This window comes from Streptomyces sp. NPDC032745 (genome assembly GCF_055579465.1).
Genome location: NZ_JBVING010000006.1, coordinates 164776 through 220056, shown reverse-complemented (window position 1 = coordinate 220056; position 55281 = coordinate 164776). Strand labels below are relative to the sequence as shown.

The window sequence follows — 55281 nt, the reverse complement described above, 5'->3', positions numbered from 1 at the left end:
CGCCGGTCTCTCCGACCCCGAGTCCACAGACCCCGCCCCCGCCCCCGACCCCGCCCCCGCCCACACGACCCCTGCCCCAGAGGCCCCAACCACCCCCGTACGCTCACCACATGATCACTTCAGGCACCCACGTCCGTGTCGCCCGGCCCTCCCTCGACCTCGCCGCCGCCGAGCGGTTCTACGTCGACGGGCTCGGGCTCGGCGTCCTGTGGCGGAGCACCGACATCGCGCCCGGGGAGCACGAGCTGCTGATGGTCGGGCCCGTCGGTGGGGGCTGGCATTTCGAGCTCACCCGGAACCCCAAAAACCCCGTCGCACCCTCCCCCACCGTCGACGACCTCTTCGTCGTCTACCTCGGCGAAGCCCCCGACGAGGCCCTCGTCCAGCGGCTCGTCGAACACGGCGGGACCCGGGTCGCCGCGCACAACCCGTACTGGGACGAGTACGGGGTCACCGTCGCCGACCCCGACGGCTACCGCCTGGTGCTCTGCTCCCGCACCTGGGGCTGACCCGCTAGGAGGCGGGCCAGAACTGGGCCAGCGCCGCCTCCTTGTACGGGGCCGGGCTCACGCTCAGCTCCCCCGCGAACGGGCGGTCCAGGGCCATCACGAGCAGCAGGCTGAAGCCGATCAGACCGGCCACCGCCGAGACGAACAGCAGCTGCATCTTCAGGCTGCGCAGGCCGAACAGGAACGTGAGCGGGAGGATCACCAGCGCGCCCCCGTACACCAGCACCTGGAGCAGCACCGGCAGGGACGTTTCCGCCATCGTGATGCGGGCCCGGCGCTGCGCGGCGACGTCGTTGAGGCGGCTGGCGGCCTCCCCGTAGAAGGTCTCGCTGCGGGCGCCGGTGGGCTCGTACGCCTGGAGCGCCTTGTACAGCCCGTGCGTCGGCTCCGCGGTCGCCTCGTAGCTGGGCCGGCCCTCGCGCATGAGCGGCCACTGGACGTCGACGACGGCGTGCACGTAGTCACCCACCGCCCGTTCCACGCGGGCGCGTTCGGCCGGCGGGAAGGCCTCGGCGCTGCGGACGACCAGGGCGAGGTCGGTGGCCTCGGTCGCGACGACGGTCTGGGTGTTCTCCAGCTGGGTCCAGAGCGTGACGACGACGAAGGCCAGGATGATGCCGTAGATCGCGCCGAACATGCCGAGGGCGACGCCGACCATCTCGTTGTGCTCGCCGCCGGCCAGGTGCGGGAAGCGGCGGCGCGCGGCGAGGCTGCCGCCCACGGCGAGGGCGACGAAACCGCCGACGAGGAGGACGCCGAGGGTGAACGTGCTGAAGGTGTTGAGCAACCAGAGGATCATGGGCTGCTCAACGATCAACTCACGCTGAGGGACCGCCCGAAGACCCCGCTCACGGCCCGCCCGCGAGCCCTGCCTCCTGGGCGTCGATGAGCTCGTCCCAGTGCTCGCGCGTCCACTCGCACGCCGCGTCCAGCGGGCCCAGGAGGCCGCGGCCGAGCGGGGTCAGGGCGTACTCGACGCGGCGCTCGGGCGGTGCCTGCTGCGTCCGTACGACGAACCCGTCGCGTTCGAGGGCGCGCAGCGACTGGGTGAGGGACTTGGACGTGATGCCGCGCAGTGGGACCTTGAGCTCCGAGAAGCGGCGCGGTCCGCCCTCGAGGCAGCGCAGGATCAGCGACGCCCACTTGTCGCCGATCCGGAACGGGACTAGGGGGGAAGGGCAGACGGGGTCGAACATCTCCGGGTCCAGCGGCTCTGGTTCACGCATGATCCACACGTTAGGCAGGTACCCGTTCGGTAACCAGGCCCTTTTCTATGGTCGCCCCATGACGAAGAACGAGAGCGGAAGCAAGGTCATCGTGTTCGGGGCCCGCGGGCAGGTCGGCCGGGCCGTCGTCGCCGAGGCGCGGGAGCGCGGGTACGAGGTCACGGAGGCGGGGCGCGCCGACGGGGACATCACCTCGGCGGCCGATGTGGCGCGGCTGGCGGCGGGGCACGACGCAGCTGTCGTGGCGGTGTACGACGCGCAGGCGGCCCCGGGGGTGTTCTTCCCGGCGGTGGCGCGGGCGCTCGCGGCGGGCCTGGCGGAGGCCGGGGTCGGGCGGCTGGTGTCCGTCGGGCTGGCATCCGTGCTGCCCACGGGGGCGGGGGCCGCGCTGATGGACACACCGGGGTATCCGCAGGAGTGGCGGGAGTTCTACGTCGGCCACGGTGCCGGGACCGAGGCCCTGCGGGCGGCAGCGCCGGCGGGGCTGGACTGGGCGGTGCTGAGCCCGGCCGGGGACTTCGACCACGACGGGGCGCCCGGCGGCGGCTACGCGTTCGGCCCGGCCGATGCCGCCGGCCGGATCACGCACGCCGACTTCGCCCGGGCGGTGCTGGACGAGGTCCGGACCCCGACCGTGCGCCGCGCCCACGCGGGGGTGACGGCGGCATGACCGGCATCACGGCCACCGACACCACGGTCACCGACAGCCCGAACCCCTGGGTCGCCGAGCACATCCGCCGCTTCGAGGAGACCGCCGGGCAGCCGCGGCCCGGGATCTCGGACCTGCTGCTGACCACGCGGGGGCGGCGGTCCGGGCTGCTGCGGCGCACGGCGCTGGCCTACGTACGGGACGGGGAAGGGGGCGGGGACAAGGAAGCGGACGGTGCCGCGTACGTCCTGACGGCGTCGAACGGGGGCGCCGACCGGCACCCCGCGTGGTACCTGAACCTGGCGGCCGACCCCGCCGTCACGCTCCAGGTCGGCGCCGAGACGTTCCCGGCGGCCGCCCGCCGCGCCACCCCTGCCGAGGCGGAGCGCCTGTGGCCGGTGGTGGTGGCGGCGATGCCCTCGTACGCGGTCTACCGGGCGGCGGCGGACCGCGAGATCCCGCTGGTGCTGGTCACCCGTACGGCCCCGTAGCCGGGTCAGCGGATCGCCGGGGCCTTCGGGAGCCCCTGCAGGGCGGTGCCCGCGCCGGAGAGCGAGGTGTCGGTGGCCTTGGTGGCGGACCCAGCGGCGGAGGCGGTCACGCCCACGGCGGTCTTCGTGTCCTGCACGGCCTGGCCCGGGTGGTTGGCGATGTCGCCGACGCGGCGGGCGAGCGGGGCGGCCGCCTCGAGGGAGGGCCCGTCGGCGTGGGCGGCGACGGGGGTCAGGGCGAGGGCGCCACCGGAGAGGACCAGGGCGGCAAGGCTGCGCTTCATGGCGTTCATGCCGTGCAGAACGACCCGCCGCGGCCCCGGTCACCGGGCACCCCCGCTTTGGGGTGACGGTCGCGCTCCGCGGCGGCCCGGGGGCACAACGTCCGCGGCCCCGGATCGGGGGATCGGGTCCGGGGCCGCGGGGGTTGCGCAGGGGTTCGGGCGGGGTCAGTCCTCGACCAGCAGGGCCGGGGTGGACTTCGTCAGGATCTCGCCGCGGAAGAAGGCCGGGCTGCGGCGTTCCGTGACCAGCATGATCACCAGGCCGAGGGCCAGCAGGCCGACCCCGATGACGAAGACGCTGCCGACGCCGAGGACGGTCGACCCGGAGCCGTACGACGGGTTCCACATGTCGATCAGCGTCTTGAAGAAGACGGCGGCCAGCAGGAGGCCGCCGAGGACCGGGAAGACGCCCTTGAAGAACAGGTCCCGCGCGGAGCGGCGCAGCTCGCCGCGGAAGTACCAGGCGCAGGCGAAGGCCGTCAGCGAGTAGTAGAAGCAGATCATCAGGCCGAGCGCGAAGATCGTGTCGGTCAGGACGTTCTCGCTGACCAGGGTCATCACCGTGTAGAAGGCGCCGGTCGCGACGCCCGCCATGACGGTGGCGCGGCCCGGGGTCTTGAAGCGCGGGTGGACCTTGGCGTAGGAGGCCGGCAGGGCCTCGTACGTGGACATGGCCAGGACCGTGCGGGCGACCGGGATGAACGTGGTCTGGAGCGAGGCGGTTGCCGAGGCGAGGACCGCGACGAAGAGCAGGATGCCGAGCACCGGGCCCATGACCGGGCCGGCGAGGGCGGCGAAGACGTTGCCGGAGGTCTCCGGGTTGCCGAGGCCGAGGCCGGTGGCGCCGGAGCCGACGGCCATCTGGGCGGCGATGCCGGTGGCCAGGTACGAGCCGACCAGGACGACCATCGCGATGAGCGAGGCGCGGCCGGGGGTCTTGGCGGAGCCGGTGGTCTCCTCGTTGGTGGCCAGGCAGGCGTCCCAGCCCCAGTACATGAAGATCGAGAGGGAGAGTCCGGCGGTGAAGGCGCCCATGGACTCGACCGCGAAGGGGTTCATCCACTGCCAGGAGAAGTCCAGGCCGGTGTCGAAGGCGCCGGTGCCGGCGCCGGTCGAGGCCTTCTGGAAGGCCATCGCCACGAAGATGGCGAGGACCGCGAGCTGGAGGCCGACCAGGGTGTACTGGACGCCCTTGGTGGCGGTCATGCCGCGGTAGCTGACGGCGGTCGCGGCGGCGATCAGGGTGAGGCAGGTGGCGATGTGGACGAGCTTGTCGTCGTCCAGGGCGGCGATCGACGGATTGCCCGTGATCTCTCCGGCCAGCAGCCAGAAGTAGGAGGTGGCGACGCCCGCCAGGTTGGAGAGCACGATGATCGTGGCGATCACCAGGCCCCAGCCGCACATCCAGCCGATCCGCGGGCCGAAGGCCTTCACGGTCCAGGTGAAGGAGGTGCCGCAGTCCGGCACGGCCTTGTTGAGCTCGCGGTACGCGAAGGCGACGAGCAGCATCGGCAGGAAGCCGGCCAGGAAGACCGCCGGCATCTGGACGCCGACCTCGCCGGCGGTGGAGCCGAGGGTCGAGGTCAGGCAGTAGACGGGGGCGACGGTGGAGATGCCGATGACGGCGCTTCCCACCAGACCCACGGAGCCCTTGCCGAGGCCTTTGCCGCGTACGTCGCCGCTCGCACCGCCGGTCGCATCGCCGCTCGCCGTGGCGCCCGCATCACCGGAAGCACCGCCTCCGGTGACGCCTCCTACCGTGTCTCCGACCCCGGGCCGAACGTCCAGCTGTGTCATGCCAAAGGACGTTAGAGGCTGCGATTTCCATGTCCGGAAGGATTAGATCCGGATCCCGCCGCGCCGAATTGCCTTTGAATCCTGAGCCTGGAGCCGTTCACGTGACCGCAATGAAAGGTTCGCGTTGGACGTTACCCCCGGTTCACAGGACGCGGACGCGGTGTTCCGATATGCGGAAACCGCAGGCGTGTCCGGTTTGCCCCTTTCGAAAGTTTCCCGTGTGACTTTTCGGCGCCCCGTTTTGGCGCGAACATGACCGTCGCCCTAGAGTCCCGACGATCAAGGTCATCGACACGGGGGACATCCGCGCATGCGCATCAGAACGGTCATCGCCACCGCCACCACCCTCACCGCGCTCCTCACCCTCACCGCCTGCGGAAGCGACGACGGCGCGTACGCCGGGGACATCGCCTCGGTCGGCGGCATCGGCGCGGGCGGCGACGGCGGAGCGCCCAGGAAGGGCAACGGCCTCGGCTTCAACGGGCTGGTCAAGGCGGGCTCCATGGCCGAGGCCACCCGCATCGTGGGCAGGTACACCAAGTGCACCGAGGTCTCCAAGGCCCAGGAGGGCCACGACCCGGGAGAGGGCCCGGACGACAAGTACGGGGCGGCGTACTCCGTGACCGAGCGCGGATGGTGCAACGACCGCGGTGACACCGGAATCTTCCTCATCAAGGACCCGAAGGCCTTCCAGGCCGCGTTCAAGGCCGACATCGACAAGGAGTACGCCAAACACCCGAAACGCCACGTCAACATGGGCTTCGTCATCGGCCGGGACTTCGCCGTCGGCTCCCAGAGCACGGACACGATGACCGCCATGCTGAGCGCGAAGAGCGGGATGGTCGTGCTGAACTGCCACCCGGACTTCAGCCCGCCGAGCGGCTACCGCAAGGAGCCGGCCCTGGTGAAGGGCTGCGTCCTCACGGACTACCTCTCGGAGGAGTGAGGCGCGGGGAGTGAGGCACGGGAAGTGACGTGCGCGGGAGCGGGGGCCGACTTCCCCGCCCCCGCTCCCCCTCCGCTTCCGCCCCCGCTTCCGCCCTCCGCTTCCGCCTCCAGCAGCCGGTGGCCGGCGGCCGGTGGCCGGCTCAGCCCGCCCAGACGATCGACTGCATCTCGCTGTACGCGTGCAGCGCGTACGAGCCCACGTCCCGGCCGACGCCCGAGCGCTTGAAGCCGCCGAACGGGGCCTCCATGTTCCGGCCGATCGTGTTCACGCCGACCCCGCCAGCCCGCAGCCGGCGCGCCACCCGGAAGGCGCGCGCCGCGTCCCCGGACCACACGTAGCTCAGCAGGCCGAAGTCGCTGTCGTTGGCCAGGGCCACGGCCTCGTCCTCGCCCCCGTCGAAGGGGACCACCACGACCACCGGGCCGAAGATCTCCTCCCGTACGACCCGCATGTCGTTCGTGCAGTCCACCAGCAGCGTCGGCGCCACGTAGAAGCCGCGGCCGTCCCCCACCACCGGACGCTCCCCGCCGTGCGCGATGCGCGCGCCCTCCTTGCGCCCGAGCTCGACGTACGACTCCACCCGGTCCCGGTGCGCCGCCGAGATCACCGGGCCCACCACGGTGCCGGCCACCGCCGGGTCGCCGACCTTCATGAAGGCCAGGTAGCCGGTCAGCTTCTCCACCAGCTGCCCGTACACCGACCGGTGCACGATCACCCGGGTCGGGGCCGTGCAGATCTGGCCGGAGTAGAAGGAGAAGGTGGTGCCGATCCCCATCACGGCCGCGTCCAGGTCGGCGTCCTCGAAGACGACCGCCGCGCCCTTGCCGCCGAGCTCCATCAGCTGCCGCTTCATCGAACGGCCGCAGACCTCCGCGATGCGCTGCCCGACGCCCGTGGAGCCGGTGAACGACACCATGTCCACGTACGGGGAGTCCACCGCGGCCTCGCCGACCTCGACCGAGGTGCCGCAGACCACGTTCACCACGCCGGCCGGGGCGCCCGCCTCGTGCAGGGCCTCGGCCATCTTGAAGACCGACAGCGGATCCTGCGGTGCCGGTTTCACCACCACCGTGTTGCCCATGGCCAGGGCCGGGGCCACCTTGCCCGCCGGGTTCGCCCACGGGTTGTTGTACGAGGTGATGCAGGTGACCACGCCGACCGGCTGGCGCACCTCCAGCGCGCCCAGGATGCTCGCCCTCCCCATCGGGCCGGCCTCGGTGACCTGCGGCGGCAGCCCGCGCTCCACCGGTTCGAGGGCGCCCTTCGCGTAGCGCCGGAAGCGGGAGACCCCGACCCCGACCTGCATCCCGCGCGCGATGCCGGTCGGTGCGCCCGTCTCGGCGCGGGCGAGCGCGGCCCACGGCTCGTACTCGCGCTGCATGATGTCCGCGGCCCGGTCCAGGATGGCCGCCCGCTCCTCGGGGGCCGTCCTGGACCAGCTCTCGAAGGCCTCCGCCGCCGCCCGCGCCGCCTCCTCGACCTGGGCGCGCGAGGCCTCGGGCGCGAGCCCGACCACCGATTCGTCCGCCGGGTTGACCACCTCGTAGTGCCCGGCGGCCGGCTCGACCCACTCGCCGCCGATGTACAGATTCTGCGCCTGCGCGTCGTCCGTCATCGGGTGCTCACCGTCCTCGTGTCGCGGCCCGAGCGGAGCACGATCCCGGGGATCGCCCCCGTCACCTCGTCGTCGCGGATGGTCTCCACCCCGTTGACGCGTACGGACACGATCCCGATCGCGCGGGCGTCCAGCCGCGGGCTGTCGCCGGGCAGGTCGTGCACGAGCGTCGCCGGACCGGCCTCGATCCGCTCCGGGTCGAACAGCACCAGGTCCGCGTGGAACCCCTCGGCGATCCGGCCGCGCTCGCGCAGCCCGAACAGCTGGGCCGGCTCGTCGGTGAGCATCTTCACCGCCTGCTCCAGCGGCACCAGCTTGCGGCCGCGCAGGCAGTCCCCGAGGAAGCGGGTCGTGTACGGGGCCCCGCACATGCGGTCCAGGTGCGCGCCCGCGTCGGAGCCGCCGAGCATGACGTCCTCGTGCTGCCAGGTCTCGGCGCGCAGGGCCCAGCTCGCCGGGTCGTTGTCGGTCGGCATGGGCCAGAGCACCGTACGCAGGTCGTCACCGGCGCAGATCTCGACCAGGCACTGGAAGGGGTCCTGGCCGCGCTCGGCGGCGATGTCGTTCACGACCCGGCCGGACAGGCCCTCGTTCTCCTTGCTGTACGTGTCCCCGATGACGTAGCGGCCGAAGTTGGCGAGGCGCCGGAAGACCCCGGCCTCCTTGCTGTCGGCGCGGCGCAGCATCTGCGCCCGTACGTCGGCGTCGCGCAGCTTCGCGATCCGCTCGGGCACGGGCAGGCCGAGGATCTCGCCCCAGCCGGGGATCAGGTTCAGCGCGCAGAAGGTGCCGAGCGACATGTTCATGGGGGTGAGGATCGGCATGGTCAGCGCGACGATGCGGCCGCCGGCCTTGCGGGCGCGCTCGCTCGGTATGAGCTGGCGCGGCACCCGTTCGGGGACCGCGGCGTCGATGGTGAGGACGTTCCAGTTCAGGGGGCGGCCGGCGGCGGCGCTCATCTCGACGAGGAGGTCGATCTCCTCGTCGGCGAACTGGTCGAGGCAGCCGGCGACGATGGCTTCGAGCTGGGTGCCCTCGTGTTCGGCGACGGCCTTCGACAGCGCGATGAGCTCGGCGGGCTGGGCGTGGCGGGAGGCGACGGGTGCGCCGTCGCCGTCGGAGTGGGTGGCGGACTGGGTGGTGGACAGGCCCCAGGCGCCGGCGTTCATGGCGTCGTGGAAGAGGTCGAGCATCTGCTGCATCTGCTCGGGGGTGGGCCGGCCGCCGACGGCGTCCGCGCCCATGACGTGCCGGCGCAGTGCGCAGTGGCCGACCATGAAGCCGGCGTTGACGGCGATCCGCCCTTCGAGGGCGTCGAGGTACTCGCCGAAGCCGGACCAGGTCCAGTCGACGCCTTCCTCGAGGGCCTTGAGGGCCATGCCCTCGACCTTGCTCATCATGCGGCGGGTGTAGTCGGCGTCCTCGGGGCGGTCGGGGTGCAGCGGGGCCAGGGTGAACCCGCAGTTGCCGCCGGCGACGGTGGTGACGCCGTGGTTCATGGAGGGCGTCGCGTACGGGTCCCAGAACAGCTGGGCGTCGTAGTGGGTGTGCGGATCGACGAACCCGGGGGTCAGGACCAGGCCGGTCGCGTCCTCGCTGGTGCGGGCCTCCTCCTGGACGGCGCCGGACGCGGCGATGACGGCGATCCGCCCGTCGCGGATCCCGACGTCGGCGACGTACGCGGGTGCGCCGGTCCCGTCCACGACGGTGGCTCCGCGGATGAGGTGATCGAGCATGACGTCCCTTCTGCGGTGTGGTTTGCGGGTGCGGCACCGCTGCGGGGCGCCGCAGCCGGACCCCCGCGCCTCAAACGCCGGCGGGGCTGGATTCGGGCGCTGCAGTCCGCCGGGGGCGGCTGGGTTGCCCGCACGGCAATCCCAGCCCCGCCGGCGTTCGGGGCGCGGCGTCCGGGGCGGAGCCCCAGCAGCGGCGCCCCGAACGCCGGGCGGAGCCCCCGTGCCCCGGCCGGTGGCCGCCCGGCCGGGGCGGGTGCCGGGCGGCGGTCCGGGAAGACGCCGCCCCGTCTGGGGCCTTGGGGCCGGGCCCGGACTCCACGGGCCCCGCCCCCTGCCGAAGCCAAGCGCTAGGTCGTGTCGTCAAAGTCCCGTCTGGCTGGCGGGGGCTGGCACGCACGCTCGCCGCGTTGTCGTCGGTCAACGACGCTCCGCGTCGCTTCCCTCCTCCGCCTTGCGATCGCACGCACCAGCCCCCGCCAGCCCCGCCCTTCCGGGCGGCCGACGCTACTTTGACGACACTCCCTAGGCGGCCTGGCGGAATCGGGTGGTGCGGTGGACCGGGTCCGTGTCGATCTTCGGGATCACGTGCTCGCCGATGAGCTTGATGGTGGTCATCGTGTCCTCGTACGAGACGCCGGTCGGCAGGCCGAACGACAGCTGGTCTGCGCCCGCCCGCTCCCAGCGCTTGCACTGTGCGAGCACCTCGGACGGGTCTCCGCAGATCAGCAGTTCCTCGGCGATCAGCAGCTCGATGATCTCCGCGTTGTACTCGGGCAGCGTCTCGGGCCACTGCGGGATCGCCTCGGGCCGCGGGAAGGTGTCGTGGTAGCGGAAGACCAGCGACTGGAAGCGGTTCATGTTCGCGTTGACCGCGATCTCCACCGCCTTGTCGTGCGTCTCGGCGCATATCGCGGTGGAGGTGACCATCACGTTGTCGTTGACGAACGCGCCGATGGCCTTGGCCTCCTGGATGGCCGTCTTGTACTGCTCCAGCACCCACTCCATGTCGGAGACCTTCTGGACGCTGAAGCCGAGGACGCCGAGGCCCTTCTTCGCGGCCATCGCGTACGAGGAGGGGGAGCCGGCGGCGTACCACATGGCCGGGTGGGCCTTGCCGTACGGCTTGGGGAAGATCTTCCGCGGCGGCAGCGACCAGTGCTTGCCCTGGAACCCCTCGTACTCCTCCTGGAGGAACATCTTGGGGAACTCGGCGATGGTCTCTTCCCAGATCTCCTTGGTGGCGTTCATGTCCGTGATGCCGGGCAGGAATCCGAGGATCTCGTGGCTGCCCGCACCGCGGCCGGTGCCGAACTCGAAGCGCCCCTTGGAGAGGTGGTCGAGCATGGTGACCTTCTCGGCCACCTTCACCGGGTGGTTCACGGGGGCGAGCGGGTTGAAGATGCCGGAGCCGAGGTGGATGCGCTCGGTGGCGTGGGCGAGGTAGGCGAGGAACACCTCGTTCGCCGACAGGTGCGAGTACTCCTCCAGGAAGTGGTGCTCGGAGGCCCAGGCGTACTTGAAGCCGGACTTGTCGGCCTGGATGACGTACTCGGTCTCCTCGACCAGCGCCTTGTGCTCTGCCTCGGGGTCGACCTTGGACCGCGCCTCAGGCACGTATCCCTGCACGAAGAGCCCGAATTCCAAGGGGGTTCACCGTCCTTTGATTTCTGACGTGTCGTCAGATTCGATGAGTCGACTGTTCCACCGCGGAAGCGGGAGCGTCAATACCTGACGCTCCATCAGATGAGGTCGGCGGGGATCTAGAGGATGCTGACGCCCGCCATCCAGCCGCCGTCGATCACGAACGGCTGGCCGGTGATGTACGAGGAGTCCTCGCTGCTCAGGAACAGGGCCAGCTTGGCGATCTCGTCGGGCCGGCCCACCCGCCCCATCGGCACGACCCGCCGGTAGAGCTCCGCCATCGCGTCCCGGGCCTCGTCGCTCATGTTGGCCGGGTCCAGCAGGCCGGGATTGGCCATCGGGGTGTCCACCGCGCCCGGGCACATCGCGTTGACCCGGATGCCCTTGGCGGCGAGCTCCAGCGCGGCCACCCGGGTCAGACCGACGATCGCCGCCTTGGTCGCCGCGTACGAGCCGACGTACGCCATGCCCGTCAGGCCGGTGTACGAGGAGGTGTTGACGATGGTGCCGCCGCCGGCCGCCTCGATCTCCGGGGCGACGGTCTTGATGCCGAGGAAGGCGCCGACCTGGTTGACCTGGACCAGCTGCTGGAACTCCTCCAGCGGGGTCGAGACCAGCTCGTTGAAGCGCAGGATGCCCGCGTTGTTGACCAGGCCGTCGATCGGGCCGAAGGCCTCCTTGGCGGCGGCCACGGCGGCCGCCCAGTCCTCCTCCCGGCTCACGTCCATCCGAACGTACCGGGCGCGGTCCTCGCCTATCTCCTTTGCCACGGCGGCGCCCTGCTCGTCCAGCACGTCACCGAGGAGCACCTTGGCACCCTCGGCGGCGAAGAGGCGGGCCTCCTGCTCGCCCTGGCCGCGCGCCGCACCGGTGATGACGACGACGCGCCCGTCCAGCTTGCCCATGCCCGTACTCCCAGTGGTTGTCATCGGTCGTTGAGAAGCGGGCCGACCTCGGCCCCGAAAGCGGTGATCTGGTCGGTCAGTTCGGCGCGGTCGCGACTGCGGAAGCGGACCTGGATCTGGTCCACGCCGAGCTCCCGGTACGCGCGGAGGGACTCGGCGAGCGCCTCCGCCTTGCCGGTGAGGGTGCGGCGGCCGGTGTCCCAGCCGGGCTCGCCGACGTACAGCGCCTCGGTGATCGCGCCGAACTCGATGGGGTCCGCGACCCCAGCCGCGGCGCGGAGCTCCTTGATGCGGGCGATCTGGCCCGGCAGCCTGTCGCGCGGGTCGCCCTGCGGGAGCCAGCCGTCGCCGCGCACCGCGGCCCGGCGTACGGCGGCGGGCGAGGAGCCGCCGACCCAGACGGGGACGCGCCTCTGGGCGGGGCGGGGCAGCTGGCCGAGGTCCTTGAAGGAGAACAGCTCCCCCTCGAACTCCGGGTACTCCTCGGGCCCGAGGGCGGCGCGCAGCGCGTCCAGGGTCTCGTCGAGGACGGCCCCGCGGCGGGCGAAGTCGACACCGAGGACCTCGAACTCCTCCTGCACGTGGCCCGCGCCGACGCCGAGGATCAGCCGGCCGCCCGAGAGGTGGTCGAGGGTGGCGTACTGCTTGGCGCTGAGCAGCGGGTGGCGCAGGCCCAGGATCGCGACGTGGCTCAGCAGCCGTACGCGCTCGGTGATCCCGGCGAGGAAGGCGAGGGTGGCCACCGGGTCGTACCAGACGGTGCTCATGGGTCCGGCGAGCCGGCGCGGGATGGCCACGTGATCGCAGGTGGCGACGTACCCGAAGCCAGCCCGGTCGGCGGCCCGCGCCACCTCGGCCAGGTCGACGGCGGTGGCCGAGGCCTCCCAGGGCTCGGCGTAGATGCTGCTCTGCGACTGGATCGGGAGCTGCATCCCGTAGACCAGCCGGCCCTCCGCGAACACGCGCGCCATGCCGTCACCGCCTCCGCTTCGTCTGTCGCCTGCGGCTGCCGATTCCGCGTCCCGTCGGCGCCGGGGGCCATCGTCGTAGCTGACGGACCGTCAGGCAAGGGGTTCGACCCGGCCGCGCGGCGGCCGGCCCGTACGCGGGGGGTGTGCCGGCGGGGGCGCGTTGGCTAGGGTGCCGCGCGTGGATCTGTTTCTGACGCTGGTCAGCGGGGTGGCGTGGACCGTCGTGTACATCGAGGCGATCCGGGTCGGGCTGCGGGACCGCACGTATGCGATGCCGGTGGCCGCGCTCGCGCTGAACTTCGCGTGGGAGGTGACCTACGCCGCGGGCGAGTTCAGGGGCGGGGTCTCCGCACAGGGGATCGTCAACGTCGTGTGGGCGGTCGCCGACATCGCGATCATCTGGACGTACCTGCGCTTCGGGCGGGCCGAGCTGCCCGAGTTCGTGACGCGGCCGCTCTTCGCGGCGTGGAGCGCACTCGTGTTCGGCACCGGCTTCGCCGTGCAGTGGCTGTTCCTCGCGCAGTTCGGGACGCACGACGCGAGCCGGTACTCGGCGTTCCTGCAGAACCTGCTGATGTCCGGGCTGTTCATCGCCCTCTACGCCGACCGGCGCGGGCCGCGCGGGCAGTCCCTCGTCATCGCCGTCGCCAAATGGCTGGGGACGCTCGCCCCGACCCTGCTCTTCGGGGTCGTCGAGGACTCGCCGTTCATCCTCGGGCTCGGCATCATGTGCAGCGTCTTCGACCTGGCGTACATCGGGCTGCTGCTGCGCGGGCGCGCCGCACCGGTCGGCGACCGGCCGGTCAGAAGCCGGCCGGTCCCATCACGATGACCGGCTTCGCCGCCGGGTCCAGGGTGGTCAGGAGCTTCTTCATGGCCTCCTTCGAGATGCCGATGCAGCCCTGCGAGGGGCCGTCGTGGTCGACGTGGAGCCAGATGCCGCCGCCCTTGTCCTCGCCCTCCGGCTTGAACAGGTCCAGCGGGGAGACCCCCGTCCGGCGGTTGTAGTCGATCGCGACGACGTACTCGAAGGCGCCCGCGAGGGACTCCCCGTTCACGCCCCGGCCGGTGGGGACGAAGAGCCGGTTGTGGTCGTACGGGAACTTCGTGCCCGGCGGCTTCGGCAGCAGACCGCCGGCGTCGGACAGGGTGAACACGCCCGCGGGGGTGGTGAGGTCCCCGTCCTCCCGTTCGACGGACGACCAGCCGTTGGCGCCGTTGTGCGCGGGCCAGCTGCCGGTCCGGACCCAGCCGGCGCCGGCCGCCGGCCGGGTGTAGAGGGCTGCCGTGGACTCCGGGGAGTCCCGCCCCTTGCCGGTGACGAGGAGCAGCTGGCGGGCGGTGGCCGGGATCTTGGCCAGGGTCTCGTCGCTGACGTCGGGGAGGCCTTGGGCGGGGTCGTCCACGGCCGCGGGGGCGCCGGGCGCACCTGGGGCGCCGGGCGCGCCCGCAGCCCCGGGGGCGCCGCGTACCCCTCGGGTGGCACGGGCATCGCCCGGGGGGCTGGTGGGGTTGGTGGGCTTGTCGGCGCCGGCCGCACCGGCTGCTTCCCCCGGGCGGTCACCGGTCCGGGCCTGGGTCGTGGCGCCGGAGGTGTCGTCCTGGGCCGTGTACACCCATCCGGCCCCGAAGGCCAACAGGCCCAGGGCGGCGACGACGGCCACCCGTCGGGGCGAGCGGACGGTGCGGGACGTGCGGGAACTGCCGGAGCGGGCGCGGGGGTGCTTGCTCATGCCTCCGACGGTACACATGGGATCATTCAGGACTCCTGAGGCGGCGGCCGGAGCGGCGCGGTTCCCACCGGAAAGCGGACCCTGACGGTCAGTCCGCCGCCCGGAGCGGGATTGGCCCGCACCACCAGCTTCGCGCCGTGCGCCCGCGCGATCGAGGCCACGATGGAGAGCCCGAGGCCCGCGCCCTCGCCCGCGGTGTGCTGCCGCTCGGCCCGCCGCCGGAACGGCTCCAGCAGCCGCGGTACGTCTGCGGGGTCGATCACCGGGCCGGTGTTGGACACCGTCAGCACCCCGTCGGCGGAGGTCGCCACGCCGATCCGGCCACCCGGCCGGTTGTGCCGTACGGCGTTGCCGAGCAGGTTCCGCACCAGATGGCCCAGCAGAGCCCGGTCGCCGGTCACGACCGATGGCGCAAGGTCGCGCACGACGACGGGCCACCCGGCGCCCGGGATGGCGGCCGGACCCGCCTCGGCCTCGGCCCGGTCCGCGAGTTCGGTCTCCGCCAGGGCCGCCAGGTCCACCGGGGCGGTGGTCTCCAGGCCCTCCTCCGATACCGCGAGCAGCAGCAGCGACTCGATGAGGTGCTCGCTGGAGTCGGCGACGCCGATCAGCTTGGACCGGATCCGGGCCACCTTCTCCGGCGGCGGGTCCCCGGCCAGCCCGATCTCGGCGGCCGCCCGCTGGACGGCGAGCGGGGTGCGCAGCTCGTGGGCTGCGTTCGCGGCGAACCGGCGCTGCGCGCCCACCAGGCTCTCCATCCGGTCGAGCATGCCGTCGAACGTGTCGGCCAGCCGCTTGAGCTCGCCGGGCGGGGCCTCGAGGCCGATCCGCTCGTGCAGGTTCTCCCCCGAAAGGCGGCGGGCCGTCTCGGTGATGACACCGACGGGGCGCAGCACGCGGCCCGCCATCCACCAGGCCAGCCAGATCGACGGTACGGCGAACACGGCGAGGGCGATGAGCGAGACGATCAGCAGCTCGTGGAGGGTGGCGGACTCGACGGCGGTGGAGAGGTTGCGGGTGGCGGCCCACGTCTGGAGCTGCTCCTGGGTGGGCGTTGCGGCGCCGGGCGGGAGCCGCTGGGCGGGGACCGCCTTGAGCGGCCGGCCTTCGACGGCGGCGCGTTCGAACGCGGTGCCTGGGACGGCGGTGGTGACGGCTCCGCTGATGCGGGTGTAGAGCCCGCCCCGCAGCAGGATGTTGATCAGGGCGATCAGGCCGCCGCCGGCGAGGACGAGCAGCGAGCCGTAGAGCGCGGTGAGACGGGCGCGCTCGGAATGGAGCACTGCTCTCATCGCGGATCGGTGACCGGATCGGCGGACCCGCCCGCGGCCGGACCCGCGGCCGGACGCGCGGCCGGGCTCGTGATCCGGTAGCCGGCGCCCGGCACGGTCTCGATCAGCGGCGGCTCGCCCAGCTTGGCCCGCAGCTTGCTGAGGGTCACCCGTACGGCATTCGTGCTGTAAGAGGTGTCCTCCTCCCACACCTGCTCGATCAGGTCGTCGTTGCCGAGCACGGCGCCCTCGGCCCGCAGCAGCGCCTCCAGCACGGCGAACTCCTTCCGGGACAGCGCGAGCCGGTGCCCGTCGCGGGTCGCGCTCCGGCGGGCCGTGTCGACGGCGATCCCGCAGCGCTCCAGCACCGGTGGCAGGGCCGGCCGGGCCCGCCGGCCCAGCGCCAGGACGCGGGCGAGCAGCTCGTCGTACGCGAACGGCTTGGTGAGGTAGTCGTCGGCGCCGAGGCCGAGCCCCTCGACCCGGTCCCGTACGGTCCCGGAGGCGGTCAGCATCAGGACGCGGGTCAGCAGCCGCTCGCGCACCACCTGCCGGCAGACCTCGTCGCCGTGCAGGCCGGGCAGGTCGCGGTCGAGGACGAGGACGTCGTACTCGCCGAGGCGCAGGCGCCGCAGGGCCTCGAGGCCGTCGCCCGCCTCGTCGACGGCCAGCGCGTCGCGGCGCAGCCCGTCGGCGATCATCTCCCGGAGGAATTCCTCGTCCTCCACCACCAGAACTCGCATGCCGCCCTCTTTACCGGAATCTCGCATTTCCTCGTCATAAGCAAGATCGGAGAGAGAAGCGAAACCCGCCTCCCGTGCAGGGTCGGCCGCATGAATCGATCCATGACCATGACCACGGCCGCGGCCCTCACCGGGCTGACCCTCTTCGTCACCGCGTGCACGGGCGGTGTCGGTTCGGACGGGGACGGGAAGGACGGGAAGAAGGACGACTCCACCAGGAACAACGCTTCGAGCAGCGGCGGCAACGGCACGACCAGCGGCGCCGACGCCGACAAGGCGCTCAAGACGCGCAAGTGCCTGCGCGAGCACGGCGTGGACGCGCCCGACCCGGCGCCCGGCCAGGACCCGCGCGGCATGACGCTGGGCTCGGGCAGCGAGGACCCGGAGGCGCTGAAGAAGGCCTTCGAGGCGTGCGGGCTGCAGGCCCCCGGCACGGGCCAGCTGTCGCAGGAGCAGAAGGACAAGGCCCTGAAGTGGGCCAAGTGCATGCGGGACAACGGCGTGAACGTCCCCGACCCGGAGTTCAACGGGAGCGCGATGAGCGCGACCAAGATCCCCGAGGGCCAGGAGAAGGCCTTCGAGGAAGCCCAGAAGAAGTGCGAAGCCGCGTGAGGCGGCGCGGCAAGTGGCTGCTGGGCTCGCTGGCCGTCGTACTCGCCGTCTCGGGCGGCGGGTACGCGGTGACGGCCCAGCCGCGGGGCGACTCCGACGGTTCGAAGGACCGGCGCGCGGACGGACTGCCGCAGCAGACGGCGCCGGTCACGCGCGGGGACCTCGGCTCCGGACTCACGGTCGAGGGCACCCTCGGCTACGCGCAGGAGCGCAGGCTCGCCGCGGGCGGCCCCGGCGTGCTGACCTGGGCCGCGGGCGCCGGCACGGCGATCGAGCGGGACGGGAAGCTGTACGAGGTCAACGGCAAGCCGGTGCGGCTCATGTACGGGAGCACGCCCGTGTACCGGCCGATGAAGACCGGGGACAAGGGCGAGGACGTCAAACAGCTCAAGCGGAACCTCCAGGCCCTCGGGTACGGGACCGGGCTCGACCCGGAGGACGGCACCTTCACGGCGGGCACGGCGACGGCGGTCAAGCGCTGGCAGAAGGCGCACAAGGCGGCGGAGACGGGCGAGGTCGGCAAGGACGACATCGCCTTCGCGACCGGGCCGCAGCGGGTGCAGAAGAACGACACGGCGGTCGGCGACGAGCCGGCGCCGGGCAAGCCGGTGCTGACCCTGACCGGAACAGAACGGATGGTCCGGTTCCAGTTGGACGTGGCCAAGGCGGGCGCGGCGAAGACCGGCGACAAGGTGACCGTGAACCTGCCGGGCGGCGGCACGGCGACCGGGAAGATCGACTCGGTCGGCAGCACGGCGAACCCGGACGACCCGAACGGCGGCGGTGGCGGGTCCGGAGGCGGTGGCGGTGGCGGTGGCGGCAAGCCGAAGGTCGAGGTGAACGTCTCCCTCGACCACGCCTCCGAGATCAAGGGCCCGGACCAGTCCCCGGTGTCGATCCGGCTGACCGGCGAGACCCGCAAGGGCGTGCTCTCCGTACCGGTCAGCGCACTCCTCGCACTGTCCGGCGGCGGCTTCGGCGTACAGGTCGTCGAGAACGGCGCGGTCCGTGACGTCCCGGTCGAGCTCGGCATGTTCGGGCAGGGCCGCGTCGAGGTCAAGGGGGACGCCCTCGAGGAGGGCATGCAGGTGGGGATCCCGAAGCAGTGACGGCGACAACGGCAGTGGCCGCTGCAGAGAACCGGCACGCGCGCGCCGTCGTGGAGCTGGCGGGCGTCACCAAGGAGTACCCCGGCGGGGTCAAGGCCCTGCGCGGGGTGGACCTCACCGTCCTGAACGGCGAACTCCTCGCCATCGTCGGCCCGTCCGGCTCCGGGAAGTCCACCCTGCTGCACATCGTCGGCACCCTCGACCGCCCGAGCGCCGGCGCGGTCGCCATCGCCGGGCACGACATCGCGACCCTCTCCGACCGCGCCCTGTCGGCACTGCGCTCACGCCATGTCGGCTTCGTCTTCCAGTCCTTCCACCTCGTACCGGGCATCAGCGCGCAGGCGAACGTCGCCGAGGGCCTGCTCTACTGCGGCCTCTCGCGCGCCGAGCGCGGCCGCCGGGCGGCGCGGGCCCTGGAGCGCGTCGGCCTCGGGGACCGGATGGAGCACCGGCCGCACGAGCTGTCGGGCGGGCAGAAGCAGCGCGTCGCGATCGCCCGGGCGGTGGCCGGCGAACCGGACCTGCTGCTGGCCGACGAACCGACGGGCGCACTGGACTCGGCGTCGGGGCAGTCGGTGATGGAGCTGCTGCACGAGCTGAACGGGGACGGGGCCACCATCGCCGTGATCACCCACGACCAGGAGATCGCGGCGAGCCTGCCGCGGCAGGTGCGGATCCGGGACGGGGAGATCGTGGCGGACATATGGAACACGGCGCCGGCGGAGGCGTTGTGATGGGCACCCGGAAGCCGGCGGCCGGGAGGCTGACCCCGTCCCGCCTCGGCCCCCGGGACGTCCTGCACGTCGGCTCGGCGGGGCTGCGCTCGCGCCCGATGCGGGTGTTCCTGTCCGCGCTCGGGATCGCGATCGGCATCGCGACGATGATCGCGGTGGTCGGGGTGTCCTCGTCCAGCCAGGCCAAGCTCCTGCGGGAGCTCGACAAACTCGGCACGAACATGCTGGTGGCGACGCCGGGCCAGTCGATGTTCTCGGGGCAGGACACGAAGCTGCCGAAGGAGGCCCCGGGCATGATCTCCCGCATCGAGGGGGTCGAATCGGTGGGTACGACGGGCGACGTCGCACAGTCCGTACGGCGATCGGAGAACATCCCGAAGGAGGAGACGGGCGGGATCGGCCTCAAGGCGGCGAAGGACGACCTGCTGGAGGTGCTGCGCGCCCGGGTACAGAGGGGGACGTGGCTGAACGGGGCCACCGGACGCTACCCGTCGGTGGTGCTCGGGAACGTCTCGGCGGAGCGGCTGGGCATCACCGAGCCGGGACAGCAGGTGTTCATCGGCGGCCGGTACTTCACGGTCATCGGCATCCTGGACCCGATCCCGCTGGCCCCGGAGATCGAGCGCTCGGCGCTGATCGGCTGGGAGGCGGCGGAGCAGCTGCTCGGTTTCGACGGCCACCCGACGGCGGTGTACGAGCGCTCGGCGGACGACCGCGTGGCGGCGGTCCGCAGCCTGATCGCCCCGACGGCCAACCCGCAGTCGCCGAGCACGGTCGCGGTGACGGACCCGTCGGCGGCCCTGCAGGCGAAGGCGGCCACGGAGGGCGCCTTCAGCACGCTCCTGCTCGGGCTGGGCGGGATCGCCCTGCTGGTGGGCGGGGTCGGCGTCGCGAACACCATGATCATCTCGGTCCTGGAACGCCGCCACGAGATCGGCCTGCGCCGCTCGCTGGGCGCGACCAAGGGCCAGGTGCGCATCCAGTTCGTCACGGAGTCCCTGCTCCTGTCGGGCCTCGGCGGCCTGGCGGGCATCGCCCTCGGCGCGGCGGCCACGGCGGCCTACGCCCGCGCGGGCGACCTCCCCTGGGTAGTGCCCCTCTGGGCGGTGACGGGCGGCTTCGCCTCAACCCTGGCCATAGGCACCCTGGCAGGCCTCTACCCGGCCGTCCGCGCAGCGCGGCTGTCGCCGACGCTGGCGCTGCAGGCGGGGTGACGCGGCGGGCGCCGAATGGCACCATCCGGTGCCATGGCATCCGACTCCACCAACACCACTTCCCACGCGGGCCGGTACGAGGCGGGCCAGACGGGCCTCCTCGTGAAGATCCCCGAGGCCGAACCAGCCGTTCGCGCATGGCGCGAACGGCTGGACCCCTCGGCCGCCGCCGGGGTCCCGGCGCACGTGACGGTGCTCTTCCCGTTCCTCGACGAGCACCTCATCGACGCCGCCGTCCAGGCGGCGCTCGCCGAAACCCTGGGCAGCCACCGGGCCTTCGACGTCCGGTTCGCCGAGAGCCGCCGCTTCCCGGAGGTGCTGTACCTGGCCCCCGAGCCGGATACGCAGCTGCGGATGCTCACCCGCGCCATCGCCGACCGCTGGCCGCAGGCCCAGCCGTACGGGGGCCGGTTCCCGGACGTCATCCCGCATCTGACGGTCGCGCAGCGACAGGAGGCGGACGTACTGGACCGGATCGAAACCGACCTGGCGCGCTCGCTACCCCTCACGACCCGCATCTCGTCGGTCGACCTCATGGTCCACGACGGCGTGGCCTGGCGGGACCGGGCGTCGTTCGCACTGCGGGGGTGAGGAGCGGCGGACAGGCGGTGCCGGCAAGGCAGACCGGGACACCAGGGCCGGGGCCGGTGTACTCGGGGTCGGCGGGAAGGTCGGCGGGGACTCCGGGGGCGGGGCCGGTGTACTCGGGGTCGGCGGGAAGGTCGGCGGGGACTCCGGGGGGCGGGGTCTGTGGATTCCGCGTCGGAAGGGCCGGCGGGGACTCGGGGGCGGGATCCGTGGACTCGGGGGGAGGACGGGCCGGGGGGATGGGGTGGGAGCCACCCTCCCGGGGGTGGACGGGCGGGCGGAGGGCAGTAGGCGGGAGCCACGAGCTCGGCGTCGGCCCACGTATCGGGGGCGGGGTTCGGCGGGGTCTGTCGACTCGGGGTCGGGAGGGGTCCGGGGGCGTCCCGTCAGTCCACTGTCCTTCCGTGTCGTGCCGGTCCCTCAAGGGCGCTCCTCCTTCGTCGTCGCGTCGCTTCGCGATGTCGCTGCGCTCCACCCTTGACCGACCGACCCGCCCCGGAATGCCATAAGACTGCCGGGAAGCCCCCGAAGGATGGCCGGGGGGTTCGGATCCGGACCAGCCCCGATCAGAGATGCCGGGCAGGGCCCCCGTCCATCCGGAGTCCGCTCACCAGGAGCACCGACCCAGGCCGGTGACGGGGCCGCGGGGAGGGGACAGCCCCCTGAAGGGCCCATAGCCACCCTTTCCGGACCCAGGTGCGGTCAACCTGCACCAGACAGCAAAGAGATGACCCTGCGGTGAGGGGCAGGCCCGTATCGCGTCAGATCGCTACGCGCTTCCCTCTGCTTGGCGTCCGGCGGCCGTCCAGGGCTGGACATAAGCCGCCCAGACACCTCCCATGGACGGGTTTCCGGGCGTCTGCACGCTGTTGGGGGCGAAAAGAGGGCGAGAGGGAGCCTGATGCCGGATTTCTCCACCTCTCACTCCGACAAGGCGCCTTCTGACTCTCAACTGGCACCCAAAAGGGGCAAACGACCCGCTGTCGCATGCCAGGCCGCCCTGTGCCGGTCGTGGGCGGCCTATGTCCAGCCACAGGCGGGGCGAGGGCGCCAAGCAGCGAGGACCGCGTAGCGATTTGGGGCGTCCACGGCCCAACCGGCACCGCAGCGTCATCTCTTCGCTGCCTGGTGCAGGTTGACCCTGCATGGGCCCGGAAAGGGTGCCTATGGGCCCTCGATGGAGGCATGACCCTCCCCGCGCACCCATTCCGACCCCTCTCGATGCTCCTGGTGGGCTGGGTGCGGATGGACAGGGACTGCCGGTCAGGATCTCTGATGAGCCCTCATCGGAATCCGAACCCCCTGGCCATCCTTCGGGGGCTTCCCGGCAGTCTGTTGGCATTCCGGGGCGGGCCGGTCGGTCAAGGGTGGAGCGCAGCGACATCGCGAAGCGACGCGACCGCAGGGAGCGCCCTTGAGGGACCGGCACGACACGGAAGGACAGTGGACTGACGGGACGCCCCCGGACACACACCCGACCCCGAGTCCACAGACCCCGACCCCGACGTCCCGATCGACCTTCCGACCCCGAGTACACGGATCCCGACCTCCGAGTCCCCCTCGGTCTCTCCGACCCCGAGTACACGGATCCCTACCCCCAGCACCCCACCGACCATCCCACCCCCGAGTACACGGATCCCGACCTCCGAGTCCCCGTCGGTCTCTCCGACCCCGAGTACACGGACCCCTACCCCCAGCACCCCACCGACCATCCCACCCCCGAGTACACGGACCCCGCCCCCTACCCCGGCCCACCCCCACCCCCACCCACCCGCAAACCCCTCGCCCCTCCCCCCACCCCCCTCACCCGCCGTACGCTGATCTGATGAGAACTCCCAGGCAGGCAGCCCGCATTGTCATCCTCTCCCCGACCGGTTCGGTGTTCCTCTTCCGTGAGGACAACATCGAGGTAGGGATCCACTGGCTGCCGCCCGGTGGGGGGATCGATCCCGGGGAGACTCCCGAGGAGTGCGTGCGGCGGGAATTGCGGGAGGAGACCGGGTGGACCGACCTCGAGCCGCAGCGGCTGCTGTGCACCTGGGAGCACGACTTCACCCACGAGGGGATCCCCGTACGCCAGCACGAGCACATCTACGTCACCACCGGCCCGCGCCGCGATCCCGTCCCCGAGTCGCCCGACGCGCACTGGCGCTGGCTGCCACAGCAGGCCCTGGCCTCGCTCGGGGAGCCCCTGTGGCCACCGCGGCTGGCCGACCTGCTGGCCGACGCGCCGGCCGAGCCCGTCCACCTCGGGCTGGTGGTCTGACGCCGGAAGAGCCGCGCGACACCCCGTCGACGAGGACAGGACCTGACCTACTTGGTGTCTAGAGTCCTGGCACTGCCATCGACAGCGAGCCGAGGAGCTTCCGTGTTGCGAGGTCTGACCACCGTCAGTTTCTGGGCCGCCGATCTGGACGCGGCCAAGGCCTGGTACACCGAACTCCTCGGCACTGGCCCCTACTTCGAGCGGCCGGGGTACGCCGAGTTCCGGCTCGGCGACTACCAGCACGAGCTCGGGCTGATCGACCGCCGCTACGCGCCCGCCGGCGCGTCGGCCGAGCCGGGCGGGGCCGTCGTGTACTGGCACGTCGACGACGTCGACGCGACGCTCGAGAAGCTGCTGTCCATGGGCGCGAAGCAGTACGAGCCGCCCACGGAGCGCGGTCCGGGCTTCGTCACCGCCTCGGTGGTCGACCCGTTCGGCAACGTCCTGGGCTTCATGTACAACGCGCACTATCTCGACGTGCTCGGCGAGCGCCCCTGAGCCGGGCGCGGCTCACCGGGCCGCGGAGGTCGCCTTCGCGTACAGCGTCGCCGCGTACTCGCCCAGGATCGTGCTCGTCGACACGTCGTCCGTGTCGCCGCCCGTCAGGATGCCGATGATCTTGCCGTCCTTCGCGAGCCAGGCGCTGCCGCTCGTGCCGCCCGGGAAGTCCGCGCAGTCGAAGCGCTGCTCCGTCGGGGTCTCGCGGATCGCCGATGCCGTGCACGTGCGCGGGACCTTGCGGTCCGCCGGGTAGCCGGTGACGGTGATCTCCTCGCCCGTGCGGCCCGTGGTGTCCAGGGTGGCCGCGCCCGTGACGTCCTCGATGTTGCGGCCGGCGGCGTCCGGGGCGAGGCGAGCGAAGGCGAGGTCGTAGTCGTCGTCCGTGCCGTCGGCCCAGCGGGGGTCCTCGAAGACCTCCTCGATCGTCCAGGCTCCGTACGGGGCTCCGCCGTTCGCGTACGCGGGTGCGAAGACCGCTCCCCCGTCGCCGGCCTTCCCGGCGATCAGGCAGTGCCCGGCGGTGACGATCAGATTCTTCCCGGGGCTGTGCACCACGGTGGCGGTGCAGAAGTGGTCACCCTGCACACCGCCTTCGAACAGGGCCCCGGTGAAGGCGGCGGGGCTGCCCGGCCGGGGCGTGCCCGAAGTGTTCAGCTGCGGCTGCTTGGCCGCTTGCGATCGCGAAGACGGGCTCGGTGAAGGCTTCGCTGGGGCCGCCGCCTTGACGTGGGCGGCCGAACTGCCCTCCGAAGCCGGCACCACCTTCGTCATGGCAGCGGACGCACCCAGCGCCGCCACCGCGCACAACACCCCGGTCACCACGGTCCGCTTGTCCACCGCCACCGCCCCTCCCACTTTGCTCCGGCGAAGCATGCCTTGATGTTCACCTTCGCCGCAAGGGGACCCCCGGGCTCCCGCCTACGCGCCCGCCCACAGGCCCTCGGGCGTCAGGCCGAGGAGGTCGATCGCGTTGCCGCGCACGATGCGGTCCACCACGTCCGGCGCGAGGTGGGACATCTGGGCTTCCCCCACCTCCCGCGACTTCGGCCACGTCGAGTCCGAGTGCGGATAGTCCGTCTCGTAGAGGACGTTGGCCACGCCGATCGAGTCCAGGTTCTTCAGCCCGAAGGGGTCGTCGAAGAAGCATCCGAAGACGTGCTCCGCGAAGAGCTCCGACGGCGGGCGGTGGACCTTGTCCGCGACGCCGCCCCAGGCGCGGTTCTCCTCCCAGACCACGTTCGCGCGTTCCAGGATGTACGGGATCCAGCCGATCTGGCCCTCCGCGTACATGATCTTGAGGTTGGGGAAGCGTTCGAACTTGCCGCTCATCAGCCAGTCGACCATCGAGAAGCAGCAGTTGGCGAAGGTGATGGTGGAGCCGACCGCCGGCGGGGCGTCCGCCGAGGTGGACGGCATGCGCGACGAGGAGCCGATGTGCATGGCGATGACCGTGCCGGTCTCGTTGCACGCCTCGAGGAAGGGGTCCCACTCGTCGGTGTGGACGGAGGGCAGCCCCAGGTGCGGGGGTATCTCGGAGAAGGCGACCGCGCGCACGCCGCGCGCCGCGTTGCGGCGGACCTCGGCGGCGGCCAGGCGGGCGTCCCACAGCGGGATGAGGGTGAGGGGGATCAGCCGGCCCCGCGCCTGCGGGCCGCACCACTCCTCCACCATCCAGTCGTTGTAGGCCCGTACGCCGAGCAGCCCGAGCTCGCGGTCCTTGGCCTCGGTGAAGGTCTGGCCGCAGAAGCGCGGGAAGGTCGGGAAGCAGAGCGCCGACTGGACGTGGTTGACGTCCATGTCCGCGAGGCGCTCGGGAACCGAGAAGGACCCCGGGCGCATCTGCTCGTACGTGATCACCTCCAGCTTGATCTCGTCGCGGTCGTAGCCGACGGCGGTGTCGAGCCGGGTGAGGGGGCGGTGCAGGTCTTCGTAGACCCACCAGTCGCCGATCGGGCCGTCGTCCCCCTTGGCGCCCATCACGGGGGCGAACTTGCCGCCGAGGAAGGTCATTTCCTTCAAGGGCGCGCGGACGATCCGGGGGCCGGCGTCCTGGTATTTGGACGGGAGCCGGTCCCGCCAGACGTGGGGAGGCTCAACCGTGTGGTCGTCCACCGAGATGATCTTCGGGAAGGTCTCCATGGCCCCCACGGTAGCGTCAATCTGACGAACCGTCAGCTAGTTGGACGGCGATTGGGAAGTGATCGGTCCGACACGGGCTGACGGGTAAGCGCAAGACAGGGCAGACTGGCCCTTACAACGACGGAAGGCAGGGGGGACGACAGATGGACGGCATACCGGCCATCCCGCACCAGCGGAACCACCCCGAGGCAGCCCGGCGCCACTCCGCTGCCGCGCCGGACGCCACGGCCGGGGCCCGGCCCGGCAGCCCCACCGCCGCGGTGGACCCGGCAGCCGCTCCGCCCGCCGCCCCGGACACCGCCGCAGGCGCTCCGGCCGTCGTCCCGGCCGGCTCCGCACCGAACACCCCTGCCGTCGAGGAGGAGTTGAACACGACCGGCTCCGAGCCCCGGACACCCGCTGCCGCCCCCGCAACCGCCGAGGCGCAGCCCGGTCCCGCCCCCACCGGCACCCGCTTCGCCGTCCTCGGGCCCATCCGCGCCTGGCGCGGCAGCGAGGCACTGCCCTCCGGCACCCCCCAGCAGCGCGCCCTGCTCGCCGCACTCCTGCTGCGCGGCGGCCGCACCGCCACCGCGCCCGAGCTGATCGACGCCATCTGGGGCGAGGACCCGCCGCAGCAGGCCCTCGCCACCATCCGTACGTACGCCTCCCGCCTGCGCAAGGTCCTCGCGCCCGGCATGCTCGTCAGCGAGTCCGGCGGCTACGCCATCCGCACCCCAACCGGCGCCCTCGACCTCGGCATCGCCCGCAGTCTCGCCGCCGACGCCGACCAGGCCCGTACCGCCGGTGACCGCACCCTCGCCCGTACGCTGCTCGCCCGCGCCCTCGACCTGTGGGACGGCGAACCGCTCGCCGGGGTCCCCGGACCGCACGCCGAGACCGAGCGCACCCGGCTCGCCGAGTGGCACCTCCAGCTGCTGGAGACCCGCCTCGACCTCGACCTCGAGCTCGGCCACCACGCCGAGGCCGTCTCCGAGCTCACCGCCCTCACCGCCGCGCACCCGCTGCAGGAACGCCTGCGCGAGCTCCTGATGCTCGCCCTGTACCGCAGCGGCCGGCAGGCCGAGGCGCTCGCCGTGTACGCCGACACCCGCCGGCTTCTCGCCGACGAACTCGGCGTCGACCCCCGGCCCGAACTCTCCGCGCTCCAGCAGCGCATCCTGCGCGCGGACGCCGAACTCGCCCGCGCCGAAGACCCGGCCCCGGCCGCCGCGCCCGCACTTGTGAGGCCCGCCCAATTGCCCGCCACCGTCGCCGACTTCACCGGCCGCGCCACCTTCGTCAACGAGCTCGGCGAGATCCTGTCGGGCGTCGGCGGCCAGGTCATGGCCGTCTCCGCGCTCGCCGGGATCGGCGGCGTCGGCAAGACCACCCTCGCCGTGCACGTCGCGCACGCCGCCCGCCCGCACTTCCCCGACGGCCAGCTGTACGTCGACCTCCAGGGCACCGAGCCACGGCCCGCCGAGCCCGTCGCCGTCCTCGGTTCGTTCCTGCGCGCCCTCGGCACCCCCGACACGGCCATCCCGGACACCGCCGCCGAGCGGGCCGCGCTGTACCGCTCCACGCTCGACGGCCGCCGCGTCCTGGTCCTGCTCGACAACGCCCGCGACGCCGCCCAGGTCCGCCCGCTGCTGCCGGGCACCGCGGGCTGCGCCGCCCTCGTCACCAGCCGGGTCCGCATGGCGGGCCTCGCCGGGGCCCATCTCGTCGACCTCGACGTGATGAGCCCCGAGGAGGCCCTCCAGCTGTTCACCCGGATCGTGGGCGCGGAGCGGGTCGGCGCCGAGCGCCAGGCCGCCCTCGACGTGGTCGGCGCCTGCGGCTTCCTGCCGCTCGCCATCCGCATCGCCGCCTCCCGGCTGGCCGCCCGCCGCACCTGGACGGTGTCCGTCCTCGCCGCGAAGCTCGCCGACGAGCGCCGCCGCCTCGACGAGCTCCAGGCCGGCGACCTCGCCGTCAAAGCCACCTTCGAGCTCGGCTACGGCCAGCTCGAGCCCGCCCAGCAGCGCGCGTTCCGCCTCCTCGGCCTCGCCGACGGGCCCGACATCTCGCTGGCCGCGGCAGCCGCCGTACTCGACCGGCCCGAGCACGACACCGAGGACCTCCTCGAAGCCTTAGTGGACTGCTCCCTCCTCGAATCGGCCGCGCCCGGCCGCTACCGCTTCCACGACCTCGTACGCCTCTACGCCCGCGCCTGCGCGGACCGCGACGAGCAGCCGCCGAGCGGGCGGGACGCCGCCCTGGACCGGCTGCTGGACTTCTACCTCGCCACCGCCTCGGCGGTGTACGCGGTGGAGCGCCCCGGCGACCGGCTCCCCGCGCACCTGTCCGCCACCCACTACCCCGGCCTGCGCTTCGCCGAGCCGCGCGCCGCCCTGGACTGGCTCTACGCCGAGGCCGACCCGCTGCTGGCCTGCGTCCGGCAGGCCTCCGTACGCTCGACCGGGCAGGGCAGCGTGGTCGACGTGCTGCGCCGTTCCGTCGACCTCCTGTGGGCGGCCAAGGACCTCGCCGAGTCGGGGGCCAACTCCAAGCAGTACGAGTCGGCCGCCGTGGCCCTGCGCGACGCCGCGCACGCCGCGAAGGACCCGCACGCGGAGGGCCGGGCCCGGACCACCCTCACCAACGTCCACCTGGTCGCGGGCCGGTTCGACGAGGCCGACGACGAGGCCCGGCAGGCGACGGTCCTGGCCCGCGAGGCCGGCGACCCGCTGCCCAGCTGCTGGGCGCCCAACGACCGCGGGATCATCGCCCTCTACCAGGGCCGGCACGCCGACGGCGAGCGGTACCTGCTGGAGGCCATCGAGAACTTCCGCGCCGACGGCAACCACATCGGCGAGGCCAGCGCGCTGTGCAACCTCTCCCGGATCCACGTCGAACTGGGCCGGCTGACCAGCGCCATCGACCTCGCCGAGCAGGGCATCGCCATATACGACCGGATGGGCCTGACCCTGCGCCTGGCCAACGGCCGCTACGCGCTGGGCATCGCCCTCACCCAGGCCGGCCGGCTCGGTGAGGCGCAGGCGCAGCTCACCGAGGCGCTCTCGCTGTTCCACGACAACCGGCAGCCGCTGTGGGAGGGCGTGACGCACTTCCGGCTCGCCGTGGCCCACCTGGCCGCGCACCGGCCCACGCTGGCCGCCGCGCACGCCGAGCAGGCCATCGCGCTGCGCGGGATCGGCGGGGAGTGGCGCCGGGCGACCGTGCTGACGGTGCTGGGCAAGGCGCTGCGCAGGCTGGGGCAGCGGGACCGGGCGCGGGTCTGCTGGCGGGATGCCGAGGTCGTCTTCAAGCAGCTGAAGTCGGCCGAACTGGCCGAGGTCCAGGCCCTGCTGGCTTCGGAGATCGCGGCCTGAGCTGCGCCGATGGGCGGATGAACGAGGCATTCATCGTTCGTTTATCGCCGCCCGCCACGATAGGTACATCGACTCACCGCGTCGGGGGGCGCGAGAGTCGGCTGGAGGACCGCCCGTTCGGCGGTCCGCGGGGGAATCGCCGAACGGGCCCGACCCATCCATCAGGAGAGCCGATGACGACGAACGAGAACATCCTGCCGAACGAGGGCGACATCAGGCCGCTCGACAACCACGCGTCGGGTATCGAGATCAAGCCGCTCGACGACGGCCTTGCAGCGGGCGTCGACATCACGCCGATGGACAATCACGCCTCCGGCATCGAGATCAAGCCGCAGGACAACCACGCTTCGGGCGAGGACATCGTGGCGATGGACAACCACGCGTCCGGTCCGCGTCCGTAAGACGTCCCACGGGGGATAGCGGGGGACGGGGGGGCCGGTTCCACGGGGGATACGGGGGACCGGTACCAACGGGGGGATCACGGGGGATCACGGGGGATCACGGGGGGATTCGGGGGAACCCGCCGTGGTGAACGGGGGAGCACGACCCGCTGGGGTCACGGGGGACCCACGGGAGCAAGACCAACGGGGGAGCACAACAAGGACGGCGGTCGCGGTGGCCCGGAGGGGGAGCCACCGCGGCCGCCGTCGCATACCCCTGTCCGGGCCTCGTCTCACTAGGCTGGGACCGTGTTCACCTCACAGGGACCCACCGTCCGCGAGCTCGCCGTCCAGGCCCTCTCGTCCGTCGAGCGCGGGTACGACCTGCTCTCGCCCAAGTTCGACCAGACCCCGTTCCGCACCCCCGACCGCATGCTCGACGCCGTCGAGGAGACGCTCGCCCAGCGGGAGGGGTCCTTCGGGGCCGGGCTCGACGTGTGCTGCGGGACCGGCGCCGGGCTCGGGATGCTGCGGCGGCTGTGCCGGGGCCGCGTGACCGGGGTGGACCTGAGCGCGGGCATGCTGGCCGAGGCCGCGCGGGCGCACCCCGACGAGCGCATCGACCTCGTACGGGCCGACGCGCGGGCGCTGCCGCCCGAGCTGGCCGGCTCGTACGACCTGGCCGTCAGCTTCGGGGCCTTCGGGCATTTCCTGCCGGCCGAGCGGCCCGCCCTCTTCTCCGGCGTGCACGCCGCGCTGCGCCCGGGCGGCCTCTTCGCGTTCCCGATCGGGGCTCCGATCCCGCCGACCTCACCCGTGTGGTGGGCGGTGACCGGCTTCGACGCCGCGATGCGGGTGCGCAACGCCGTGTGGCGGCCGCCGTTCGTCATGTACTACCGGACCTTCCCGCTGGGCGGCGTCCGCGCCGACCTGCACGCGGCCGGCTTCACGGTGGAGACCGCCCCTCTGGAGCACTTCGGCCGCCGCCCCGACGGTACCCCCCGCTGGCGCCTCCTCCTGGCCCGGAAACCCGGCTAGAGCACCGGTAGGAAAGCGCGCGGCCCATTGGGCTGGCACAGCATTCTCTGGAGGACACCATGGCAGCCGAGCTTCCCGAATGGATGCTCCCGCCCCGCCCGAGCGGCTGGGAAGCGGACGACCTCGACCACTGGCCCCAGGCCCCCCGGCACACCGAGCTCATCGACGGAGCGCTGATCTTCAGGGTGTCCCCGCAGCGGTCCTGGCACTCCCGGCTCGTGCAAAAGCTGACCGCCAGCCTGGAGCAGGCCGCGCCCGACGGCATCGAGATCGAACGGGAGATGACCGTCCGCCTCGACAAGAGGAGCCGTCCGGAACCGGACATCCTGGCTGCGACGGTCGCCTACGACCCCGACCGCACCCGCTACCTCCCCGACGAGGTCGTCCTGGTGATCGAAGTGGTGTCCGAGGAGTCTGCGGACCGCGACCGCTCCATCAAGCCGTTCAAGTACGCCCAGGCCGGGATCCCCCACTTCTGGCGTGTCGAGGACGAGGCGAGCGGACCCGCCGTCCACGTGTACGAGCTGGACACGGTCACCCGGTCGTACGTTCCCACCGGGATCCACCGTGAGTGGCTCAAGGTGGCGGTCCCGTTCCCCGTGGCCATCGACCTGGGCACGCTCGTCCCCTGATCGACCCGGTAGGGGCAGGGGTCAGCCGGTGCGGAGTTCGCGCTTCAGGACCTTTCCGCTCGCGTTGCGCGGGAGTTCGGCGACGAATTCGACCTCGCGCGGGACCTTGTAGTTGGCCATCTCCCGGCGGGACCAGGCGATCAGGTCGTCGGCGGTGAGGGTGGAGCCGGGGCGGCGTACCGCGTAGGCCTTGCCGACCTCGCCGAGGCGGGGGTCGGGGACGCCGACGACGGCGATGTCCGCGATGTCCGGGTGCAGGCCGAGGAGTTGCTCGATCTCGGCGGGGTAGGCGTTGAACCCGCCGACGATGAACATGTCCTTGATCCGGTCGGTGATGCGCAGGTTTCCGTCGGTGTCGAGGACCCCGACGTCGCCGGTGCGCAGCCAGCCGTCGGGGGTGACCGCGGCGGCGGTCTCGGCCGGGTCCTCGAAGTAGCCCTGCATGACGTGGTGGCCGCGGACCCACACCTCGCCCGCCGTGCCGGCGAGCTGGGCGTACCCGTGCTGGTCGGCGATCTTCACCTGGGTGCCGGGGATGGCCCGTCCCGAGGTCGAGGCGATGATGTCGGCCGGGTCGCCGCGCCGGCACATCGTGACGATGCCGCTGGCCTCGGAGAGCCCGTACGCGGTGAGCACGGTGGAGATGTGCAGTTCGCCGCGCAGCCGCTCGACGAGCCGGAGCGGGACGACGGCGGCGCCGGTGACGACCAGGCGGAGGGCGGACAGGTCGTGGTGGGTTCGCTGGGGGTGGTCGAGGAGCGACTGGTGGAGGGTGGGCGGGCCGGGGAGCACGGAGATCCGCTCGGCGGCGATGTTGGCGAGGACGGTGTCCACGTTGAAGACGGGCTGCGGGACCATCGTGGCCCCGCGCATCAGGCAGGCGATGATGCCGGCCTTGTAGCCGAAGGTGTGGAAGAAGGGGTTCACGATCAGGTAGCGGTCGCCCTCGCGCAGGCCGGCGAGCTCGCTCCAGACGTCGTAGCAGCGCAGGGACTGGGCGTGCGTGATGACGGCGCCCTTGGGGCTCCCGGTGGTGCCGGAGGTGAAGATGATGTCGGAGGGGGCCTCGGGGCGGATCGACTCGGCGCGCTCGCGCACGGTCTCGGCGCTGACGCCGTCCCCGCCGGCCAGGAAGTCCTTCCAGGTGCGGAAGTCCTGGGGGGCGTCCTCGGTGAGGACGACGATCTGCTCGAGGTGCGGCAGCCCGGGCAGCGGGCCGCGGCCGCCCTCCCCTTCGGCGGCGGCCCTGCGCAGGGAGGCGACGTACGAGGTGCCGAGGAAGGTGCCGGTGACGAACAGGAGCCTGGCCCGGCTGCGCCGCAGGACGTAGGCGGCTTCCGAGCCCTTGAAACGGGTGTTGAGGGGGACGAGGACGGCGCCCGCCGAGACGGCGCCGAGCGCGGAGACGATCCACTCCAGGGTGTTGGGGGCCCAGACGGCGACGCGGTCCCCCGGCTCGATCCCGGCGGCGATGGCGGCGGCCGCGGCGCGCTCCACGCGCTCGCCGAGCTGCGCGTAGCTGATGCGGACGCGTCCGTCGACGACGGCCTCGCGGTCGGCGTACTGCCCGGCCGCCGCGCGCACCAGTCCGGCGATGCTGCCCCAGCGCAGATCCCCCCGCACGTCTTCGCTCATCGCACACCCCTCCCGGTAGCTGACTATCCGTCAGATTAGCTGTAGCCTTCGCGGCTGTCAGTACTGGTGCAGCCCCGGAGGTGGCGATGGCGGCAACACTCAAGGACGCTACGGCGATAGTCGGGATCGGCCAGACCGCCTTTGCCAAACGGCTCCCGGAGTCCGAGAAGGAATTGGCCTGCCGCGCGATCCTGGCCGCCCTCGCGGACGCCGGGATCGCCCCTGCCGAGGTCGACGCCTTCTCCTCCTACACGATGGAGGAGACCGACGAGGTCGAGGTCGCCAAGGCCATCGGCGCCGGCGACGTCACCTTCTTCTCCAAGATCGGCTACGGCGGCGGCGGTTCCTGCGCCACCGTCGGCCACCTCGCAGCCGCAGTCGCCACCGGCCAGGCGAGCGTCGGCGTCGCCTGGCGCTCGCGCAAACGCGGCTCCGGCCCGCGCCCCTGGAAGAACACGGCCGTCCAGCTGCCCACCCCCGGCCAGTGGACCCGCCCCTTCGGGCTGCTGCGGCCCGCCGACGAGATCGGCATGCTCGCCCGCCGGTACATGCACGAGTACGGCGCCACCCGCGACCACCTCTTCAACGTCGCCATGGCCTGCCGCAACCGGGCCAACGAGAACCCGGCCGCGATGATGTACGAACGCCCGCTGACCCGCGAGATGTACATGACCGCCCGCATGATCAGCGATCCGCTCTGCCTCTTCGACAACTGCCTGGAGACCGACGGGGCGCTGGCCTGCGTCATCGTCTCCGCCGAGCGGGCCCGCGACTGCCGCCAGAAGCCCGTCTACGTCCACTCGGTCGCCCAGGGGCTGCCCGCCCAGCACCACGGCATGGTCAACTACTGGAACGACGACCCGCTGTCCGGCCCCGCCTGGACCGCCGCCCGGCACCTGTGGAAGCAGGCCGACTTCGGGCCCCAGGACGTGGACGTGGCCCAGATCTACGACGCCTTCACCCCGCTGATCCCGCTCTCCCTGGAGGGCTACGGCTTCTGCGGGCGCGGCGAGGGCGCCGCGTTCACCGAGGGCGGGTCCCTGGAGATCGGCGGCCGGCTCCCGATCAACACCGGGGGCGGCGGACTGTCCGAGGCGTACGTGCACGGCTTCAACCTGATCAACGAGGGCGTCAAGCAGCTGCGGGGCGTCTCCACCGCCCAGGTGCCGGACGCCGCCACCTGCCTGGTGACCGCGGGCGAGGGTGTCCCGACGTCCGCGATCCTGCTGCGAGCCTGAGGAGCGAGCGACCATGACGACGACCCCGGCACCGGCCACGGACCCTGCCCCTGCCCCTGCCCCTGCCGACCAGCTGCTCCTGCCCGTTCCCGACGAGGACGGCGCCCCCTTCTGGGAGTACGCGGCCCAGGGCGAACTCCGCGTCCAGGCCTGCACCGCCTGCGGCCGGCTCCGCTTCCCGCCCAGACCCTGCTGCCCGCACTGCCAGTCGTTCGACTCCGAGTGGCTGCCGATGAGCGGCCGCGGCCGCATCTGGTCCTGGGTACGGCCCCACCCGCCGCTGCTCCCCGCGTACGCCGCGCAGGCCCCGTACAACGTGATCCTCGTGGAGCTCGCCGACGCCCCGCACATCCGGCTCGCCGGGAACCTGGTCGCCTCCCCCGGTGCCGCGCTGAACTCGGTGGACCCGGCCCGGCTGCGCATCGGCGCCCGGGTCCAGGTGGTGTTCACCGAGACCGGCGGGATGACCGTGCCGCGCTGGGTACTGGAGAAGCCGTGACGGTACGGGTGGAGCGGGACAAGGAGGCCGGGGTCGCGGTCGTCACCCTGGACCGGGAGCGCAGGCACAATGCGATCGATCTGGCGACCGCTGCCGAACTGACCGAGGTGTGGCGGGAGTTCCGGCATGCGGAGGACGTCCGCGCGGTGGTGCTGACGGGAGCCGGACCGGCCGCCTTCTGCACGGGCATCGACCGCGGCGTCCGCGTACCGCAGCCCGCTTCCCCCTACTCGGTCGACGACCCGCTGCTGTCAGTCGGCCCGAAGGCGAACGACCTGTGGAAACCGGTGGTCGCCGCCGTCAACGGCATGGCGTGCGGCGGGGCGTTCTACCTGCTGGGCGAGTCGGAGTTCATCGTCTCCTCCTCGGCCGCGACGTACTTCGACCCGCACACGACGTACGGGATGGTCAGCGCGTACGAGGCCGTGTACATGGCGCAGCGGATGCCCTTCGGGGAGGCCGCCCGGATGTCCCTGATGGGAACGGCCGAGCGGCTCTCCGCGCAGCGGGCGTACGAGATCGGCCTGGTGTCGGAGCTGACGGCGCCCGAGGAGCTGCTCCCGGCGGCGCTGCGGGCGGCGCAGACCCTGGCCGGGTACCCGACGGAGGCCGTGCAGGGCACCGTACGGGCCCTGTGGTCGGCGAAGCAGGCGGCGCTGCAGCAGGCGCTGGCCCAGGCCCCGGCGCTGATCTCGCTGGGGAACCTTCCGCCGGAGCGGCAGGCGGACCTGTTCACCGGGCGCCGGGCGGCCCCGGAGCCGCGGGTGCGCTGAGCGGCGACGGCGACGGCGGCTAGTCGATCCGGCCGACGACGCAGGTCTTCACGTCCGCGGCCTTGTCGTCGTGGATCATCGGGGCGGTGACGGTCTGGGTCTCGCGGGCCTTGAGCGTGACGCGGACGGAGGTCCGGTCGACGATGCCGTTCGCGCTCTCGAAGGTCAGCGGGACGTCGACGGTGCGCTGCTTGTCCACGTCGGAGGTCACCCTCAGGACGGCCTTCGGGCTGCCGGGGCCGGCGCAGGAGACGACCTGGGCGTGTGCGGACGGGCCGGCGCTCTTGCCGGGCGACGGCGTCGACTTCCCGCCGCCGTTGCTGTTGTTGCTGTTGTTGTTGCTGTTGTAGCTGCTCTTCTTCTTGGAGCTGGAGCATCCGCCGCCGCCGCCGCTGCCCTTGCTCTTCCCGCCGTGCCCGCCGTGCCCGCCCGACGAGAAGCCCGTGAGCGCGCATACGACGGCGACGAGCACCGCGGTGAACCTGATACGACGTCCGGCCACCATGGCCCGGCCCCCTCCCCTGACGACGGCGGGCCACGCTATCACCGCCGTGCGCGCCGGGGCACGGGGCTGCATGGCGCACCACGTGCAGGAAACGTGAGGGCCCACCCGGTGCTTGGCCCGCCCACAGTTGCCATGCATATGATCAAAGCCGGCCAACGGGGAGGCGCACCATGTCCGGTTCCTTGCGGCGCAGTCGAACGTGAAGACGTGTAGAAGCTGTGAGGGGATCCGGTGCTGACCTACTACGAAGTCATGACCACGGACCTGGGCCTGCTGACGACGGCCGCCGCCAAATGGGAGGAGATGGCGGGTGAGCTGAAGAAGGTCGAGACCCGCTACGCCGACTCCGTGCAGAAGATCACGCTCGGCGGGGAGACCTGGAACGGTGTCAGCCAGCAGACCGCCCATACGAACTTCGCGGCGACCCGCTACGAGTACACCGCCGCACAGGCCCAGGCCAAGGCGATCGGGAGCCTGCTGCGCGACGCGCACGAGAAGTTCACCGATCTGAAGAAGAAGCTGGAGAGCGCGCGCGACGACGCGATAGCCGCCGGCATGACCGTCTCCGAGCAGGGACGCGTCGCGTTCGACTACGCGAAGCTCACGCCTTCCGAGCGCAGCGCCTACCACCACGACCCCGACGGCCAGAAGGCGATCGGCGAAGCCGTCGGCAAGTGGCAGCAGCACATCGACGACCGGGTGAAGGCCGTCGCCGAACTCGACCAGAACGTCAAGACCGCCCTCAGCGTCGCCGTCATCGACAGCAACCGGGACGCCTTGGGCAAGGGCGACGACGAATCGCTCACCGGGTTCAACCGCTACGCCGAGGGCGACCTGGACAAGGCCCCCAAGAAGCTCCCCGATTCCCCGTTCAGGCCCAAGGGGGACGACGGCTTCAGCTTCACCGGACCCGACGCCGGCATGAAGCTCACCGGCACCAAGTACGGCAAGGAGGGGTCGATCAAGCTCTACGCCGACCTCTTCCACATGACGTACAAGGGTGAGTACAACAACGGGGCGCTCACGCTCGGCGGGCTCGACGACATGTACCTGGGAGCCAGGGCCACCGCGAACTACGGCTTCACCGACAAGGGCCTCACCGCCAAGGTCGAGGCTTCCGCGGGCATCCGGGCGATGCTGGAGGGGCACGCCAACTACGGGGTCGTCGGCGGCTACGGGCGCTTCGAGGGATTCGCGGGCGGCGAGGCCTCCGCCAGCGCCACGCTGAACAAGGAGGGCTTCAACGGCGGCTTCAAGGCGTTCGCCGGCGAGAAGGGCAGCGTCGCCGCGGGCGGGGAGGCAGCCGGGCTCGGCGCCGGCGCCACGGCCGAGGGCTGGTACGGCGCGGGCGCGGAATTCAAATGGGACCTCGGCAAGGGCGAGGACGGCAAGTACCACTTCGGCGGCAAGGCGGGCCTCGCCCTCGGGGTCGGCGGCGCCGTCGGAGCCGAGTTCACGGTCGATCCGGGCAAGGTGAAGGACGCCGCGGTCGACGCGGCCGACTGGGTGGGTGACACGGCCGGCTCCCTCAAGAGCGAAGTCACCAGCTGGCTCCGCTGATCGACCGACGTACTCCCCCTGTGGAAGGAAGGCCTGAAATGCCCACGACCCTGCCGGTGCCGATCGAGTTCAGCCTGCCCGAACGCTGGCAAGCCGCCCCTCCGGACGAGGTGGGCGCTCCGGGCGTGGCGTTCATCGCGCTGTACGAGCAGCCGGACGACGGGTTCACCGCCAACATCACCGTCGACGGGGACTTCCGCCCGGACGGGGCGACGCTGACCGACATGGGTGACGAGTCCGTGGACCGGCTGCGCGAGGCCGCCGAATCGGTGGTGGTGACCAGCCGCCGCGAGCTCGGCTCCGAGGCCTCGCCGGGTCTGGCCCAGCGGCTGACCCTGTCGGCCGTCGGGGGCGGCGTGCGCCGCGACCTCGTCCAGTCCCACGTCTACCTGGCCGTGCTGGACCTCGAGGACCGGCACCGGCGTGCGGTGATCCGGCTGATCCTGACCTCGACCGCGGCGCAGGAGGACGACGTCGTGGGCGACTTCCAGGAGTTCCTGCGCACCGTCAGCCTCGACACCGGGGCGGGGGCCTAGCGATGGGCCGCCTCTGGGACAAGTACATGGGCACCGTGCGTGCCGACGCGAGTGCCTCCGCGATCCCCACCATGGAGCTGCGGGCCGCGCTGCTGGCGCTGAACGGCACGGGCGTGGTGTTCAGCGTGCGCGAGGCGGGCGCCGGAGGCGCCGATCTGGTCGCGGACTGGAAGGTCATGGAGCCCGCCACCGGCTCCGGCATGAGCCGCCGGCAGGTGGAGCGGACCTTCAAGGTGTGGATGCGCCTGCTCCCCCAAGAGCGCGAGGTACGGGCCATGGACGAGCAGTGGGCGGTGACCCGGGCCGGCAGCCCGCCCGGCCGGACCGTCCAGCGCGAGCACGGCCGCGGCCCGATCCGCCACGTGCAGAAGCAGTGGACCTTCGAGCGCGACGCGGAGGGCCGCCGCCGGAAGGTCGAGTCCTTCCGCCTGGACACCCGCGACCTGAAGGACCCGCTGCGCAAAACGGTCCTCGGCGCGGGCTGGACCTGGCACGGGGTCCACAAGCTCTGACGCCCGCCGCCCCTGTCCGCGTACGCGGACATGGCGGCGGCCCCGGCCCCCGGTGAGGGGGCGGGGCCGACCAGCCGGTACGGCGGTGGTGCGGGGTGGATCAGGCCTCGACGACGCCCGAGTCGGCGATCTCGATCTTGCCGCGGGTGGCGCCCGAGGGGGTGCCGAGCTTCTCGATCGCGTCGACGAGCTCGGAGCCCTCGACGACCTCGCCGAAGACGACGTGCTTGCCGTCCAGCCACGGGGTGACGACGGTGGTGATGAAGAACTGCGAGCCGTTGGTGTTGCGGCCGGCGTTCGCCATCGACAGCAGGTACGGGCGGTCGTGCTTCAGCGTGAAGTTCTCGTCGGCGAACTTCTCGCCGTAGATGCTCTTGCCGCCGGTGCCGTTCTGGTTGGTGAAGTCGCCGCCCTGCAGCATGAACTGCGGGATGACGCGGTGGAACGGCGAGCCCTTGTAGCCGAACCCGTGCTGGCCGGTGGCCAGCTCGCGGAAGTTCTTCGCGGTCTGCGGGACGACCTCGTCGAAGAGGTTGAAGACGATGCGACCGGCGGGCTTGCCGTCGATGTTGATGTCGAAGTAAACGTTGCTCATGGGGTCCATCCTGTCACTCCCGGTACTGCGCGCGACCCGGAGGGGCCCGAAAACCCTCACCCGGCCGTACGGGTCCCCGTTCCCTTGGCGGCGTCCAGCGCGTACACGCAGCGGTCCTTGCTGCATGCGTAGAGCACGCCCGCCTCGGCCACCGGGGCGCCCGTGATCTCCCCGCCCGTGGCCAGCTTCCAGCGCAGCTGGCCGCCCGCCGCGTCCAGGGTGTACAGGCAGTGGTCGGCGGAGCCGAAGTGCACCCGGCCGTCCGCGACCGCCGGCGGGCCGGTGATCTCGCCGCCCGCGGCGAACCGCCACTTCGGGGTGCCGGTGACCGCGTCGAGCGTGTACAGCGCGCTGCCCGCGCCCAGGTGGACGTTGCCGTTGGCCACCAGCACCGGGTCCGAGGAGGGCCGCGGCTCGGTGGCGATGCGCCAGCGGTCGTTGCCGGTGGCCGCGTCCAGGGCGTAGACGGTGCCCAGGTAGTCCGCGAGGTAGACCCCGCCGCCCGTGACCGCCGCGCCGGGCGCGAAGGCAGGGGCGGCCAGGAAGACCGCGGGCGCCTCGAATTGCCAGCGGACCCGGCCCGAGGCCCGGTCCACGGACAGCACGCGGGTACCGGCGGCGATGTAGACGTTGCCGTCCGGCGCCGGAGTGACCCGGACCGGGACGTTGCCGCAGGAGGCCGCGTCGCCGACCGGGTACGACCAGGCCTCGCGGCCGCTGCGGGCGTCCAGGGCGCGCAGCCGCGCGTCCTGCCACACGTACACCGTGCCCTCGTGCAGGACGGGGGCCGCCTCCGGGGTCTCGAAATCGCTCTGGGCGCCGGTCAGCTCCCACAGCTTCTGGCCGCTGGACGCCTCCCAGGCCTGTACGCCGCCCCCGCGCGTGGCGGTGACGACCGTGCCCCGGTCTGCGCGCAGGGCGTACACCCAGGCGTCGGTGTTCAGCCGCCACCGCTCGGAGCCGTCGGAGGCGTCGAGCGCGTAGAGGGAGGGGCCGTCGGAGGCGTGGATACGGCCGTCCGCGACGGCCATGGACCAGGCGACGTCGCGGGTCTTGAACTGGCGGCGGCCGCTGGCCACGTCCAGCGCGTGCACCTCGAAGGAGGTCACGTAGAGCAGGTCTCCGGCGACGGTCGGGGTGCCCCAGACCTCGTTCGACATGCGGAAGCGCCACGGCCGCCAGCGGCCGCTGTCCGGGGCCGGGCCCGGGGACGGCACCACGGCCGAAGCGGCGGAGGAGGCCGGGGCGGGGCCCGGGGCGGCCGTCACACCGCCCGGCGGGCGGACCCAGCCGGTCGCCGAGTCCGCGGCGGACGCGTGCGCGGCGGACGCCGAGGCGCTCGCGCGCGGCCCGGGCCCGATCGGCACCGGGGAGCCGCCGAGGCGGACCGGCTCGCCGGACGGCGCAGGGGACGGCGCGGGGGACGTCGGCCTCGGCGGGTGCTGCGGGCGCTGCGGCACGGCCTGGCCGGTCCGCGGGTCGACCCACGGGTCGGCGCCGCCGCGCGGCTCCCGGCGGTGCGTGGCGGCCTCGGCGGCGCGCCCCGCAGGACGGCCGGGCGCGGGGACGGGCGCGGCCGCCGTACGCTGCCCCGCCCTGCGGGCCTCGATCATCGCGACGGCCCGGCCCGGCAGCCACGCCGAGGCGGTGCCGCTGTCGTCGCCGCCGTCGAAGAGGTGCGGGGCGAGCTGCGCCTGCAGGTCGGCCGGGGTCGGGCGCTGGGTGGCGTCCATCTGCATGCAGGAGTCGATCAGCGGCCGCAGCTCGTCCGGGAGCCCCTCCAGGTTGGGCTCGTCGCGCAGCAGCATGAACACCGTCTCCACCGGGTTGGCCCCGTGGTACGGCGGATGCCCGGTCGCGGCGAAGACGAGAGTGGAGCCGAGCGAGAAGACGTCGCTGGCGCCCTTGACGCTGCGCGAGTCCTTCGCCTGCTCGGGCGACATGTACGCGGGCGTGCCGACGGCGACGTTCGTCATGGTCAGGCGGGTGTTCGAGACGCCGCTCGCGATGCCGAAGTCGATCACCCGCGGGCCGTCCTCGACGACGAGCACGTTGGACGGCTTCAGGTCGCGGTGGACGAGGCCGGCCCCGTGGATGGACTGCAGGGCCTCGGCGATGCCGGCGGCGAGCCACCGTACGGCCTGGGCGGGCATCGGCCCGCACTCGTTGACGATCTCCTCCAGGGAGGGCGCCGGGACGTACGCGGTCGCCAGCCACGGCACGGCGGCCCGCGGGTCGGCGTCGACCACGGCCGCGGTGTAGAAGCCGGACACGGCGCGCGCCGCCTCCACCTCACGGGTGAAGCGGACCCGGAACAGCTGGTCCTCGGCGAGCTCGGTCCGCACCGTCTTGATCGCCACCCGGCGTCCGGATGCCGACCGTGCGAGATAGACCAGCCCCATGCCGCCGGCGCCGAGCCGTCCCAGCACCTCGAAGGGGCCGATCCGTCTCGGGTCGTGCTGCGTCAGCTGCTCCACCACTCGCCTCACACCTCCCCGTACGGGCCTTTGCCGGGCCCGCTCCTTCGAACAGCACGCCACCTGCACGCGCGCCGGCACGGCGGTCGGCCCCGTGCAGCGTCTCACCCCGGGCGCCGCCCGGGGTCGCGCAACCCCGATTCTGTCAGGCCCGCGCCGGGGCCGTGTCGTCACAGTCCGGGCGGGGCGGACGGACGTACGGCGGACGGACGACGGAGGGCGGACGTGGGGCGGACGTGGGGCGGACGACGTACGACGCGGCGCAGGCCCGGCCGCCCGTGCCCGGCGGCCGCTACTCCATCGGCCCGGTACGGGACTCCGAGAGCAGCGCGAACACCGCGCCCTGGTTGTCGGCGACGACCGCGATCCGCCCGTACGGCGTGTCGAAGGGGTCGGCGGTGACGCGGCCACCGAGCCGCTTCACCATCGCGACGGACTCGTCACAGTCCGGGACGGCGAAGTACACGAGGAAGTGCGCCGGCATGATCTCCGGGAACGCGTCGGTGATCAGGCTGCGCCCCATCACGGCGGTCTCCGCGCCGGGCCGGCTGCCGGGCGGGGACCACAGGCGGTACTCGACCCCCGTGCCCGCGTCGTCCTGGTCCTCGGGGACGTAGCCGAAGACGTTGGCGTAGAACACGTCGACCGCGTCGCGGGCCCGCGTGTAGACCTCGCTCCAGCAGTACGTGTACGGCTCCTGCTGGGCCTCGAAGCCGTGGTGGGTGCCGGGCTGCCACAGGCCGAAGACGGCCCCGCCGGGGTCGGCGGCGAGCCCGGCGGCGCCGTACGGGCCCACCGGCTGGGGGTCCATGACCATCTGGCCGCCGGAGGCGCGGATGCGGGCGGCGCACGCGTAGGCGTCGGAGGTGTAGAGATAGATCCCCCAGACGGTGGGCATGCGGCCGTCGGGTTTGGGGGCGAGGGCGGCGACGTTGCGGCCGCGGCTGTAGGCCTGGGTGTAGCCGCCGTACTCGGGGCCGGCGCTGCCGCCGAAGGTCCACCCGAAGAGCTCACCGTAGAAGCGCTTGCCCGCCTCGACGTCCGGAAGCGAGGCGTCCACCCAGCAGGGTGTGCCCTCCGCGAATGCGGCCATGGCCCGTTTCCTTCCGTTGTGCCCTTTGCCCCCTGCCCCTCAGCCATGATCTGCCCGAAAACTTGTCCACAGCCTGTTGACAAGACTAATCGGGGGATACCGAGAGGAAGCGGTCGGGTCACCCGGGCGGGCGTCCGCTCGGATTTCGCACCGGATCCGCCCCGGATCCGCCCCGGATCCGCCCGGGACGCACCCGGAACCGGCACCTCCTCGGGGCCCCGCCTGCCCGGATTCCGCGCGGATCCCGGCCGGAAACGGCCACCCGGGAGTGCCCGGGGTGCGAGCTTCGCCCAGGCCAGGCGTCGCGTAACCCCATTTGCAGGCGGCCGAATCGCGCGCAGATCACCCCTCGGTAAGCTGACGGCATGACAGGACAAGTACGCACCGTCGACGGCCGCGTTGCCGGCCGGCGCGGTCAGGCGACGCGGCAGAAGCTGCTCGACTGCCTCAGCGAGATGCTCAGCTCCTCGCCGTACCGCGACGTCAAGGTGATCGACGTCGCCCGCAAGGCCGGCACCTCCCCCGCGACCTTCTACCAGTACTTCCCGGACGTCGAGGGCGCCGTCCTGGAGATCGCCGAGCAAATGGCCACGGAGGGCGCACAGTTGACTGCGCTCGTCGAGGGCCGCAACTGGGTCGGCAAGGCCGGCTGGCAGGCCGCCGAGGAACTCGTCGAGGGATTCCTGGACTTCTGGCGGCGCAACGACGCGATCCTGCGGGTCGTCGACCTCGGCGCGGCCGAGGGCGACAAGCGCTTCTACAAGATCCGCATGAAGATCCTGAACTCCGTCACCAACTCCCTCACGGAGTCGATGAAGGAGCTCCAGGCCAAGGGCAAGGTCGACAAGGACATCAGCCCGGCGGCGATGGCGGGTTCTCTGGTCGCGATGCTGGCCGCGGTTGCCTCGCACCAGAAGGGCTTCCAGACCTGGGGCGTCAAGCAGGCCGAGCTCAAGCCGAACCTGGCGCTGCTCGTCCACCTGGGCATCACGGGCAAGAAGCCGACCAAGTAACGGCGGACCCTCCCCGGGGTCCGCCACCCTCCCCACGCCGTTCTCCCCCGCCCCCTCCCTTCCCCTACCTCCCCCTTCTCCTCCCTCTCCCCCTCGGCTGCCGGCCGACCGCCCCGATCAGCGACGCTCCAGGCGGAACAGCCGGATCTCGCGCTCGATGCGGGCCTGGTACGTCGCGTACGGCGGCCAGAACCCCAGCACCGCCTGCCACGCCGCCGCGCGCTCCTCGCCCTCCAGCAGCCGGGCCCGTACGGCGATGTCCTGGCCCTTCCAACTCACGTCCGCGTCAGGATGTTTGAGCAGGTTCCCGGTCCATGCCGGGTGCCCGGGGCGGCCGAAGTTGGAGCCGATGAGGAGCCAGCTGACGCCTCCTTCCTCCGGCATGCAGGCGAGCGGCGTGGTGCGCGGTTCGCCCGTCCTGGCGCCCTTGGCGGTCAGGATCACGCCGGGCAGCATCTGCGCGCTGAGCATGACCTTGCCGCGGGTCAGCTTGTGCACCGCCTTGTCCATGGCGGGGATGAAGTGCGGTGCGATCTTGGCGAACAGCATGGTCGAGGAGACCTTCTGCATCAGCTTGACGCCGGCTGCCAGGGCCATCAGACGGCCACCTTCTCCTGGGGGGTGGTGAACAGGCCCGCGCGGTGGGCGGCGTGCGCCCGCAGCCTGTGGACCGGGCCGAACAGCAGCTCGTCGGCCGCCGCCCGCTTGAAGTACAGGTGCGCGTCGTGCTCCCAGGTGAAGCCGATGCCGCCGTGCAGCTGGATCGCCTCGCCTGCCGTGACCCGCAGGGCCTCCAGGGCCTGGGCCAGGGCGAGGCCGCCCTGCATCGGGTCCCAGGCGGCGTAGTAGGCCGCCGAACGGGCCGCCTGTACGTGTACGTAGAGGTCGGCGAGGCGGTGCTTGACGGCCTGGAACGAGCCGACCGGCCGGCCGAACTGCTCGCGCTGGCGGACGTACTCCACCGTGCGGGCCAGCGCCTGCCCGGCCGCGCCGACCGCCTCGGCGGCGAGGACGGCGGAGGCGGCGCGCCCGGTGGCGGCGAGCGCGGCGAGGACGCCGCCGTCAGCGCTGTTGCCGGTATCGGCTCCGAGCAACTCAGCCGGTGTGTCGCGGAGTTGGACACGGGCTTGCGGCCGGGTCTCGTCCAGGGTGGCCTGCCGCGACCGGACGAGCCCGGGGGCGTCCTCCCGTACGAGGAACAGCAGGGTCCGGCTCCGGGCGAACCCGCCGGTGTGCGCGGCGACCAGCAGCAGGGAGGCGCTGTGCCCGTCGAGCACCTGGGCGACCTCGCCGTACAGCCGCCAGCCGCCGTCCTCGCCGGCCCTGGCCTGGACCCCGCCGGCCCGGCCCCCGCCGGCCCACTCCCCGGGGGCGTTCTCGCCGGTCAGCGCGAGGGCGGTGGACAGCGCCGGGCCGGGGACGGCGAGGGCCGCGGTGAGCCCGCCTGCGGCGAGCGGCGGGAGCAGTGCGGAGCACTGGGCCGCGGTACCGAGGGCGGTGATCAGCGGTACGGCGAGCACGGCGGTGGCCAGCAGCGGCGAGGGCAGCAGCACCCGGCCGGTCTCCTCGCAGGCCAGCGCCAGGTCTGCGGGGGAGCAGCCGACACCCCCGTACTCCTCGGCGACGGCGATGCCCGGCAGGCCGAGCTGCGCGGAGAGCTGCTGCCACAGCTCGCGGTCGTGTCCGGCGGCGGTGCGGACGGCGGCTTTGACCTCGTCCGGGCCGCAGCGTTTGCCCAGGATCTCGCGCAGGGTACGGCGCATCTCGTCCTGTTCCGCGGTGAAGGCGGCATCCATCGTCGGGCTCCTCCCCGTATCTGACGGGCCGTCATGTTAGGGCGGACGGCGACAGATGCACAGGGGGCGGGGGGCTCGGGTGTCACGGGGATCGGGCTGCGCGGACTAGAAACTGACGGGACGTCAGATGTACGGTCTGGTGCATGCCTGGACCCACGCCTGAACCTCGCAACGGACGCCGCCGGGTCGCCGTAGTCGGCGTCGCCCTCTCGGACTGCGGCCGGGTGGACGGCCCCACCCCGTACGCCCTGCACGCGCAGGCCGCCCGGCGGGCGCTGGCCGACTCCGGCCTGGACCGCTCCGTCGTCGACGGCTTCGCCTCGGCGGGCCTCGGCATCCTCGCACCGGTCGAGGTGGCCGAGTACCTGGGGCTGCGCCCCACCTGGGTCGACTCCACCTCGGTGGGCGGCTCGACCTGGGAGGTCATGGCGGCGCACGCGGCGGACGCGATAGCGGCCGGCCACACCAACGCCGTGCTGCTCGTCTACGGCTCGACGGCGCGAGCCGACATCAAGGCCCGGCGGCGCACCTCGAACCTCTCGTTCGGGGCGCGCGGGCCGCTGCAGTTCGAGGTCCCGTACGGGCACACGCTGATCTCCAAGTACGCGATGGCCGCGCGGCGCCACATGCACGAGTACGGCACGACGCTCGAGCAGCTCGCCTCGGTGGCCGTCCAGGCCCGGGCGAACGCGGCGACCAACCCGGACGCGATGTTCCGCGACCCGCTGACGGTTGACGAGGTCCTGTCCAGCGAGATGATCGCGGACCCCTTCACGAAGCTGCACTGCTGCATCCGCTCGGACGGCGGCTGCGCGGTGCTGCTGGCAGCGGAGGACTACGTACCGGACACCGCCAAGTCCCCGGTGTGGATCCTGGGCACCGGCACGTCCGTCTCCCACTCCACGATGTCGGAGTGGGAGGACTTCACCGTCTCCCCGGCGGCGGTCTCGGGCCGCCTGGCGTTCGAGCGGGCGGGCCTCAGCCCGGCGGACGTGGACCTCGCGGAGATCTACGACGCCTTCACGTACATGACCCTGGTCACCCTGGAGGACCTCGGCTTCTGCGCGAAGGGCGAGGGCGGGGCATTCGTGGAGAAGGGCCGCCTGCTGCGGGACGGGGAACTGCCGGTCAACACCGACGGCGGCGGCCTCTCGGCCTGCCACCCGGGCATGCGCGGCCTGTTCCTGCTGGTCGAAGCGGTCCGCCAACTCCGCGGCGAAGCAGGCCCGGCCCGCCAGGTCACCAAACCGGGCGGCCGCCTGCCCGAGGTGGCCCTGGCATCGGGCACGGGCGGCTGGTTCTGCTCATCGGGAACGGTGATCCTGGGACGGGGGTAGGGGCGGGGCACGCACTCGGGGCCGGAGAGACGGCCGGGAGTCCGGGGACGGGGCCGGCCGACTCGGGGCCGGGAGAGGTCCGCCGGTACCCCCGGGCCGGGGTCCGCGCATTCGGCGCCGGAGGGTCGCCGGAGGGCCAGGACGGCGAGAACCACGCACTCAGGGGTGGGAGGGTGGCCGGAGGCCAGGACGGCGAGAACCACGCACTCGGGGATGGGAGGGCTGACGGGGGCCAGGGCAGCGAGAACCACACACTCAGGGTCAGGAGGGTCGCCGGAGGCCAGGGCAGCGAGAACCAAGCACTCAGGGTCAGGAGGGTGGCCGGAGGCCAGGGGTCGGGGTCCGCGGACGCGGGGTCGGTGTGTGTCCGGGGGCGTCCCGGCAGTCCACTGTCCTTCCGTGTCGTGCCGGTCCCTCAAGGGCGCTCCTCCTTCGTCGTCGCGTCGCTTCGCGATGGCCTTCGGCCACCCTTGACCGACCGACCCGCCCCGGAATGCCATAAGACTGCCGGGAAGCCCCCGAAGGATGGCCGGGGGGTTCAGGGTTCCGATCAGCCCCGATCACAGATGCCGGGCAGGGGCCCCCGTCCATCCGGACCCAGCTCACCAGGACCAGCGAGCCGGGTCGGTGACGGGGCCGCGGGGAGGGGACGGCCCCCTGAAGGGCCCATAGGAAGCCCTTTCCGGACCCAGGTGGGGTCAACCTGCACCAGACAGCGAAGAGATGACCCTGCGGTGAGGGGTAGGCCCGTATCGCGTCAGATCGCTACGCGCTTCTCATCTCTCGGCGTCCGACGGCCGCCTGGGGCTGGACATAAGCCGCCCGGACACCTCCCATGGGCGGGTTTCCGGGCGTCTGCACGCTGTTGGGGGCGAAAAGAGGGCGGGAGGGAGCCTGATGCCGGATTTCTCCACCTCTCACTCCGACAAGGCGCCTTCTGACTCTCAACTGGCGAACAAAAGGGGCAAACAGTCCGCTGTCGCATGCCGGGCCGCCCCTGTGCCGGTCATGGGCGGCCTATGCCCAGCCCCAGACGGCCGCCGGACGCCAAACCGGTCGAAGCGCGTAGCGATTTGGGGCGTCCACGGCCCAACCGGCACCGCAGCGTCATCTCATCGCTGCCTGTGCAGGTTGACCCCACCCGAACCCGGAAAGGGTGCCTATGGGCCCTTCAGGGAGCCGTTCCCCTCCCCGCGCGCCCATCCCGACCCCTCTCGATGCTCCTGGTGGGCTGGGTGCGGATGGACAGGGGCTGCCGGTCAGGATCTCTGATGGGCCCTCATCGGAACATGAACCCCCCGGCCATCCTCCGGGGGCTTCCCGGCAGTCTGTTGGCATTCCGGGGCGGGCCGGTCGGTCAAGGGTGGAGCGCAGCGACATCGCGAAGCGACGCGACGAAGGAGCGCCCTTGAGGGACCGGCACGACACGGAAGGACAGTGGACTGACGGGACGCCCCCGGACCCCTCCCGACCCCGAGTCCACAGACCCCGGCCCGGGTGTCCCGGTCGGTCTCACCCGACCCCGAGCACACGGACCCCGCCCGCCCCGCCTAGTCGGCCGTGTCCCGGAGCTGGCGTTGCGCTTCCGATCGCCACAGGCCTTCGCCACCGCGGGTGAGGGACTCGGCGTGTTCTTCCGCCGCTTCCTCCAGGTAGTCCAGCCGGGCCTGCGCCAGGCTCAGCCAACCGTTGGGACCGCCGCGTACGAAGTGTGCGTCCGCATCGTCCTGCCCGTCGTCTTCCCAGCCGCACTCTGGGCAGATCTCGAAGTCGGCCCGCTCCTGCAGCGTCCGCTGGAAGCAGCAAGGGCACGCACGCGACCGCTCGTGGGCGGTTCTTCGGAAGCCACGGGCGCCATCGTTACGTCCTCCCGAACCGATCCGCAAGAAGGTGGCGCGTCGCTCAGTACTGCCAGCGGGGTTGGCTGCCGTCCAAACGGCAGTGGATCAGGCGGCCGTTCTCGGCATGGGTGGACCTGCCCAGGTCGGCCCTGCGGCAGAACTGCCCCGCCTTGTAGCAGTTCCCGGCGTTGGAGACGATCTCGCACGTGCCGCCGACGGGCTGGGGCGCCTCCTCCGTCGGCGCCTTGGTGGCGGGCGGCTTCGGTGCGCTGCCGCTCCCCCCGGTGGAGCCGGACGAGAGCGTACGGGTGGGGGCCGGCTTCGCGTCGGGCGTCTGTGCGGGTGGTTCGGCAGTCGTGGCGACGGGTGTGGGGGTGGCCGACGGGGAGGGCGTGGGCGTCGGGGAGGGGGGCGGCGTCGGGGAGGCCGACACGCTGGGCGAAGTGCTCGGCGGCAGCGACACGGCGGGACCGCCGCCGCCCTCAGCCGGGCCGCAGGCCACTGCCGTGCAGACCACCAGGAGGGCCACCGCCATGCGCCGGAGCGCACCGCCGCGCCGTCTGCCGCGTATGCCGCTCGTACCGCTCGCTCTACTGCCACTGCCGTGCATGATGGGCACCCACCTCGAGTCGTTGAAGGCTGCACATCATAGGAACGGCAGGGGCTCCGGATCCGGCGAATGCGGAAGCCGGGTCACGTGGTTCGATGAGCGGCATGACCCGCGAGATCAACAGCTCCGAGACGGACGAGATCGAGGCGTTCCACGCCACCCTGCACTCCCTGCGCGTGTGGGACGGCCCGCTGCCCGGCTTCGACCCCGGGGCCTCGCCCGCCGAGCCGTTGGCGCTGTTCCGGGAGTGGTTCCTGCACGCCGCCGAGGCGGGGCAGCCGGAGCCGCACACCATGAGCCTCGCGACGGTGGACGCCGACGGGCGGCCCGACGTACGCATCCTGATGCTGCACGACGCCGACGGGCACGGCTGGCACTTCGCCTCGCACGCCACCAGCGCCAAGGGCCGGCAGCTGGCCGGGCACCCGGACGCCGCGCTCGGGTTCTACTGGCCGGCCGTGGCCCGGCAGATCCGGATCCGCGGCCGGGTCACCGCCTGCGGGCCGCAGGAGAGCCGGGCGGACCTGGCGGTCCGCTCGCGGGGTGCGCTCGCGGCGGCGCTGACGGGCCGGCAGAGCGAGGTGCTGGGCTCGGTGCGGGAGCTGGCGGAGGCCTCGGCGGCCGCATGGGAGCGGGCGGGCGCCGAGCCGGACGCCCCGGCCCCGACCTGGACCCGGTACGTCCTGGACGCCGATGAGGTGGAGTTCTTCCAGGGTGACGCGGCCCGCCGCCACGTCCGGCTGCGCTACCGCCGCAACGGGGACGGCACCGGCTGGATCCGCGAGCTGCTCTGGCCCTAGCGGTGAGTGGGGAACGGGGGACGCAGGTCAGGCGCCGGTCAGCACTGCCGGTGCGCCGTCCGCGCCGTCCGCCTCCCTGAGGGAGACGGACAGGGCGCGGGCCTCGTGTTCGGTCATCCGGGAGGTCTCGTACGGCGCGGCCTTGACCCAGCGCTGCGTCAGCCGGGCGATCCGCCCGCCGTACCGCTCCGCTGTGATCCGGTCGCCGCGCGATCCGGCGTGCTCGGGCCCCTGGTCGGTGCGGCTCTGGCTCATCGGGCCCAGCCACGAGCCGAGCCGGTTCACATCGTCGCGGGCGGAGATGATCGGGCCGGGCATCGGCTGGGCGACCGGCGACGTCACCGGTGCACCGCCAGCGGCGGGCGCCGGAGATCGTCGCCCCGCCGGGATGGCGTCGCCCGCCCGTTCCGTCAGGAGTTCCCCGGGCGGAACACCGCCACGTGGACGCCCTCCGCCGACTCGCGGAACGTCACCCGGAGCGGCATCCCGATGCGCAGGTCCGCCGGGGCGCAGTCCACCACCTCGGTCATCATCCGCGGGCCCTCGGCCAGGTCGACCACGGCCGCCGTGTACGGGACGCGCGCGGCGAACGGCGGGAGGTCGTTCCGGTGGATCACCGACCAGGTGTAGAGGGTGGCGCGGCCGCTCGCCGGCTCCCAGGTCACCCGGTCCTCGCCGGCCCAGCAGAACGGGCAGAACTCCCGCGGGTAGTGATGGGCCCGCCCGCAGTCCGCGCAGCGGCGCAGCAGGAGCCGGCCCTCGGCGGCCGCGTCCCAGTAGGGGCGGGTGAAGTCGTCGATCTCGGGGAGGTCGTGGCGGGTGCTCACAGGAAGAGTCCCGTCGCCGCGTCGAGGGACCAGGTCTGCCAGGCCATCGCGAGGAGGGCGACGAGCGAGATGAGGGCCATCATCGCGTTCTGGCCCTGCTCGGCCCAGTCGTGGATCATGAGGATCAGGTAGAGCAGGTTCAGGAGCAGGCCGCCGACCAGGGCGATCGGCGTGAGGAAGCCGAGGACCAGGCCCAGGCCGAGGGCGAGTTCCGCGTAGACGACGATGTACGCCATCAGCCGCGGGCGCGGCTGGACGACCTTCTCGAAGCCGCCCTTCACGAACGGCCAGCGGTGCTTGCCGGCGACGTCGGCGGCCCAGGCTATGCCGGTGCCGCGTTCGAACCAGCCCTTCTTGTCCTTGTGCCGCCAGCTCTCCAGCCACCACAGGCCGAGGCCTATCCGGAGCACGGCGAGCCATTCGGCCCCACTGAGCCAGACGGTCTGCATCGGGCCCTCCTCCCTTGATCTGACGGTACGTCAGTTCAGCGGATCCAGGGCGATCCCGCAAGGGTCCCGCCCGGGCCCGGAAGCCGTCCGTGATCGATCCGCAATCGATTCCCTCCTCGTCCGAGACCCATCAACGCTGTGTGTCGATACGATCACTCCTCATGCCCGGAGTCCCCACATCCCCTGACTTGACCACCCAGCCCCGCCCGGTGTACGTGATCGGCGCCGGCCCCGGCGGCCTCGCCGCAGCCGCCGCGCTGCGCGCCCGCGGGGTCCGCGCGGTGGTCGTCGAGAAGTCCGACGAGGTCGGCACCTCCTGGCGGAACCACTACGACCGCCTCCACCTGCACACCACCCGCCGGCTCTCCGCCCTGCCCGGGCTGGCCATGCCGCGCCGCTTCGGCCGGTGGGTCTCGCGCGACGACGTGGTGCGGTACCTCGAGAAGTACGCCGAGTTCCACGAGCTGGAGCTCGTCACCGGCGTCGAGGTGACCCGGATCGACCCGGCCCCCGGAGGGGACGGCTGGCTCCTGCACGCCACCGGCGGGCGGGTGCTCGACGCCCGGGCCGTCGTCGTCGCCACCGGGTTCAACCACACGCCCGCGCTGCCCGAGTGGCCGGGCCTCGACTCGTACGCCGGGCAGCTGCAGCACGCCCGCGACTACCGCAACGCCGCCCCCTTCGAGGGCCGGGACGTGCTCGTCGTCGGCACCGGCAACACCGGCGCCGAGATAGCCGTCGACCTGGCCGAGGGCGGGGCCGCGCGGGTGCGGCTCGCCGTGCGCACCGCACCGCACATCGTGCGCCGCTCCACCGCGGGCTGGCCCGCGCAGCGCAGCGGGATCCTGGTGCGGCGGCTGCCCGTACGGTTCGTGGACCGGCTGTGCGCGCTCATCGCCAAGGCCTCCGTCCCCGATCTGGCCGCGTACGGGCTGCCGCGCCCCGGCACCGGCCTGTACAGCAGGGTCAAGGAGGGCGCGATCCCGGTCCAGGACGTCGGCCTGATCGACGCCGTACGCACGGGCACGGTGGAACCGGTCGCCGCCGTCGCCTCCTTCGAGGGCGCCGAGGTGGTCCTCGCGGACGGTTCGCGGATCACCCCGGACGTGGTCGTCGCGGCCACCGGATACCGCCGCGGCCTGGAGCCCCTGGTCGGGCACCTGGACGTGCTCGACGGGCGCGGGCGGCCCCGTACGCACGGCACCCGCACGCCCGCGCAGGCCCCCGGCCTGTACTTCACCGGCTTCTCCAACCCCATCAGCGGAATGTTCCGCGAGATGGCCCTGGACGCCGAGAAGATCGCCAAGGCCCTTTCCCGCCGGCTCGGCCCCCGAACCGGCCTTCCGCCGGCCGAGCCCCTCCCGGACACGGGCCTGCGCCCGGTCGACCCCCTCGCGTAGCCGCCGGGCCGCGCTTTCCGGTCGTCTTCTCCCGCCTCCCGCAGAACAGGCCGAATCCGGTCCTGGACCCGTCCCGACGGGATCTGGGACCGTTCCACACATCACCTCCACCAGCTTTCCTACGCAGCACTGTTCCTGACGACGCGTCAGTTCAGTAATCTGACTACGCGTCAGTTATTGAGGTTCATCGAGCAGGAGCGGGCGGAACGATGCTTGGATCTACTCACGGCACCCTCACCACCGACTTCCGCGCACGTGTCGAGGCCTGCGGGGAGTCCCCCAGGACGGCCGTCCACTCCACGGCGGCCCCGTCCGCCGCGGACACGGTCGCGGTGGACGTCAGCGGAAGGCCTCTGCACGCCGATGTCCCCGACCTGGACCGGTTCTTCCGGCCCGAGTCCGTGGCCGTCATCGGCGCCTCCGACGCCGAGGGCAGACCGAACACCGGCATCACCCGCCAACTCATCGCCTGGGCGGAGCGCGTCGGCGCCCGGATCCACCCCGTACACCCCACCCGCCCCTCCGTCTTCGGGCTGGCCTGCCACGCGTCCGTGGCCGACCTGCCCGAGCAGGTGGACCTCGCCGTCCTCCTCGTCGGCGATCCGCTGCCGGTGATCGAGGAACTGGCCGAGGCCAAGGTGAAGTTCGCCGTCGCCTTCGCCTCCGGCTTCGCCGAGACCGGAGACGCCGGCGCCGCGGCCCAGGCCCGGCTCGCCGCCGCGGTCCGGCGGTCGGGCCTGCGCCTCCTCGGCCCCAACACCAACCTCAACGCCTTCGAGGAGTTCCGCGACGACCTCGACGGCCCGGCGATCGCCCTGATCACCCAGTCCGGCCACCAGGGACGGCCCGTCTACACCCTCCAGGAGCTGGGCATCCGGCTCTCCCACTGGGCTCCCACGGGCAACGAGGCCGACCTCGAGACCTCCGACTTCATCTCCTACTTCGCCGAGCAGCCCGAGGTCGGCGCCATCGCCTGCTACGTGGAAGGCCTCAAGGACGGCCGCCAGTTCCTCCTCGCCGCCGACCGGGCCGCGCGCAACGGGGTGCCCGTCGTCGCCGTCAAGGTCGGCCGCACCGAGACCGGCGCCCGGATGGCCGCCTCCCACACCGGGAAGCTGACCGGCGCCGACACCGTCGTGGACGCCGCGATGCGGCAGTTCGGCGTCATCCGCGTCGATGGGCTGGACGAGCTCCAGGACACCGCCGCGCTGCTCGCCCGGGCCCGTAAACCGCTGGCCGACGGGGTCGTCGTGTACTCCATCTCCGGCGGCACCGGAGCCCACTTCTCCGACCTGGCGACCGAGGCCGGACTCGTCCTGCCGACCCTCTCCCAGGCCAGGCAGGACGAGCTCCACCAGTGGATCCCGGAGTACCTGAACGTCGCCAACCCCGTCGACAACGGCGGCCACCCGGTCGGCGACTGGCGCGGCCGGAAGATCATCGACACGATCCTCGCCGATCCGGCGGTGGGCGTGCTGATCTGCCCGATCACCGGGCCCTTCCCGCCCATGAGCGACAGGCTCGCGCAGGACCTGGTGGACGCCGCCGAGCAGAGCGACAAGCTGATCTGCGTCATCTGGGGCTCCCCGGTCGGCACCGAGGAGGCCTACCGCAGCACCCTGCTCGGCTCCTCCCGCGTGGCCACCTTCCGTACGTTCGGCAACTGCATCACCGCCGTCCGCGCCTACCTCGGCCACCACCGGTTCACCTCCGCCTACCGCTCCCCCTTCGAGGACGCGCCGCGGACCCCGTCGCCCTCGTACCGCAAGGCGCAGGCGCTCATGCGCCCGGGCCAGCAGCTCAGCGAGCACGCGGCGAAACAGCTGCTGCGGGCCTACGGGATACGGGTCCCCCGCGAGCAGCTCGTGACCAGCGCGGCGGCTGCGGTACGGGCGGCCGGCCTGGTCGGCTACCCGGTGGTGATGAAGGCCTCGGGGCCGCAGCTCGCGCACAAGACGGAGCTGGGCCTGGTGAAGATGGGCCTGACCTCGGCGAGCCAGATCCGCGACGCGTACCGGGAGCTGACGGACATCGCCCGCTACGAGGACGTCCCGCTCGACGGCATCCTGGTCTGCCAGATGGTGGAGCGGGGGGTGGAGATGGTCGTCGGCGTCACGCAGGACGACCTCTTCGGCCCGACGGTGACCGTGGGGCTGGGCGGCGTCCTGGTAGAGGTCCTGCACGACGCGGCGGTACGGGTCCCCCCGTTCGGCGAGGACCAGGCGCGGGCGATGCTGACCGAGCTGCGCGGGCATGCGCTGCTGGAGGGCGTACGGGGAGCCCCGCCGGCGGACGTGGACGCGCTGGTGGAGGTCGTGCTGCGGGTGCAGCGGATGGCGCTGGAGCTGGGCGGAGTGCTGTCCGAGCTGGACATCAACCCGCTGATGGTGCTCCCGCGGGGGCAGGGGGCGGTGGCGCTGGACGCCCTGGCCATCTGCCGCTGAGCCGCCGCTGCGTACCGGCTGAGCCTCCGGGAGACGGCTCCGCGCAGCGGCAACCTGCGCCCGCGGCCCGCATCTACCACTCGCACCCCGAAGGGGAGTTCAACCGATGACCAGCGCCCGCACCGACGAAGTCCTCCACCGCATCGAGAGCGGCGTCTCGTGGATCACCCTCAACCGCCCTGAGGCCATGAACGCCGTCACCTGGGACCAGCGCGAGCGCGTCATCGCCCTCCTCGCCGAAGCCTCCGCCGA

Annotated in this window: 54 protein-coding genes (1 of these 54 only partly in view); 28 read left to right on the top strand and 26 right to left on the bottom strand. The window is 72.5% G+C overall.

The genetic code is table 11. The features are described from left to right. Positions 1-110 precede the first annotated feature (110 nt). Positions 111-509: a VOC family protein gene (locus ACZ5WG_RS18045; protein ID WP_468724219.1), complete on the top strand. Its 399-nt coding sequence runs from the start codon at positions 111-113 to the stop codon at positions 507-509. Positions 510-513: 4 nt separating this feature from the next. On the opposite strand, the gene ACZ5WG_RS18040 is transcribed toward ACZ5WG_RS18045, so the two are convergent. Both ACZ5WG_RS18040 and ACZ5WG_RS18035 read right to left on the bottom strand, forming a co-directional pair. Beyond that, a complete protein-coding gene (locus ACZ5WG_RS18040) occupies positions 514-1308 on the bottom strand; it encodes a bestrophin-like domain (RefSeq protein ID WP_468724218.1) in 795 nt (264 codons plus the stop codon). A 49-nt stretch (positions 1309-1357) separates the two neighbouring features. Then, positions 1358-1735 (bottom strand): winged helix-turn-helix transcriptional regulator, encoded by a 378-nt coding sequence (locus ACZ5WG_RS18035; RefSeq protein WP_468724216.1) that lies wholly within the window; start codon positions 1733-1735, stop codon positions 1358-1360. 58 nt (positions 1736-1793) lie between these two features. On the opposite strand from ACZ5WG_RS18035, the gene ACZ5WG_RS18030 reads away from it, so the two are divergent. Together ACZ5WG_RS18030 and ACZ5WG_RS18025 are read left to right on the top strand one after the other, a co-directional pair. Beyond that, entirely contained in the window at positions 1794-2405 is a 612-nt protein-coding gene (locus tag ACZ5WG_RS18030) for an NAD(P)-dependent oxidoreductase (RefSeq protein ID WP_468724214.1), read from the top strand. After that, complete coding sequence (locus ACZ5WG_RS18025; RefSeq protein WP_468724213.1) at positions 2402-2875, top strand: nitroreductase/quinone reductase family protein; 474 nt, start codon at positions 2402-2404, stop codon at positions 2873-2875. The genes ACZ5WG_RS18030 and ACZ5WG_RS18025 overlap by 4 nt, the downstream gene beginning before the upstream one ends. A 5-nt stretch (positions 2876-2880) precedes the next feature. Here ACZ5WG_RS18025 and ACZ5WG_RS18020 read toward each other — a convergent pair whose 3' ends face one another. Continuing rightward, entirely contained in the window at positions 2881-3168 is a 288-nt protein-coding gene (locus ACZ5WG_RS18020; RefSeq protein ID WP_468724212.1) for a hypothetical protein, read from the bottom strand. A gap of 156 nt (positions 3169-3324) precedes the next feature. Then, positions 3325-4956 (bottom strand): APC family permease, encoded by a 1632-nt coding sequence (locus ACZ5WG_RS18015; protein ID WP_468724211.1) that lies wholly within the window; start codon positions 4954-4956, stop codon positions 3325-3327. A gap of 310 nt (positions 4957-5266) precedes the next feature. Between ACZ5WG_RS18015 and ACZ5WG_RS18010 the strand changes: the two genes are divergently transcribed. Then, a complete protein-coding gene (locus ACZ5WG_RS18010; RefSeq protein WP_468724210.1) occupies positions 5267-5902 on the top strand; it encodes a hypothetical protein in 636 nt (211 codons plus the stop codon). A 142-nt stretch (positions 5903-6044) separates the two neighbouring features. Here the strand turns inward: ACZ5WG_RS18010 and ACZ5WG_RS18005 are convergent, their stop codons facing one another. From ACZ5WG_RS18005 to ACZ5WG_RS17985, 5 genes are all read right to left on the bottom strand, one after another. Continuing rightward, positions 6045-7520: an aldehyde dehydrogenase family protein gene (locus ACZ5WG_RS18005; RefSeq protein ID WP_468724209.1), complete on the bottom strand. Its 1476-nt coding sequence runs from the start codon at positions 7518-7520 to the stop codon at positions 6045-6047. Then, positions 7517-9256, bottom strand: a complete 1740-nt coding sequence (locus ACZ5WG_RS18000) for an N-acyl-D-amino-acid deacylase family protein (RefSeq protein ID WP_468724207.1) — start codon at positions 9254-9256, stop codon at positions 7517-7519. Before ACZ5WG_RS18000 ends, ACZ5WG_RS18005 begins: the two co-directional genes overlap by 4 nt. A gap of 522 nt (positions 9257-9778) precedes the next feature. Beyond that, positions 9779-10900, bottom strand: coding sequence for an LLM class flavin-dependent oxidoreductase (locus ACZ5WG_RS17995; RefSeq protein WP_468724206.1), 1122 nt, complete (start codon positions 10898-10900; stop codon positions 9779-9781). A 116-nt stretch (positions 10901-11016) separates the two neighbouring features. Continuing rightward, entirely contained in the window at positions 11017-11802 is a 786-nt protein-coding gene (locus ACZ5WG_RS17990) for an SDR family NAD(P)-dependent oxidoreductase (protein ID WP_399242259.1), read from the bottom strand. 20 nt (positions 11803-11822) lie between these two features. After that, positions 11823-12773, bottom strand: coding sequence for an LLM class F420-dependent oxidoreductase (locus tag ACZ5WG_RS17985; RefSeq protein ID WP_468724204.1), 951 nt, complete (start codon positions 12771-12773; stop codon positions 11823-11825). Positions 12774-12951: 178 nt separating this feature from the next. On the opposite strand from ACZ5WG_RS17985, the gene ACZ5WG_RS17980 reads away from it, so the two are divergent. Next, positions 12952-13605, top strand: a complete 654-nt coding sequence (locus tag ACZ5WG_RS17980) for a transmembrane-type terpene cyclase (protein ID WP_468724202.1) — start codon at positions 12952-12954, stop codon at positions 13603-13605. On the opposite strand, the gene ACZ5WG_RS17975 is transcribed toward ACZ5WG_RS17980, so the two are convergent. The 3 genes from ACZ5WG_RS17975 to ACZ5WG_RS17965 are packed head-to-tail and all read right to left on the bottom strand — an operon-like array spanning position 13577 to position 16520. Further along, positions 13577-14506 (bottom strand): L,D-transpeptidase family protein, encoded by a 930-nt coding sequence (locus tag ACZ5WG_RS17975; protein ID WP_468724201.1) that lies wholly within the window; start codon positions 14504-14506, stop codon positions 13577-13579. The two genes, ACZ5WG_RS17980 and ACZ5WG_RS17975, sit on opposite strands and share 29 nt — an antisense overlap. A gap of 26 nt (positions 14507-14532) precedes the next feature. Then, complete coding sequence (locus ACZ5WG_RS17970; protein ID WP_468724199.1) at positions 14533-15798, bottom strand: sensor histidine kinase; 1266 nt, start codon at positions 15796-15798, stop codon at positions 14533-14535. Further along, complete coding sequence (locus tag ACZ5WG_RS17965; protein ID WP_468724197.1) at positions 15795-16520, bottom strand: response regulator transcription factor; 726 nt, start codon at positions 16518-16520, stop codon at positions 15795-15797. Before ACZ5WG_RS17965 ends, ACZ5WG_RS17970 begins: the two co-directional genes overlap by 4 nt. A gap of 102 nt (positions 16521-16622) precedes the next feature. On the opposite strand from ACZ5WG_RS17965, the gene ACZ5WG_RS17960 reads away from it, so the two are divergent. From ACZ5WG_RS17960 to ACZ5WG_RS17930, 7 genes are all read left to right on the top strand, one after another. Beyond that, positions 16623-17132, top strand: a complete 510-nt coding sequence (locus ACZ5WG_RS17960) for a hypothetical protein (RefSeq protein ID WP_468724195.1) — start codon at positions 16623-16625, stop codon at positions 17130-17132. Further along, positions 17117-18241, top strand: coding sequence for a peptidoglycan-binding protein (locus tag ACZ5WG_RS17955; protein WP_468724194.1), 1125 nt, complete (start codon positions 17117-17119; stop codon positions 18239-18241). The genes ACZ5WG_RS17960 and ACZ5WG_RS17955 overlap by 16 nt, the downstream gene beginning before the upstream one ends. Continuing rightward, on the top strand, positions 18238-18975 hold the full coding sequence (locus ACZ5WG_RS17950; RefSeq protein ID WP_468724193.1) for an ABC transporter ATP-binding protein: 738 nt from the start codon (positions 18238-18240) through the stop codon (positions 18973-18975). The genes ACZ5WG_RS17955 and ACZ5WG_RS17950 overlap by 4 nt, the downstream gene beginning before the upstream one ends. Then, positions 18975-20189 (top strand): ABC transporter permease, encoded by a 1215-nt coding sequence (locus tag ACZ5WG_RS17945; RefSeq protein WP_468724192.1) that lies wholly within the window; start codon positions 18975-18977, stop codon positions 20187-20189. The genes ACZ5WG_RS17950 and ACZ5WG_RS17945 overlap by 1 nt, the downstream gene beginning before the upstream one ends. Positions 20190-20222: 33 nt before the next feature. Further along, positions 20223-20780, top strand: a complete 558-nt coding sequence (locus tag ACZ5WG_RS17940) for a 2'-5' RNA ligase family protein (RefSeq protein WP_468724190.1) — start codon at positions 20223-20225, stop codon at positions 20778-20780. Between the two features lie 1822 nt (positions 20781-22602). After that, positions 22603-23043 carry an NUDIX hydrolase gene (locus ACZ5WG_RS17935; protein WP_468724188.1) on the top strand — a complete coding sequence of 147 codons (441 nt, stop codon included), beginning with the start codon at positions 22603-22605 and terminating at the stop codon, positions 23041-23043. Positions 23044-23145: 102 nt separating this feature from the next. Continuing rightward, positions 23146-23541, top strand: coding sequence for a VOC family protein (locus ACZ5WG_RS17930; RefSeq protein WP_468724187.1), 396 nt, complete (start codon positions 23146-23148; stop codon positions 23539-23541). A gap of 12 nt (positions 23542-23553) precedes the next feature. Here ACZ5WG_RS17930 and ACZ5WG_RS17925 read toward each other — a convergent pair whose 3' ends face one another. Continuing rightward, positions 23554-24381 (bottom strand): trypsin-like serine peptidase, encoded by an 828-nt coding sequence (locus tag ACZ5WG_RS17925; RefSeq protein WP_468724185.1) that lies wholly within the window; start codon positions 24379-24381, stop codon positions 23554-23556. Positions 24382-24462: 81 nt separating this feature from the next. Then, a complete protein-coding gene (locus ACZ5WG_RS17920; protein WP_468724184.1) occupies positions 24463-25683 on the bottom strand; it encodes an amidohydrolase family protein in 1221 nt (406 codons plus the stop codon). A gap of 143 nt (positions 25684-25826) precedes the next feature. On the opposite strand from ACZ5WG_RS17920, the gene afsR reads away from it, so the two are divergent. The 4 genes from afsR (at position 25827) to ACZ5WG_RS17900 (ending at position 31089) form a co-directional block, all read left to right on the top strand. Continuing rightward, entirely contained in the window at positions 25827-29039 is a 3213-nt protein-coding gene (gene afsR, locus ACZ5WG_RS17915) for an SARP-family global regulator AfsR (protein WP_468724183.1), read from the top strand. Between the two features lie 173 nt (positions 29040-29212). Beyond that, complete coding sequence (locus ACZ5WG_RS17910; protein WP_468724181.1) at positions 29213-29440, top strand: hypothetical protein; 228 nt, start codon at positions 29213-29215, stop codon at positions 29438-29440. Positions 29441-29728: 288 nt separating this feature from the next. Beyond that, positions 29729-30457: a class I SAM-dependent methyltransferase gene (locus tag ACZ5WG_RS17905; RefSeq protein WP_468724179.1), complete on the top strand. Its 729-nt coding sequence runs from the start codon at positions 29729-29731 to the stop codon at positions 30455-30457. Positions 30458-30516: 59 nt separating this feature from the next. After that, positions 30517-31089, top strand: a complete 573-nt coding sequence (locus tag ACZ5WG_RS17900; RefSeq protein ID WP_468724177.1) for a Uma2 family endonuclease — start codon at positions 30517-30519, stop codon at positions 31087-31089. A 21-nt stretch (positions 31090-31110) separates the two neighbouring features. Here ACZ5WG_RS17900 and ACZ5WG_RS17895 read toward each other — a convergent pair whose 3' ends face one another. Beyond that, positions 31111-32724 carry a FadD3 family acyl-CoA ligase gene (locus tag ACZ5WG_RS17895; protein WP_468724175.1) on the bottom strand — a complete coding sequence of 538 codons (1614 nt, stop codon included), beginning with the start codon at positions 32722-32724 and terminating at the stop codon, positions 31111-31113. Positions 32725-32810: 86 nt separating this feature from the next. Between ACZ5WG_RS17895 and ACZ5WG_RS17890 the strand changes: the two genes are divergently transcribed. From ACZ5WG_RS17890 to ACZ5WG_RS17880, 3 genes are read left to right on the top strand one after another with little or no spacing between them, the layout of a single operon-like run. Then, positions 32811-33962, top strand: coding sequence for a lipid-transfer protein (locus tag ACZ5WG_RS17890; protein ID WP_328621180.1), 1152 nt, complete (start codon positions 32811-32813; stop codon positions 33960-33962). Positions 33963-33975: 13 nt separating this feature from the next. Further along, positions 33976-34461 (top strand): Zn-ribbon domain-containing OB-fold protein, encoded by a 486-nt coding sequence (locus tag ACZ5WG_RS17885; RefSeq protein ID WP_468724173.1) that lies wholly within the window; start codon positions 33976-33978, stop codon positions 34459-34461. Further along, the gene (locus tag ACZ5WG_RS17880) at positions 34458-35234 is read left to right on the top strand and encodes an enoyl-CoA hydratase/isomerase family protein (protein ID WP_468724172.1); all 777 of its coding nucleotides are present in this window, start codon (positions 34458-34460) and stop codon (positions 35232-35234) included. Before ACZ5WG_RS17885 ends, ACZ5WG_RS17880 begins: the two co-directional genes overlap by 4 nt. 19 nt (positions 35235-35253) lie before the next feature. Here ACZ5WG_RS17880 and ACZ5WG_RS17875 read toward each other — a convergent pair whose 3' ends face one another. Beyond that, positions 35254-35739 carry a hypothetical protein gene (locus ACZ5WG_RS17875; RefSeq protein WP_468724170.1) on the bottom strand — a complete coding sequence of 162 codons (486 nt, stop codon included), beginning with the start codon at positions 35737-35739 and terminating at the stop codon, positions 35254-35256. 252 nt (positions 35740-35991) lie between these two features. On the opposite strand from ACZ5WG_RS17875, the gene ACZ5WG_RS17870 reads away from it, so the two are divergent. From ACZ5WG_RS17870 to ACZ5WG_RS17860, 3 genes are read left to right on the top strand one after another with little or no spacing between them, the layout of a single operon-like run. After that, positions 35992-37299: a hypothetical protein gene (locus tag ACZ5WG_RS17870; RefSeq protein ID WP_468724168.1), complete on the top strand. Its 1308-nt coding sequence runs from the start codon at positions 35992-35994 to the stop codon at positions 37297-37299. Positions 37300-37337: 38 nt separating this feature from the next. Further along, a complete protein-coding gene (locus tag ACZ5WG_RS17865) occupies positions 37338-37835 on the top strand; it encodes a hypothetical protein (RefSeq protein ID WP_468724167.1) in 498 nt (165 codons plus the stop codon). A gap of 2 nt (positions 37836-37837) precedes the next feature. After that, complete coding sequence (locus ACZ5WG_RS17860; RefSeq protein ID WP_468724165.1) at positions 37838-38347, top strand: hypothetical protein; 510 nt, start codon at positions 37838-37840, stop codon at positions 38345-38347. Positions 38348-38447: 100 nt separating this feature from the next. On the opposite strand, the gene ACZ5WG_RS17855 is transcribed toward ACZ5WG_RS17860, so the two are convergent. The 3 genes from ACZ5WG_RS17855 to ACZ5WG_RS17845 form a co-directional block, all read right to left on the bottom strand. After that, positions 38448-38942, bottom strand: a complete 495-nt coding sequence (locus tag ACZ5WG_RS17855) for a peptidylprolyl isomerase (protein ID WP_468724163.1) — start codon at positions 38940-38942, stop codon at positions 38448-38450. A gap of 56 nt (positions 38943-38998) precedes the next feature. After that, positions 38999-41422 carry a protein serine/threonine kinase AfsK gene (gene afsK / locus ACZ5WG_RS17850; RefSeq protein WP_468724161.1) on the bottom strand — a complete coding sequence of 808 codons (2424 nt, stop codon included), beginning with the start codon at positions 41420-41422 and terminating at the stop codon, positions 38999-39001. 289 nt (positions 41423-41711) lie between these two features. Beyond that, entirely contained in the window at positions 41712-42512 is an 801-nt protein-coding gene (locus tag ACZ5WG_RS17845) for a VOC family protein (protein ID WP_468724159.1), read from the bottom strand. A gap of 365 nt (positions 42513-42877) precedes the next feature. Between ACZ5WG_RS17845 and ACZ5WG_RS17840 the strand changes: the two genes are divergently transcribed. After that, positions 42878-43525 carry a TetR family transcriptional regulator gene (locus tag ACZ5WG_RS17840; RefSeq protein ID WP_266628310.1) on the top strand — a complete coding sequence of 216 codons (648 nt, stop codon included), beginning with the start codon at positions 42878-42880 and terminating at the stop codon, positions 43523-43525. A gap of 117 nt (positions 43526-43642) precedes the next feature. On the opposite strand, the gene ACZ5WG_RS17835 is transcribed toward ACZ5WG_RS17840, so the two are convergent. Then, positions 43643-44122: a nitroreductase family deazaflavin-dependent oxidoreductase gene (locus ACZ5WG_RS17835; RefSeq protein ID WP_468724157.1), complete on the bottom strand. Its 480-nt coding sequence runs from the start codon at positions 44120-44122 to the stop codon at positions 43643-43645. Next, complete coding sequence (locus ACZ5WG_RS17830) at positions 44122-45321, bottom strand: acyl-CoA dehydrogenase family protein (RefSeq protein ID WP_468724155.1); 1200 nt, start codon at positions 45319-45321, stop codon at positions 44122-44124. Before ACZ5WG_RS17830 ends, ACZ5WG_RS17835 begins: the two co-directional genes overlap by 1 nt. 143 nt (positions 45322-45464) lie before the next feature. Here ACZ5WG_RS17830 and ACZ5WG_RS17825 point away from each other — a divergent pair, with 143 nt between their 5' ends. Next, positions 45465-46658 carry a thiolase C-terminal domain-containing protein gene (locus ACZ5WG_RS17825; RefSeq protein ID WP_468724154.1) on the top strand — a complete coding sequence of 398 codons (1194 nt, stop codon included), beginning with the start codon at positions 45465-45467 and terminating at the stop codon, positions 46656-46658. Positions 46659-48208: 1550 nt separating this feature from the next. On the opposite strand, the gene ACZ5WG_RS17820 is transcribed toward ACZ5WG_RS17825, so the two are convergent. Both ACZ5WG_RS17820 and ACZ5WG_RS17815 read right to left on the bottom strand, forming a co-directional pair. Then, positions 48209-48544, bottom strand: coding sequence for a CPCC family cysteine-rich protein (locus tag ACZ5WG_RS17820; protein ID WP_468724153.1), 336 nt, complete (start codon positions 48542-48544; stop codon positions 48209-48211). 16 nt (positions 48545-48560) lie between these two features. Further along, positions 48561-49034: a hypothetical protein gene (locus ACZ5WG_RS17815; RefSeq protein ID WP_468724151.1), complete on the bottom strand. Its 474-nt coding sequence runs from the start codon at positions 49032-49034 to the stop codon at positions 48561-48563. A 179-nt stretch (positions 49035-49213) separates the two neighbouring features. On the opposite strand from ACZ5WG_RS17815, the gene ACZ5WG_RS17810 reads away from it, so the two are divergent. After that, a complete protein-coding gene (locus tag ACZ5WG_RS17810; protein WP_468724149.1) occupies positions 49214-49909 on the top strand; it encodes a pyridoxine/pyridoxamine 5'-phosphate oxidase in 696 nt (231 codons plus the stop codon). A 27-nt stretch (positions 49910-49936) separates the two neighbouring features. On the opposite strand, the gene ACZ5WG_RS17805 is transcribed toward ACZ5WG_RS17810, so the two are convergent. The 3 genes from ACZ5WG_RS17805 to ACZ5WG_RS17795 all read right to left on the bottom strand — a co-directional run bounded on the left by ACZ5WG_RS17805 (position 49937) and on the right by ACZ5WG_RS17795 (position 51185). After that, positions 49937-50251 (bottom strand): FMN reductase, encoded by a 315-nt coding sequence (locus ACZ5WG_RS17805; RefSeq protein WP_468724147.1) that lies wholly within the window; start codon positions 50249-50251, stop codon positions 49937-49939. Between the two features lie 68 nt (positions 50252-50319). Continuing rightward, positions 50320-50736, bottom strand: coding sequence for a Zn-ribbon domain-containing OB-fold protein (locus tag ACZ5WG_RS17800; protein WP_468724145.1), 417 nt, complete (start codon positions 50734-50736; stop codon positions 50320-50322). Beyond that, on the bottom strand, positions 50733-51185 hold the full coding sequence (locus ACZ5WG_RS17795) for a DoxX family membrane protein (protein WP_468724144.1): 453 nt from the start codon (positions 51183-51185) through the stop codon (positions 50733-50735). The genes ACZ5WG_RS17800 and ACZ5WG_RS17795 overlap by 4 nt, the downstream gene beginning before the upstream one ends. A gap of 161 nt (positions 51186-51346) precedes the next feature. Between ACZ5WG_RS17795 and ACZ5WG_RS17790 the strand changes: the two genes are divergently transcribed. The 3 genes from ACZ5WG_RS17790 to ACZ5WG_RS17780 all read left to right on the top strand — a co-directional run. Beyond that, entirely contained in the window at positions 51347-52585 is a 1239-nt protein-coding gene (locus tag ACZ5WG_RS17790) for a flavin-containing monooxygenase (protein ID WP_468724143.1), read from the top strand. Positions 52586-52794: 209 nt separating this feature from the next. After that, on the top strand, positions 52795-55029 hold the full coding sequence (locus tag ACZ5WG_RS17785; protein ID WP_468724142.1) for an acetate--CoA ligase family protein: 2235 nt from the start codon (positions 52795-52797) through the stop codon (positions 55027-55029). A gap of 106 nt (positions 55030-55135) precedes the next feature. Beyond that, positions 55136-55281, top strand: partial view of an enoyl-CoA hydratase/isomerase family protein gene (locus ACZ5WG_RS17780; RefSeq protein ID WP_468724140.1) — the start only. It continues 658 nt past the right edge of the window; only the first 146 of its 804 coding nucleotides appear in the window; its start codon is at positions 55136-55138; the stop codon falls past the right edge of the window.

Bases quoted from the DNA above. Each gene is read 5' to 3' on its own strand.
- ACZ5WG_RS18035 (WP_468724216.1), bottom strand. From the start codon at position 1,735: ATGCGTGAACCAGAGCCGCTGGACCCGGAGATGTTCGACCCCGTCTGC.
- ACZ5WG_RS18040 (WP_468724218.1), bottom strand. From the start codon at position 1,308: ATGATCCTCTGGTTGCTCAACACCTTCAGCACGTTCACCCTCGGCGTC.
- ACZ5WG_RS17935 (WP_468724188.1), top strand. From the start codon at position 22,603: ATGAGAACTCCCAGGCAGGCAGCCCGCATTGTCATCCTCTCCCCGACC.
- ACZ5WG_RS17835 (WP_468724157.1), bottom strand. From the start codon at position 44,122: ATGGCCCTGGCAGCCGGCGTCAAGCTGATGCAGAAGGTCTCCTCGACC.
- afsR (WP_468724183.1), top strand. From the start codon at position 25,827: ATGGACGGCATACCGGCCATCCCGCACCAGCGGAACCACCCCGAGGCA.
- ACZ5WG_RS18030 (WP_468724214.1), top strand. From the start codon at position 1,794: ATGACGAAGAACGAGAGCGGAAGCAAGGTCATCGTGTTCGGGGCCCGC.
- ACZ5WG_RS18015 (WP_468724211.1), bottom strand. From the start codon at position 4,956: ATGACACAGCTGGACGTTCGGCCCGGGGTCGGAGACACGGTAGGAGGC.
- ACZ5WG_RS17845 (WP_468724159.1), bottom strand. From the start codon at position 42,512: ATGGCCGCATTCGCGGAGGGCACACCCTGCTGGGTGGACGCCTCGCTT.
- ACZ5WG_RS17815 (WP_468724151.1), bottom strand. From the start codon at position 49,034: ATGGCGGTGGCCCTCCTGGTGGTCTGCACGGCAGTGGCCTGCGGCCCG.
- ACZ5WG_RS17875 (WP_468724170.1), bottom strand. From the start codon at position 35,739: ATGGTGGCCGGACGTCGTATCAGGTTCACCGCGGTGCTCGTCGCCGTC.
- ACZ5WG_RS17945 (WP_468724192.1), top strand. From the start codon at position 18,975: ATGGGCACCCGGAAGCCGGCGGCCGGGAGGCTGACCCCGTCCCGCCTC.
- ACZ5WG_RS17985 (WP_468724204.1), bottom strand. From the start codon at position 12,773: ATGGCGCGCGTGTTCGCGGAGGGCCGGCTGGTCTACGGGATGCAGCTC.
- ACZ5WG_RS17885 (WP_468724173.1), top strand. From the start codon at position 33,976: ATGACGACGACCCCGGCACCGGCCACGGACCCTGCCCCTGCCCCTGCC.
- ACZ5WG_RS17910 (WP_468724181.1), top strand. From the start codon at position 29,213: ATGACGACGAACGAGAACATCCTGCCGAACGAGGGCGACATCAGGCCG.
- ACZ5WG_RS17920 (WP_468724184.1), bottom strand. From the start codon at position 25,683: ATGGAGACCTTCCCGAAGATCATCTCGGTGGACGACCACACGGTTGAG.
- ACZ5WG_RS17900 (WP_468724177.1), top strand. From the start codon at position 30,517: ATGGCAGCCGAGCTTCCCGAATGGATGCTCCCGCCCCGCCCGAGCGGC.
- ACZ5WG_RS17870 (WP_468724168.1), top strand. From the start codon at position 35,992: ATGACCACGGACCTGGGCCTGCTGACGACGGCCGCCGCCAAATGGGAG.
- ACZ5WG_RS17785 (WP_468724142.1), top strand. From the start codon at position 52,795: ATGCTTGGATCTACTCACGGCACCCTCACCACCGACTTCCGCGCACGT.
- ACZ5WG_RS17855 (WP_468724163.1), bottom strand. From the start codon at position 38,942: ATGAGCAACGTTTACTTCGACATCAACATCGACGGCAAGCCCGCCGGT.
- ACZ5WG_RS18010 (WP_468724210.1), top strand. From the start codon at position 5,267: ATGCGCATCAGAACGGTCATCGCCACCGCCACCACCCTCACCGCGCTC.
- ACZ5WG_RS18000 (WP_468724207.1), bottom strand. From the start codon at position 9,256: ATGCTCGATCACCTCATCCGCGGAGCCACCGTCGTGGACGGGACCGGC.
- ACZ5WG_RS17810 (WP_468724149.1), top strand. From the start codon at position 49,214: ATGACCCGCGAGATCAACAGCTCCGAGACGGACGAGATCGAGGCGTTC.
- ACZ5WG_RS17970 (WP_468724199.1), bottom strand. From the start codon at position 15,798: ATGAGAGCAGTGCTCCATTCCGAGCGCGCCCGTCTCACCGCGCTCTAC.
- ACZ5WG_RS17865 (WP_468724167.1), top strand. From the start codon at position 37,338: ATGCCCACGACCCTGCCGGTGCCGATCGAGTTCAGCCTGCCCGAACGC.
- ACZ5WG_RS17825 (WP_468724154.1), top strand. From the start codon at position 45,465: ATGCCTGGACCCACGCCTGAACCTCGCAACGGACGCCGCCGGGTCGCC.
- ACZ5WG_RS18020 (WP_468724212.1), bottom strand. From the start codon at position 3,168: ATGAACGCCATGAAGCGCAGCCTTGCCGCCCTGGTCCTCTCCGGTGGC.
- ACZ5WG_RS18045 (WP_468724219.1), top strand. From the start codon at position 111: ATGATCACTTCAGGCACCCACGTCCGTGTCGCCCGGCCCTCCCTCGAC.
- ACZ5WG_RS17965 (WP_468724197.1), bottom strand. From the start codon at position 16,520: ATGCGAGTTCTGGTGGTGGAGGACGAGGAATTCCTCCGGGAGATGATC.
- ACZ5WG_RS18005 (WP_468724209.1), bottom strand. From the start codon at position 7,520: ATGACGGACGACGCGCAGGCGCAGAATCTGTACATCGGCGGCGAGTGG.
- ACZ5WG_RS17895 (WP_468724175.1), bottom strand. From the start codon at position 32,724: ATGAGCGAAGACGTGCGGGGGGATCTGCGCTGGGGCAGCATCGCCGGA.
- ACZ5WG_RS17940 (WP_468724190.1), top strand. From the start codon at position 20,223: ATGGCATCCGACTCCACCAACACCACTTCCCACGCGGGCCGGTACGAG.
- ACZ5WG_RS17890 (WP_328621180.1), top strand. From the start codon at position 32,811: ATGGCGGCAACACTCAAGGACGCTACGGCGATAGTCGGGATCGGCCAG.
- ACZ5WG_RS18025 (WP_468724213.1), top strand. From the start codon at position 2,402: ATGACCGGCATCACGGCCACCGACACCACGGTCACCGACAGCCCGAAC.
- ACZ5WG_RS17790 (WP_468724143.1), top strand. From the start codon at position 51,347: ATGCCCGGAGTCCCCACATCCCCTGACTTGACCACCCAGCCCCGCCCG.
- ACZ5WG_RS17975 (WP_468724201.1), bottom strand. From the start codon at position 14,506: ATGAGCAAGCACCCCCGCGCCCGCTCCGGCAGTTCCCGCACGTCCCGC.
- ACZ5WG_RS17795 (WP_468724144.1), bottom strand. From the start codon at position 51,185: ATGCAGACCGTCTGGCTCAGTGGGGCCGAATGGCTCGCCGTGCTCCGG.
- ACZ5WG_RS17990 (WP_399242259.1), bottom strand. From the start codon at position 11,802: ATGGGCAAGCTGGACGGGCGCGTCGTCGTCATCACCGGTGCGGCGCGC.
- ACZ5WG_RS17860 (WP_468724165.1), top strand. From the start codon at position 37,838: ATGGGCCGCCTCTGGGACAAGTACATGGGCACCGTGCGTGCCGACGCG.
- ACZ5WG_RS17830 (WP_468724155.1), bottom strand. From the start codon at position 45,321: ATGGATGCCGCCTTCACCGCGGAACAGGACGAGATGCGCCGTACCCTG.
- ACZ5WG_RS17840 (WP_266628310.1), top strand. From the start codon at position 42,878: ATGACAGGACAAGTACGCACCGTCGACGGCCGCGTTGCCGGCCGGCGC.
- ACZ5WG_RS17960 (WP_468724195.1), top strand. From the start codon at position 16,623: ATGACCATGACCACGGCCGCGGCCCTCACCGGGCTGACCCTCTTCGTC.